The sequence below is a fragment of the Mycobacterium kyogaense genome (assembly GCF_003254575.1).
Lineage (GTDB): Bacteria > Actinomycetota > Actinomycetes > Mycobacteriales > Mycobacteriaceae > Mycobacterium > Mycobacterium kyogaense.
On record NZ_QJUA01000033.1, the window covers coordinates 1 to 56035 of the forward strand.

The 56035-nt window shown below is 63.7% G+C and carries 56 protein-coding genes and 1 pseudogene (1 of these 57 cut by a window edge); 21 read left to right on the forward strand and 36 right to left on the reverse strand.

Translation table 11 applies throughout. The features are described from left to right. Nucleotides 1–790, reverse strand: a 790-nt coding sequence (locus tag DMB80_RS20090; RefSeq protein ID WP_111511479.1) for an ABC transporter permease, incomplete at its 3' end; no start/stop codon positions are given. After that, the gene (locus tag DMB80_RS20095; protein WP_111511480.1) at nt 790–1698 is read right to left on the reverse strand and encodes an MlaE family ABC transporter permease; all 909 of its coding nucleotides are present in this window, start codon (nt 1696–1698) and stop codon (nt 790–792) included. The genes DMB80_RS20090 and DMB80_RS20095, both read right to left, overlap by 1 nt. 286 nt (nt 1699–1984) lie before the next feature. On the opposite strand from DMB80_RS20095, the gene DMB80_RS20100 reads away from it, so the two are divergent. The 3 genes from DMB80_RS20100 (at nt 1985) to DMB80_RS20110 (ending at nt 3934) form a co-directional block, all read left to right on the forward strand. Next, complete coding sequence (locus DMB80_RS20100) at nt 1985–2296, forward strand: hypothetical protein (protein WP_240431293.1); 312 nt, start codon at nt 1985–1987, stop codon at nt 2294–2296. Between the two features lie 53 nt (nt 2297–2349). Beyond that, a complete protein-coding gene (locus DMB80_RS20105; RefSeq protein WP_111511482.1) occupies nt 2350–2664 on the forward strand; it encodes a DUF732 domain-containing protein in 315 nt (104 codons plus the stop codon). 208 nt (nt 2665–2872) lie between these two features. Continuing rightward, nucleotides 2873–3934, forward strand: coding sequence for an LLM class F420-dependent oxidoreductase (locus DMB80_RS20110; RefSeq protein ID WP_111511483.1), 1062 nt, complete (start codon nt 2873–2875; stop codon nt 3932–3934). A gap of 92 nt (nt 3935–4026) precedes the next feature. Here DMB80_RS20110 and DMB80_RS20115 read toward each other — a convergent pair whose 3' ends face one another. Then, entirely contained in the window at nt 4027–5184 is a 1158-nt protein-coding gene (locus DMB80_RS20115) for a thiolase family protein (protein ID WP_111511484.1), read from the reverse strand. 171 nt (nt 5185–5355) lie between these two features. Between DMB80_RS20115 and DMB80_RS20120 the strand changes: the two genes are divergently transcribed. Then, the gene (locus DMB80_RS20120; protein ID WP_111511485.1) at nt 5356–6897 is read left to right on the forward strand and encodes a long-chain-fatty-acid--CoA ligase; all 1542 of its coding nucleotides are present in this window, start codon (nt 5356–5358) and stop codon (nt 6895–6897) included. Between the two features lie 100 nt (nt 6898–6997). Next, nucleotides 6998–7747, forward strand: a complete 750-nt coding sequence (locus tag DMB80_RS20125; RefSeq protein ID WP_111511486.1) for a TetR/AcrR family transcriptional regulator — start codon at nt 6998–7000, stop codon at nt 7745–7747. A 6-nt stretch (nt 7748–7753) separates the two neighbouring features. Here the strand turns inward: DMB80_RS20125 and DMB80_RS20130 are convergent, their stop codons facing one another. From DMB80_RS20130 to DMB80_RS20180, 12 genes and pseudogenes are all read right to left on the reverse strand, one after another. Then, on the reverse strand, nt 7754–8530 hold the full coding sequence (locus tag DMB80_RS20130) for an enoyl-CoA hydratase/isomerase family protein (RefSeq protein ID WP_162938628.1): 777 nt from the start codon (nt 8528–8530) through the stop codon (nt 7754–7756). After that, entirely contained in the window at nt 8514–9764 is a 1251-nt protein-coding gene (locus tag DMB80_RS20135) for an acyl-CoA dehydrogenase family protein (protein ID WP_162938629.1), read from the reverse strand. Before DMB80_RS20135 ends, DMB80_RS20130 begins: the two co-directional genes overlap by 17 nt. After that, nucleotides 9668–10840: an acyl-CoA dehydrogenase family protein gene (locus DMB80_RS20140; RefSeq protein ID WP_111511489.1), complete on the reverse strand. Its 1173-nt coding sequence runs from the start codon at nt 10838–10840 to the stop codon at nt 9668–9670. Before DMB80_RS20140 ends, DMB80_RS20135 begins: the two co-directional genes overlap by 97 nt. After that, entirely contained in the window at nt 10840–11682 is an 843-nt protein-coding gene (locus DMB80_RS20145; protein WP_162938630.1) for an SDR family NAD(P)-dependent oxidoreductase, read from the reverse strand. Before DMB80_RS20145 ends, DMB80_RS20140 begins: the two co-directional genes overlap by 1 nt. Nucleotides 11683–11757: 75 nt before the next feature. After that, nucleotides 11758–13377, reverse strand: a complete 1620-nt coding sequence (locus tag DMB80_RS20150) for an AMP-binding protein (RefSeq protein ID WP_162938631.1) — start codon at nt 13375–13377, stop codon at nt 11758–11760. Nucleotides 13378–13430: 53 nt separating this feature from the next. Beyond that, a complete protein-coding gene (locus DMB80_RS28680) occupies nt 13431–13847 on the reverse strand; it encodes a hotdog family protein (protein ID WP_240431299.1) in 417 nt (138 codons plus the stop codon). Between the two features lie 492 nt (nt 13848–14339). Next, a pseudogene (locus DMB80_RS28685) lies at nt 14340–14621 on the reverse strand (FAS1-like dehydratase domain-containing protein); the annotation flags it as partial. Then, nucleotides 14564–15679 carry a CaiB/BaiF CoA transferase family protein gene (locus DMB80_RS20160; protein ID WP_111511493.1) on the reverse strand — a complete coding sequence of 372 codons (1116 nt, stop codon included), beginning with the start codon at nt 15677–15679 and terminating at the stop codon, nt 14564–14566. The gene DMB80_RS20160 and the pseudogene DMB80_RS28685, both read right to left, overlap by 58 nt. Then, nucleotides 15676–17019: a cytochrome P450 gene (locus DMB80_RS20165; protein ID WP_162938634.1), complete on the reverse strand. Its 1344-nt coding sequence runs from the start codon at nt 17017–17019 to the stop codon at nt 15676–15678. Before DMB80_RS20165 ends, DMB80_RS20160 begins: the two co-directional genes overlap by 4 nt. 33 nt (nt 17020–17052) lie before the next feature. Further along, on the reverse strand, nt 17053–18519 hold the full coding sequence (locus DMB80_RS20170) for an aldehyde dehydrogenase (RefSeq protein WP_111511495.1): 1467 nt from the start codon (nt 18517–18519) through the stop codon (nt 17053–17055). Nucleotides 18520–18523: 4 nt separating this feature from the next. Beyond that, entirely contained in the window at nt 18524–20446 is a 1923-nt protein-coding gene (locus tag DMB80_RS20175) for a flavin-containing monooxygenase (protein ID WP_162938635.1), read from the reverse strand. A gap of 172 nt (nt 20447–20618) precedes the next feature. Next, nucleotides 20619–21770, reverse strand: coding sequence for an acyl-CoA dehydrogenase family protein (locus DMB80_RS20180; RefSeq protein WP_111511497.1), 1152 nt, complete (start codon nt 21768–21770; stop codon nt 20619–20621). Nucleotides 21771–22032: 262 nt separating this feature from the next. Between DMB80_RS20180 and DMB80_RS20185 the strand changes: the two genes are divergently transcribed. Continuing rightward, the gene (locus tag DMB80_RS20185; RefSeq protein ID WP_162938636.1) at nt 22033–22722 is read left to right on the forward strand and encodes a TetR/AcrR family transcriptional regulator; all 690 of its coding nucleotides are present in this window, start codon (nt 22033–22035) and stop codon (nt 22720–22722) included. 6 nt (nt 22723–22728) lie between these two features. Here DMB80_RS20185 and DMB80_RS20190 read toward each other — a convergent pair whose 3' ends face one another. The 5 genes from DMB80_RS20190 to DMB80_RS20210 form a co-directional block, all read right to left on the reverse strand. After that, nucleotides 22729–23493: a crotonase/enoyl-CoA hydratase family protein gene (locus DMB80_RS20190; RefSeq protein WP_111511499.1), complete on the reverse strand. Its 765-nt coding sequence runs from the start codon at nt 23491–23493 to the stop codon at nt 22729–22731. Nucleotides 23494–23822: 329 nt separating this feature from the next. Next, on the reverse strand, nt 23823–25274 hold the full coding sequence (locus DMB80_RS20195; RefSeq protein ID WP_111511500.1) for an aldehyde dehydrogenase: 1452 nt from the start codon (nt 25272–25274) through the stop codon (nt 23823–23825). A gap of 109 nt (nt 25275–25383) precedes the next feature. After that, the gene (locus tag DMB80_RS20200) at nt 25384–26139 is read right to left on the reverse strand and encodes a hypothetical protein (protein WP_162938637.1); all 756 of its coding nucleotides are present in this window, start codon (nt 26137–26139) and stop codon (nt 25384–25386) included. Nucleotides 26140–26406: 267 nt separating this feature from the next. After that, entirely contained in the window at nt 26407–27288 is an 882-nt protein-coding gene (locus tag DMB80_RS20205) for an amidohydrolase family protein (RefSeq protein ID WP_162938638.1), read from the reverse strand. Nucleotides 27289–27371: 83 nt separating this feature from the next. Continuing rightward, entirely contained in the window at nt 27372–29060 is a 1689-nt protein-coding gene (locus DMB80_RS20210) for an FAD-dependent oxidoreductase (RefSeq protein ID WP_111511503.1), read from the reverse strand. Nucleotides 29061–29579: 519 nt separating this feature from the next. Between DMB80_RS20210 and DMB80_RS20215 the strand changes: the two genes are divergently transcribed. Further along, nucleotides 29580–29768, forward strand: coding sequence for a ferredoxin (locus DMB80_RS20215; protein WP_111511504.1), 189 nt, complete (start codon nt 29580–29582; stop codon nt 29766–29768). 364 nt (nt 29769–30132) lie between these two features. Here the strand turns inward: DMB80_RS20215 and DMB80_RS20220 are convergent, their stop codons facing one another. Further along, a complete protein-coding gene (locus DMB80_RS20220; RefSeq protein ID WP_162938639.1) occupies nt 30133–31194 on the reverse strand; it encodes an NAD(P)H-dependent amine dehydrogenase family protein in 1062 nt (353 codons plus the stop codon). Nucleotides 31195–31422: 228 nt separating this feature from the next. On the opposite strand from DMB80_RS20220, the gene DMB80_RS20225 reads away from it, so the two are divergent. Beyond that, on the forward strand, nt 31423–31938 hold the full coding sequence (locus DMB80_RS20225; protein WP_111511506.1) for a MarR family winged helix-turn-helix transcriptional regulator: 516 nt from the start codon (nt 31423–31425) through the stop codon (nt 31936–31938). Nucleotides 31939–31997: 59 nt separating this feature from the next. Here DMB80_RS20225 and DMB80_RS20230 read toward each other — a convergent pair whose 3' ends face one another. From DMB80_RS20230 to fabG, 9 genes are all read right to left on the reverse strand, one after another. After that, nucleotides 31998–32147, reverse strand: a complete 150-nt coding sequence (locus DMB80_RS20230; protein WP_240431294.1) for a cytochrome C oxidase subunit IV family protein — start codon at nt 32145–32147, stop codon at nt 31998–32000. A gap of 120 nt (nt 32148–32267) precedes the next feature. Then, a complete protein-coding gene (locus tag DMB80_RS28690; protein ID WP_240431295.1) occupies nt 32268–32621 on the reverse strand; it encodes a cytochrome c oxidase subunit 3 in 354 nt (117 codons plus the stop codon). Nucleotides 32622–32922: 301 nt separating this feature from the next. Next, entirely contained in the window at nt 32923–33615 is a 693-nt protein-coding gene (locus DMB80_RS20240) for a hypothetical protein (RefSeq protein WP_162938640.1), read from the reverse strand. 207 nt (nt 33616–33822) lie between these two features. After that, complete coding sequence (locus tag DMB80_RS20245) at nt 33823–34848, reverse strand: TIGR03617 family F420-dependent LLM class oxidoreductase (protein ID WP_240431300.1); 1026 nt, start codon at nt 34846–34848, stop codon at nt 33823–33825. Then, nucleotides 34802–35731, reverse strand: coding sequence for an alpha/beta fold hydrolase (locus DMB80_RS20250; protein WP_111511510.1), 930 nt, complete (start codon nt 35729–35731; stop codon nt 34802–34804). Before DMB80_RS20250 ends, DMB80_RS20245 begins: the two co-directional genes overlap by 47 nt. Before the next feature lie 87 nt (nt 35732–35818). After that, nucleotides 35819–36511, reverse strand: coding sequence for a GntR family transcriptional regulator (locus DMB80_RS20255; RefSeq protein WP_111511511.1), 693 nt, complete (start codon nt 36509–36511; stop codon nt 35819–35821). Further along, complete coding sequence (locus DMB80_RS20260; RefSeq protein ID WP_111511512.1) at nt 36495–37688, reverse strand: acyl-CoA dehydrogenase family protein; 1194 nt, start codon at nt 37686–37688, stop codon at nt 36495–36497. Before DMB80_RS20260 ends, DMB80_RS20255 begins: the two co-directional genes overlap by 17 nt. After that, on the reverse strand, nt 37685–38896 hold the full coding sequence (locus DMB80_RS20265) for an acetyl-CoA C-acetyltransferase (RefSeq protein ID WP_111511513.1): 1212 nt from the start codon (nt 38894–38896) through the stop codon (nt 37685–37687). The genes DMB80_RS20260 and DMB80_RS20265 overlap by 4 nt, the downstream gene beginning before the upstream one ends. After that, nucleotides 38896–39636, reverse strand: coding sequence for a 3-oxoacyl-ACP reductase FabG (fabG, locus tag DMB80_RS20270; RefSeq protein WP_111511514.1), 741 nt, complete (start codon nt 39634–39636; stop codon nt 38896–38898). Before fabG ends, DMB80_RS20265 begins: the two co-directional genes overlap by 1 nt. A 96-nt stretch (nt 39637–39732) precedes the next feature. Between fabG and DMB80_RS20275 the strand changes: the two genes are divergently transcribed. Beyond that, entirely contained in the window at nt 39733–40917 is a 1185-nt protein-coding gene (locus DMB80_RS20275; protein ID WP_111511515.1) for an acyl-CoA dehydrogenase family protein, read from the forward strand. 2 nt (nt 40918–40919) lie between these two features. Here DMB80_RS20275 and DMB80_RS20280 read toward each other — a convergent pair whose 3' ends face one another. Next, nucleotides 40920–41372: a MaoC family dehydratase gene (locus DMB80_RS20280; protein ID WP_111511516.1), complete on the reverse strand. Its 453-nt coding sequence runs from the start codon at nt 41370–41372 to the stop codon at nt 40920–40922. A gap of 360 nt (nt 41373–41732) precedes the next feature. Here DMB80_RS20280 and DMB80_RS20285 point away from each other — a divergent pair, with 360 nt between their 5' ends. The 8 genes from DMB80_RS20285 (at nt 41733) to DMB80_RS20320 (ending at nt 50593) form a co-directional block, all read left to right on the forward strand. After that, nucleotides 41733–42929 carry a CoA transferase gene (locus DMB80_RS20285; RefSeq protein WP_111511537.1) on the forward strand — a complete coding sequence of 399 codons (1197 nt, stop codon included), beginning with the start codon at nt 41733–41735 and terminating at the stop codon, nt 42927–42929. A 7-nt stretch (nt 42930–42936) separates the two neighbouring features. After that, nucleotides 42937–43776, forward strand: a complete 840-nt coding sequence (locus DMB80_RS20290; RefSeq protein ID WP_111511517.1) for an HpcH/HpaI aldolase/citrate lyase family protein — start codon at nt 42937–42939, stop codon at nt 43774–43776. Beyond that, nucleotides 43773–44717 carry an alpha/beta fold hydrolase gene (locus DMB80_RS20295; protein ID WP_111511518.1) on the forward strand — a complete coding sequence of 315 codons (945 nt, stop codon included), beginning with the start codon at nt 43773–43775 and terminating at the stop codon, nt 44715–44717. The genes DMB80_RS20290 and DMB80_RS20295 overlap by 4 nt, the downstream gene beginning before the upstream one ends. Nucleotides 44718–45270: 553 nt before the next feature. Beyond that, complete coding sequence (locus tag DMB80_RS20300) at nt 45271–46716, forward strand: APC family permease (RefSeq protein ID WP_111511519.1); 1446 nt, start codon at nt 45271–45273, stop codon at nt 46714–46716. 17 nt (nt 46717–46733) lie between these two features. Then, entirely contained in the window at nt 46734–47060 is a 327-nt protein-coding gene (locus tag DMB80_RS20305) for a TIGR04076 family protein (protein WP_111511538.1), read from the forward strand. After that, nucleotides 47057–48094, forward strand: a complete 1038-nt coding sequence (locus DMB80_RS20310; protein ID WP_162938642.1) for an LLM class flavin-dependent oxidoreductase — start codon at nt 47057–47059, stop codon at nt 48092–48094. The genes DMB80_RS20305 and DMB80_RS20310 overlap by 4 nt, the downstream gene beginning before the upstream one ends. Beyond that, nucleotides 48084–49082: an LLM class flavin-dependent oxidoreductase gene (locus DMB80_RS20315; RefSeq protein ID WP_111511521.1), complete on the forward strand. Its 999-nt coding sequence runs from the start codon at nt 48084–48086 to the stop codon at nt 49080–49082. Before DMB80_RS20310 ends, DMB80_RS20315 begins: the two co-directional genes overlap by 11 nt. A gap of 143 nt (nt 49083–49225) precedes the next feature. After that, nucleotides 49226–50593 carry an NAD(P)/FAD-dependent oxidoreductase gene (locus DMB80_RS20320; RefSeq protein ID WP_240431296.1) on the forward strand — a complete coding sequence of 456 codons (1368 nt, stop codon included), beginning with the start codon at nt 49226–49228 and terminating at the stop codon, nt 50591–50593. 95 nt (nt 50594–50688) lie between these two features. On the opposite strand, the gene DMB80_RS20325 is transcribed toward DMB80_RS20320, so the two are convergent. Both DMB80_RS20325 and DMB80_RS20330 read right to left on the reverse strand, forming a co-directional pair. Further along, the gene (locus DMB80_RS20325) at nt 50689–51306 is read right to left on the reverse strand and encodes a TetR/AcrR family transcriptional regulator (RefSeq protein ID WP_111511523.1); all 618 of its coding nucleotides are present in this window, start codon (nt 51304–51306) and stop codon (nt 50689–50691) included. Between the two features lie 150 nt (nt 51307–51456). Further along, nucleotides 51457–51846, reverse strand: a complete 390-nt coding sequence (locus DMB80_RS20330; RefSeq protein WP_111511539.1) for a (deoxy)nucleoside triphosphate pyrophosphohydrolase — start codon at nt 51844–51846, stop codon at nt 51457–51459. 38 nt (nt 51847–51884) lie between these two features. On the opposite strand from DMB80_RS20330, the gene DMB80_RS20335 reads away from it, so the two are divergent. Then, nucleotides 51885–52166, forward strand: coding sequence for a 4a-hydroxytetrahydrobiopterin dehydratase (locus tag DMB80_RS20335; RefSeq protein ID WP_111511524.1), 282 nt, complete (start codon nt 51885–51887; stop codon nt 52164–52166). Here the strand turns inward: DMB80_RS20335 and DMB80_RS20340 are convergent. Next, complete coding sequence (locus DMB80_RS20340; protein WP_240431301.1) at nt 52114–53346, reverse strand: mannosyltransferase; 1233 nt, start codon at nt 53344–53346, stop codon at nt 52114–52116. The genes DMB80_RS20335 and DMB80_RS20340 overlap by 53 nt on opposite strands. Nucleotides 53347–53494: 148 nt before the next feature. Between DMB80_RS20340 and DMB80_RS20345 the strand changes: the two genes are divergently transcribed. Together DMB80_RS20345 and DMB80_RS20350 are read left to right on the forward strand one after the other, a co-directional pair. Next, on the forward strand, nt 53495–54103 hold the full coding sequence (locus tag DMB80_RS20345) for a hypothetical protein (protein ID WP_111511526.1): 609 nt from the start codon (nt 53495–53497) through the stop codon (nt 54101–54103). Nucleotides 54104–54145: 42 nt separating this feature from the next. Next, nucleotides 54146–55096 (forward strand): Rv1157c family protein, encoded by a 951-nt coding sequence (locus DMB80_RS20350; protein ID WP_111511527.1) that lies wholly within the window; start codon nt 54146–54148, stop codon nt 55094–55096. A gap of 82 nt (nt 55097–55178) precedes the next feature. On the opposite strand, the gene DMB80_RS20355 is transcribed toward DMB80_RS20350, so the two are convergent. Continuing rightward, the gene (locus DMB80_RS20355; protein ID WP_073685206.1) at nt 55179–55325 is read right to left on the reverse strand and encodes a DUF1059 domain-containing protein; all 147 of its coding nucleotides are present in this window, start codon (nt 55323–55325) and stop codon (nt 55179–55181) included. Nucleotides 55326–55428: 103 nt separating this feature from the next. Here DMB80_RS20355 and DMB80_RS20360 point away from each other — a divergent pair, with 103 nt between their 5' ends. Beyond that, nucleotides 55429–55812 (forward strand): recombinase family protein, encoded by a 384-nt coding sequence (locus DMB80_RS20360; RefSeq protein WP_111511528.1) that lies wholly within the window; start codon nt 55429–55431, stop codon nt 55810–55812. Nucleotides 55813–55855: 43 nt separating this feature from the next. Here DMB80_RS20360 and DMB80_RS20365 read toward each other — a convergent pair whose 3' ends face one another. Further along, nucleotides 55856–56035: the end of an HhH-GPD-type base excision DNA repair protein gene (locus tag DMB80_RS20365; protein ID WP_111511529.1), read on the reverse strand. Its footprint extends 408 nt past the window's final position; the window shows 180 of its 588 coding nt (coding positions 409–588); its start codon lies off the right edge, out of view; the stop codon is at nt 55856–55858.

The following is a 56035-nucleotide window of genomic DNA, read 5'->3' on the forward strand; positions in this document are numbered from 1 at the left end:
TACGGCACCCGACAGCACAGCTACCCGGTATTTCTGCGTGAGCGTCAGATGGGTATAAGGGACCGGGCCCACCCGATGCGAAATACCCGTAATAGCAATGGATGAGTGTCGCGGCGACGCAGTAGGTGATGGCCTTGATCAACGAGTAGAGGAGGTCGATCGGGTTCAGGAACTGGATGAAGTAGTGGTCGTACGTGCCGCCGGGCTCACCGTTGAGCAGGACCACGACGGTTTCTAGTACGTAGAACGTCATGACCAGGGTCAGCAGATAACCCGGAATCACACAGATCAGTCCGCCGACCATACGGGTCCCGACGACGAACGGGATGGGCCGCAACCCCATGGCGTCCACTGCGTCGATCTCTTCGGAGATGCGCATCGCGCCTATCTCGGCGGTCATCCGCGTCCCCGCTTGCGCGGTGAAGGCTATTCCGGCGACGAGGGGGCCGATCACGCGGACCGCACCCACGCCGCCGATGACACCTGACAGCGCACCGAATCCGATGATGTTGAGCGTTGCCAAAGCCTCGACGGCCAATGACGCACCGATTGCCATACCGAGGATGAGCAGGACGCTGACGGTACCCCCGTCGACGATCAGCGAGCCTCTACCCCAGGCCATATTGATTGTCGCCGCCAAAGTCTCCCGTGAGTACCGAGTGATCGTCAGAGGCAGATAGAAGAACGTCTGGCCAATGAACACGACCCACTGGCCGATCACTCGTACCGGCTTCAGAAACGTACTCGGACTGATCAGTCGGATCCGCCGAAGCGTGGATGGGGCGGCCATCACGCGATCGCCATCGGGAAGAACATCGTCTGAATCTGGGTGATCGCCAGGTTTGCAAACGCGATGAGGAGGACGTTGATGACGACTGCTGCGTTCACCGCATCGGCGACACCGCGGGGACCACCCTTGGCCTCCATCCCGCGGAGCACAGAGATGACGGCAACGATTGCGGCGAACACCAAGCTTTTGCCGATGGCAAACCAAACGTCGGTCATTTTGGCGAACGTGCCGAATGAGTTCCAGAAGCTGCCGGTGGCCACACCGTTGACCGTCACGGACAGCAGGAATGCCGCGCCGGTGCCCGCGGCAATGATGAACACGCAGAGCATGGGGGCGATGAGTAAGAGCGCAAGGAATCGTGGCACGACCAGTCGCCGCACCGGGTCCACGCCGAGCACTCTCATGGCATCGAGCTCTTCGCGAATCGCGCGTGCCCCGAAATCAGAGGCAATCGCTGAGGCTGCAGCACCACCCATCAGAAGTCCGGCGGTGATCGGAGCACCTTGCCGGACGACACCCACACCGCTCGCCGCGCCGAGCAGCGCGGTTGCGCCCACATTGGCGACGAGGCCTGACGTGACGACCGTGACCATGGCGCCGAAGGGAACGGCCATCAGCAGCGCCGGCACTGCTGTGACTTTGAACAGTACCCATGCCTGCCAAAGGAACTCGCGAACTGGAAGCCGGAAGGTAACCGAGTCCAGCACCGCGTACCAGACCGTCGCGATGGCGAGGTGGATAGTGCGTCCGGTGGTGCCGGCAGCCTTCAACGGCCGCGCCCCCAATTGCGAGGCCTTCCGCCCGGCGGAGTTCAGCGGTGTCACGCGTACCCGCCGCGCGGCACCACCACTAACCTGAGTGGCCAACCAACAGGCTCCTTCACAATCGGGCTTGACTGTATGCTGCATCACATCATTTTGCGAATGTGAGTTCGCACGCTAACACAGCGGCCGTGCCGGGGGAAAGAGACGGAGATGTGCAAATGCTCGCCCGCATCCCAGCAGCTGTAACAACCTGTCAACGACGTTTCGCGGGTCTAGCTTCATGGCCTCCGACGTTGTCGAGCACGACAATTTTTCGCTGCCGGCACCCGTGATGCGTCTTCCGACTACGCGTTTCTGAACATCCTGAAAATGCTGTGGTAACCCGACGAGCCGTTCTAATATCCGGTCATACTTACGTGAAGAGGTCCCCGTGTCGATTGATTCCAAGCGTCTCTCACTAGCCGGCTCGCTACTCGTCGCGGGCCTAGTGATGATGAACGCGCCGACTGCACGAGCGGAGCCGATAGCCCCTCTGACACCTGCCGAGGCCGAGTATCTTCAACAGCTGCACTACGTGCTCAGAGTGACCCACGATCCCATTGCCTTCAAGGGCGACGGGGAATTGCTCACCCGTGGCCGCCGCGTTTGCGAGATGAACGACCTCGGCTTGTACGGAGCGCCGGCGACGCTGGAGACGCCTGCGATCAATCAACTGGCCCGAATTTACCTGTGCGCGAGGTGATAACAAGCGTCGCAGCGGATCAGGCACATGACGATCCTCGAAGGAGTTCCCACATGCAGTTGCAGGTGAAGAGATCCAGCTGTGTCGCGGTCGCGACGGTACTCATGTTGTTCGCTTCACCTGACGCTCACGCCGACGACTCCAGCTTGGTGGACAAGGCAACGGGACTCGGGTTCACGATCAGCGCCGTCAACATAGTGAGCATGGCCCACTCGGCCTGCTATTTCCTGAGCCGGAACCGGAACCCGGGGCAGGTGGTCGAGCGTATCCGCCGCTACGGCCAAGTCACTCCCGATGCGGCGCAGCGGTTCATGTCGCTAGCCGTCACCGAGTACTGCCCGCAGTACAGCGCTCAAACCGCTCCCTGACCCGGCATCACCCTCGCCAACCACAGACAGTTGGCCAGCACCCCGCCGCCCGCTGCCACTGAAGACAAATGCTAATCTGCATTCGCATAGCGCGAGAGTCACGAGGTGGGTGACGCTCTGAAGCAGCCCGACATTCGACGACCACGAAACGACGGCACTGCCTTCGGCCCATCCACCGAGTGCCTGACGATGGGGCGTTGACATCACCATGCGAATCGGTGTGCAGCTGGGTTACTCAGCCAACTTCAAGGATGCGGCCAGGCGAGTCGTGGAAGTCGAGAAGGTGGGTGGCGACATCGTGTTCATCGCCGAAGCCTATTCCTTCGACGCGGTGAGCCAACTCGGCTACCTCGCAGCGCGGACAGAGAGCATCGAACTGGGCACGGGTGTCCTGCCTATCTTCAGTCGCACCCCCTCGCTCCTGGCCATGACCGCGGCGGGTCTGGACTACGTGTCGGACGGCAGGTTCCGCCTGGGCATCGGCACCTCTGGTCCGCAGGTCGTTGAGGGGTTCCACGGCGTTCCCTTCGACTCACCCCTCGGCCGCACCAGAGAGGTTGTCGAGATCTGCAGGCAGGTGTGGCGCCGCGAGCGCGTGCAGCACAACGGCAAGCGCTACCAGATACCTCTGTCGACGGAGTCCGGCACCGGACTGGGAAAGCCGCTGAAAATCATCAATCATCCTGTGCGCGAGCAGATCCCGATCACCATTGCCGCCATAGGGCCACAGAACGTCCAGTTGGCGGCCGAGATCGCAGAAGGGTGGATGCCAGTGTTCTTCAACCCGGAGATGGCCGACTCGGTCTGGGGCGAATCACTTGGCGCCGGATCGGCGAAGCGGGACGCAGGATTGCCGTCACTCGACGTTGTCGTCGGCGTGCCGTTGGCCATCGGCGATTCCGCCGACGAACGCCTGCACAAGGCCAAGCCGCAACTCGCTCTGTACATCGGCGGGATGGGGGCAAGGGGTCGCAATTTCTATCACGATCTAGCAACCCGCTACGGCTACGGTGAGGCCGCCAACCGCATTCAGGATCTCTATCTGGCCGGGCGTAGGGGCGAGGCCGTCGCAGCAGTCCCAGACGATCTGGTGCGCTGCGTGTCCTTGATCGGCCCCCGCAGCTACCTCGGCGAACGCGTTGCCGCGTTCGCCGAGGCGGGCGTTACCACCCTTCTGGCCAATCCCGTCACTGACGACGACAGCGAGTACGTCCGCTTTGTAGCTGAGTTGACAGCGCTGTGCAACGACCTTCCGAGCGTCCCGGCTTGACCGTTCCGAGTTGACGCAGCCGAGGCCGCCGACCATCCGGAAGCTGGCCCGGTGTAAGTACGCTGGTACCAGACAGGATGCCGTTCGCCGATCTACAGCAACTCGAGGATCGTCGCGTTGGCCTGACCGCCACCCTCGCACATCGTCTGTAAGCCGTACCTGATGCCATTGTCGCGCATGTGATAGAGCATCGAAGTCATGATGCGCGCACCGGACCCGCCGAGCGGGTGCCCCAGGGCAATCGCGCCACCATTCGGGTTGAGCTTCCGCTCGTCCGCCCCGGTCTCCTTGAGCCAGGCCATCGGCACGGGCGCGAACGCCTCATTGACTTCGAACACTCCGATGTCGTCTATCGTCAACCCGGACTTTTTCAGCGCCTTGTGCGTGGCGGGGATCGGCGCTGTCAGCATGATCACGGGGTCCGCGCCAGCAAGCGTCGCGGTGTGAACCCTGGCGATTGGTGTGAGCCCCAACTCCGTGGCCTTCTCAGCGCTCATGATCAGCAGGGCCGCGGAGCCGTCCGAGATCTGACTGGAGTTGCCCGCGTGGATCACCCCGTCCTCCTTGAACGCCGGCTTCAGTTGAGCCATCTTCTCGATCGACGTGCCGCGCCGAATACCCTCGTCCTTGAGCACTGCGGCCTCGTTGCCGTCGGCGTCTTGTGTCTTGATGGCAACGATCTGATCGTCGAAGGCGCCGGCGTCCTGCGCCGCGGCGGCCTTTTCATGCGAATCAAGTGAGAACTGATCGACCATCGTGCGGTCGAAACCCCATCTCTCGGCGATCATCTCAGCGCCAATGCCCTGGTTCGGTCGCGTGCTGTAACGCTCGAAGAAGACCGGCGGATAGGGCTTCCCGCCGTTGGCAAGCGCCGAACCCATCGGGGTGCGGGACATCACCTCGACCCCGCCAGCGACGACGACGTCGTAATGCCCGGCTGTCACTCCGGCAACAGCGAAGTGGACCGCCTGCTGACTCGATCCGCACTGCCGGTCCACGGTCACACCGGGCACACTCTCGGGCCAACCAGCAGACAGGACTGATGTCCGTGCGATATCGAGTGCCTGCTCCCCCGCCTGGTTCACGCAACCCCAGATCACGTCGTCGACCAAGCTCGGATCGACGCCGGCGCGGCGCACCAGCCCATTGAGGACCTGGGCCGACAAGTCAGCAGCGTGAGTCCCGGAGAGGCCACCGTTGCGCTTACCCACGGCCGACCTCACGGCCTCGACGATCACTGCTTCAGGCATGGTTATCTCCTAGGGGTGTGCGAGGCGGATCCGATGGACACCTACATCATCGGGTGCACGCGGACTTGCAACTGAGATGCCGCGGAAGCGATCACACTGGCCGACTCGACTAGTTGCGAATCAATCTTCTCATTCCTATGCTAAATCGGTCAGACAGTCAAGGAGGACCACATGACCCGCACGATCCCTGCCGTCGTTCGCGACAACGCCAAGCGCGCACCCGACTCGGTGGCGATCATCAGCGGTCAGCACAGTTCCACCTGGGCAGAAGTCGACACCGCGAGCAATCGCGTGGCCAACGGTCTACTGAACCTGGGTATCGGGCCCGGATCTCGCGTTGCGATCATCGGCAAGAACTCCCAGCAATGGTTCGAGATCCTGTTCGGAGTCACCAAAGCGAGGGCAGTCCTGGTTCCCGTCAACTGGCGCCTGGCGGCACCCGAGATTCAATATCTTCTGGAGGATTCCGGAAGTGAGATCGTCTTCGCAGACGCTGAGTTCGCCGACATGGCGCGTTCAGTTCAGCAGGCAGTGCCGAACGTCAAGACCGTCATCACCATCGCCGATTCTCAGGACGATCCGTACGGGAACTGGCTCAGCGCCAACCCCAGCGTTGACCCTCGATGCGACGCCGACGCCCGAGCCGAAGACGATGCACTTCAGCTCTACACGAGCGGCACGACCGGTCGACCCAAGGGCGCTCTCATCTCACACGCGTACCTGTTCGAGAACTTCCGGTTGATGCCGACGGTACGTTCCCAGTTCTGGAAATGGGAACCGACCGATTCCGCGCTCGTCACAGCGCCGCTCTTCCACATCGGCGGCATCAACTGGGCGTTCATCGGCGCGGTTCAAGGGTGTTCGCTGATCGTCATGCGGGATTTCGACCCGAAACTCATCATGGAACTCACTGGCACTCACAGCGTTCCCGCGCTCCCCCTGGTGACACCGATGTTGCAGATCTTTCTCAACGCGCCTGGGGTCGAGGCGGTCGACTTCTCGCGAGTCAGGCACGTGGTGTACGGCTCTGCACCCATACCCCCCACACTCCTGCAACGTGCGATCGACGTCATGGGGTGCGGGTTCGTGCAGATGTACGGCGCCACCGAATCGACGATCATCACCGTGCTGGACGCCGAGGACCATCAACTTCCGCCCGTCCCCCGAATGCTCTCGGTCGGCAAACCGCTGGCAGAAGTCGAACTCGCCGTGGTAGATCGGAATGACAAGCCCGTCCCCGTCGGTGAAATCGGCGAGATCGTGATCAAGAGTCCAGTGATTCTCAGCGGGTACTGGCGCCTACCCGATGCGACGGCCGAAGCGTTCCGCGGCGAGTGGTTTCACACCGGAGACGCCGGCTGTCTGGATGATGCGGGCTACGTGTACTTGAAGGATCGAATGAAGGACACCATCATCTCGGGCGGAGAGAACGTGTACCCGGCAGAGGTGGAGAACGCCCTGTACGAACACCCGGACGTCAAGGAGGTCGCCGTCGTCGGCATAGCCGACGATCGCTGGGGCGAGGTGCCCAAGGCCTTCGTCGTGCTCACCGCAGGTGCCAGCTTCAGCGTCGAAGAGCTTCGGGCGTTCGCGGCCGAAAGACTCGCCAAGTTCAAGGTGCCCAAGGAGTTCGAGTCCGTGGAGGCGCTGCCGCGCAACGCAGCGGGCAAGGTGCTTCGCCGCGAACTGCGCGAATCAGCCGGAGTGAACTGACCACCGTACTTTGAACTTCGAGAATCCAACGCGAAGCCAGACGGACAGCCCACAATCTCCAGAGACCAGACAATATGCGAATCACTGTTACGCTTAGTCGGTGGCACGAAAGACCAACAAGGTTGAGGCAGTAGAGCCGTCGAACAATGCTCCACCCAAAGTGGAAGCCGTTCCGCAGCGACACCGCGGATACAAGCAGCATCGGTCTCTTCAGACCTTCGAACGACTTCTGAACGCAGCCGAGGAACTGTTCGCCGAGCGGCCGTTCGATGAAGTCTCCATCAGCGACATCTGCACTCGCGCAGGCCACTCAGTGGGTGCCTTCTACCGCCGCTTCGAGTCCAGAGAAGGACTGCTACAGGTCCTCCACGAGCGCTACACACAACGTGCCATTCATCTCCAGGCAACTGCGTTGAGCCCAGCGCGATGGGAGGGCGTGCCGCTTCAGGACATGCTCGAACAGGTGATCGCCGAGATCGTCACGGTGACTCACCACAACTCCAATTTTCTCCTGGCCACTGCCCACCTGGCCGCGTCCGATCGGACCGTCGCCAGCCGAGAAGGCCGCATCCACGCTGAGTTCCAAGCGTGTATCACTCGACTCATCCTCCTGCGCGTGGAGTCGATCGGGCATCCGCGCCCACACGCAGCGGCGATGTTCGCCGCACTCCAGCTGCGCGCTGTTCTCTTTTATCGGTTGGAGGTGGTGCAGACGTTGCACTTGGCGTCAGACGACATGTCGGACGCCGAATTCATCGCTGAACTCGCGGCAGCGACCATGTCATACCTCAGCGGTGCAGCTGGAGGCTTCGAGCCCGGCGGTGCACGAAAGGCAGCCAGCCGGGCCTGACGCCCGTCACCTGCCCTGGAAGTGAGGCGGTCTGCGCTCCACGAACGCGCGCGCGGCTTCCTTGGTGTCCTCCAGTTGGTCTAGTTCGTGACGTGCGTAGTACTCAGCCGCGCGCATCAGCGGTGTGTAGTGGAACGACGACACTTGCTCGGCCAGCTTTTTCGTCGTGAGCACATGCTGACGCGGCCAGGCCAGGATCTTGTCCACCCATCGCTGGGTGGCGACGTCGAGATCATCGTCGTCCACTACTTCTGTGACGAGCTGGGCCTCACGCAGTTCATCAACCGTCAGGTCGTCTCCCATCGCGATACGGAAGGCCAGCGGGCGCGGCAGATTCTCGAAGCTACCAATCCAGTAGGGTCCGAGAACCGCGGTGGGTACCTCTCGCAGGCCGAAACGCAATGTGCGACTGGCGATCCGCACATCACCAGCCAGGAAGAAGTAGCCGCCTGCACCGAGCGCATACCCACGTGCTGCGGTCACTACGACTTTGTCGGTCCGAGGTAGACCGATCTGGGTGAGCGTCGCATCGAGACCCTCTGTGGGCGAATGCCCATGGCCGGCCTGCTCGGCGATGTCCCTGCCAGCACAGAAACTCTTCCCTTCCGCGCGGATAACCAGGACGTAGAGGGCTGGATCTGCGTCGAACCGCCTGATGGCGTCCACGAACTGGTCGTGACCCGGGCGCGTGATGGCATTCAACTTGTCCGGACGATTGAACGTCACCGTCGCCACCGGGCCTGACGTTTCGTAGGTCACATACGTTTCAGTCGACGCCATCATGTTCCGTTCTTGGGCTGATGTTGAGGAGTTTGCTAGCGCGTGTGCGGTGAAAGGCGTTGTTTCCCGCCAGGCTGTTGGCTGTTCTGGCGGCCTTGAAGTACAAACCGATGTCGGCTTCATGTGTCATACCGATGCCACCGTGCAGCTGAATGGCTTCCGATGTCACCCGTAACGCCAAATCGCCGAGCCGTGCCTTCGCCGCCGACGCCCACAGTTGGGCGTCTGGACTGTCGGAGTCCAAAGCGCCGAGAGCGGCGTCGACCACGGAACGGGCCACCTCGAGTTCGCAGTACAGGCGTGAAGCGCGGTGCTGCAATGCCTGGTAGCTGCCGATCAGGGCACCAAACTGCGATCTCGTCTTCAGATACTGAATCGTCAGTTCGAACGCACGCTCGGAGATCCCGAGGAGCCACGCACTGGCCAGGACGGCGCCACGCATCAAGACCGGGGCCCACGCATCGTCGATCGTGCTCACCGGCCCGATGAACGCCGACGGTGACACCTCGACCGCGTCGAAACCCAGACGTGACAGCCGTCGGCCGTCCACGAGGGTCCGAGTCTCACTTCTGCTCGCCAGCCCCGGATCGATGGCCAGCCAACGCACACCGCCCTCGACGGTCGCCGTCGTCAGAACAACGTCTGCTCCGGGGACGTCGAGCGCGCTGATCACACCGGAGAAGGTGGACATGCCTGTACGGTCCCTGATTGCGACAGCCGTGGGGAGGCCAGCCGTCGAGATCTCCGTCGTTCCGGCGACCGCGGCTATGCATTCACCTGCGCTCACTCGGGTCAACAACTCGCGGGCGGCCGCGCAATCCTGTGCCAGTAGCACCGGCAACGCCATACCGACTGTCGACAACACCGGTTCTGGCACCAGGAACCGGCCACACACTTGCAGCAACCGCCCGGCTACCGATATCGAATAACCGCTACCGCCTGATGCTTCCGGTACCGCGATGCCCATCCAGCCCAATTCGGCCTGCACGTTCCAGCGCTCGCGGTCGAACGACTCCACTCCCTCGGCGCCATCCAGGAACTTTCTCAGATGCCCCAGAGGATCTCGATCAACGAGATATTCCGTTGTCACCGAGAGGAACTCGGCGACCTCGTCATCGATACCTTCGATCATCGCTGCATTCATGATGTCGGCAACTCCAGCCACTGTCTGCTGATCGTGTTGAGCTGGATCTCGGTGGATCCTCCCGCAATCGTGAACGCTCTTGATGTGAGCCACGATCGCGTCAAATCCAGATCCGATTTGGCGACGCCCTCGCCCCGCCAACACAGTCCATCACGGCCGCGCAACGACACGGACAAGTCTGCTCGCTCCTGCTGATACTCGGTGTGAATGACTTTCACCACACTGGCGAACCGCTCCGCACGCTGATCGCCGCTTCGTGCCGCTGCGGCCGCGCGCAGCATCAGTGCGTCAAGCCCCAACCGGTCCAGTTCATTGTTGACCAGCCGTAACCAGAGTTCGGGTTCAGTGCGCGGCGCTTGCTGCCAGAGATCGACGACTGGATAGGAGTAGGTGCCCTCCACCCACGGGCGCACGTCTTCGCGCTCGGCACGAAGCAGATACTTGGCGACGTTCCAGCCATCGTTCAACTCGCCGAGCACGTTATCGACGGGCACTCGCACGTCATCGAAAAACGACTCGCAGAATTCGTCGTCGCCGTTGATCTGGCGGACCGGCCGCACAGTCAGCCCGGGCGAGGCCATGTCCACCAGCAGCATCGAGATTCCCTCGCGCTTCCGGGCGGTCGGATCAGTGCGAACCAACACGAACATCCAGTCAGCTCTGGTCGCAAACGACGTCCACGTCTTCTGACCATTGAGCACGAAATCTGAGCCGTCTCGCACTGCGGACATTCGCAGCGAGGGCAGATCCGATCCGGCCTCCGGCTCACTGAAGCCCTGGCACCACAGCACTTCACCACGGGCGATCAACGGAATGTGTTGCTTCTTCTGCTCTTCGGTGCCGAAGCGCAGGAGCGTGGGCACAAGCAGGGAGATTCCGGAACCCAGCAGCGGTGGTCGCGCTCCGATGCGCACCATCTCCTGGTTCAGCACCTTCACCTGCTGGGCCGACAGACCGGCCCCGCCGTACTCAACCGGCACATTGGGCAGCGTGAACCCGCGTTCGGCGGCGCGCCGCATCCACACGTCGGTATCGGGATTTTGCGAGGGGAAGCGCCCCCCCGACGGTACTTCGTCCAGCGTCATGGGCGTGCGCATCGACTCCGGGCAATTGTCCTCCAGCCAGGCGCGGACCTCGCTGCGGAAGTCATCGAGCTCCTCTGCCGACATCACACGCTCCTTCCCGATTTCGGTGCCTTGTCGACAACCTGCTGAAGACGGGCGTCATAGCCGACCCTGGCATCGGCGTCCATCTCCTGAATCATGCGATCAGCGTTGGTGATACGCGCCACGAACTTCCGTGCGCATCTCGGCAACGATTGGTGAATGAATGCAACGGGCGCTACGGAACGCGGCACGTAGGCCTCGAACCGAGGCCTACGCAGGACATCCACAACCCGCGCCGCGACATCATCGGGCGTGCAGGTCGGCGTGCCGCGCTTCACCTCGATGCCTGCGACGAGGTCCGTCTTCACCAGCGACGGCAGGATGATGCTGAGATTTACTCCTGTGCCGTCCAATTCGATATCGGCTGCCTGAGAGTAAGCCAACACAGCGGCTTTCGAGGCGCAGTACGCCGCGACCCCGGCGCCGGGAAGTCGTGCGGTCAAGGAGGCCACGTTCACGATGTGGCCATGCCCGCGGGGCTTCATGCGTCGAGTGGCTTCGCCTATCCCGTTCATGACTCCCAGCAGATTGACCTGCACGATCCGCGCATTCACGGCCGGGTTCATCTGGTCGACCAGTCCCGTCGGCATGATTCCAGCGTTGTTGACGAGGATGTCCACCGGGCCTAGTCGCTTCTCGACTTCGTCGAAGAACTTCCCGAAGTCGGCGGCATCGGACACGTCGAGAGGTGCGGCGAATGCAGCCCGAGTCGGCTCCGAGATATCGACATCGCCGATAGCGACGACTACGCCCTCCTCGGCGAACGCGTTGGTCAGCGCTTTCCCGATCCCGCGTGAACCTCCGGTGACGATGGCGACCTTGCCGCTCAGAGATCGTGCCTTCACATCGAACCTTCTCTCAGAAGACGCGCTTCGCTGGACATCACGAAGCTCAGAGCGCTGACGGGGAATTCGCGGGTCTCAGCCACGACTGGGCAGTTCGATGCCGGCCGCGACGCGGTCCCACTCCTGACCGGAGCGGAGCTCACGGAGCTTCATTTTCTGAACGCGCTGGGTGGGCGTCTTCGGCAACGAGTCGATTGACTCGATGTACCGGGGAATCATGTAGCGCGCCATCCTCGGCGTCAGGAACCGGATGAGATCCTCGGGGTCAACCGTCTTGCCGGCAACTGGCACGACGAACACCTTGATCTCGTCGCCCTCTTCACCGGCCGGCACCGCGATGGCTGCGGCCTCGGCGACCTCGGGGTGCGCAGTCACCTCCATCTCGACTTCGAAGGACGATACGTTCTCGCCGCGACGACGAATCGAATCCTTGATCCGGTCGACGAAGTAGAACCGTCCGTGCTCGTCTTGCTTGAATGCGTCGCCGGTGTGGAACCAACCATTGCGCCATGCGGTCGCCGTCTGCTCCGGCATGCCGAGGTATCCGGCGGCGAGTGACCACGGAGCGTCGGTGCGGACGATCAGTTCGCCGACCTCGCCGGGCGCGACCTCGTAGTCGTTCTCGTCAACGAGTCTGACCTGCCAGCCCGGCCAGCCTCGAGGAACCCGCCCGCACGTCGCGGGGTTCTCGATCTCGTTCCAGTCCACGCGAATCGGGGACGGACACTCCGTCATCCCGAACGCCGTGTTGGCATGGGTGATGCCAAATCGCTTCATCAGATCCGCGAACCGCGGATGCACGGGCGAGATCGTGACCTTGCGCAGCGGATGGTCTGCGTCGTCTGGCGACTCCGGTTGGCTCAGCAGGAAGTGCCCCATCGCGCCGACGAGCGTCGAGTACGTGCACCCGTAGCGATCGATGTCCGCCCAGAAGTCCTGGGTTCGGAAGGCCCGCTTGAGTACCACCGACGCTCCGACCTGAGCCGCTGTCAGCACCTGGATTCGCGCGATCAGGTGATTCGCCGCTGAGGTCAGGTAGAACACGTCATCGGACGTCATCACTGTGTTCAGCGCGGTCGCTCCGGTAGCCAACGCGCCCCACGGGACCAAGACGCCTTTGGACGGACCGGTGGTACCCGAGGTGAAGACCACGCAGGCGATGTCGTGAGGCGCAGGGAACGGTCCGAATCCTTCGTGCTCCTCAGCAGGTTCGAGCAGATCCGACTGCCAGTGCACGTCGACCGACAACTCGGGTGTGTCGACCGTCTTCGGCCCGCGCACGATAAGCGTGCGCAGCGACTTGAGCTCGGGCAGAACCCCCGCCACCGCGTGAAGCGACGACGCATCGGTGTAGAGAACCCCTGCCTCTGAGAGGTTCAGCGCGTGCGCGAGCAGAGTTCCTCGGTAGGCGGTGCTGATCGACACGTCTACCGCGCCGACGAGGGCTGCGCCTGCCCAGATCACCGGGCCGTCGATACAGTTGTCGATCATGGTGGCGATCCGGTCACCCGCACCCACGCCGAGACGTCTGAGTGCGACGGCCCACTGCAGCGCCTGACCCTGTGTTTCCGCGTACGTCAGGCCGGGGCCACCGGCCTCTTGGAGGAAGGGTCGGTCGGGCTGAACGTGTGCCTGCTCGGCAAGCAGCTGCGGCAGCGACTTCGTCCGTTGCTCGTCGAGGGCGACGCGCTGCACTTCTGTTGCCGGGGAATTCAATTCATTGGCCTTTCTCAGGGGGTTCTTGGCAATCAGATCGGAAGCGAGAGCGTGACCTGGCAGGTCAGGTGAGTGCCGATGGAGTTGGTTCCCGTGACGTCGACCTTGATCCATCCAACGTCACCCGACGGGTTCTCCTCACGTTCGGTGACCTTGCCGGTGATCACGAAGTCGCCGTAGGGGTAGTTCGGTACGCCCAATCGGACACTGACGGCGCTGATGATCGCCTCCGGGCCCGCCCAGTCGGTGATGAACCGGCCAGCGAACCCGGTGGACGTCAGAATGTTCATGAACACGTCGGGGTGGCCCAGCCGCTGGACGGCATCGCGATCGTGGTGGACGTTCTGGTAGTCCTGCGTGGCGATCGCGGTGGCGATGATGAGCGTCGGTGTGAGTTCGATGACCAGCTTCGGAAGCTCCTCCCCCACGGTCACCTCCCCGAAACGCATGGTGTCGGTGCGCGGTGCGGGCGCGATCGTGTAGTCGCCCAATTCTTCGGTGGTCGGCTTGTACGGATTGGCCGTGGGCATCTCAGTCGGTTGAGCAGAATCGGAAAAGGCCGGCTTGAAGCGGATGAACCTATGTTTCATGACCGCCACGAGCTCGCCGTGCTGATCGGTGACGTCCTGGCTCATCGTGATGAAGTAACCCGTGCCCAGTGCAGTCTTCTTTGGTCCAAAGAACTCGTCGACGCTGGGGGCCGAGAACGAAAGGTGATCGCCCGGCCGGAGGTAACGCTTGTACTCGTACCACCCGTTCGTGACGGCCGGCGATGTGTACCCAGCCGCCTCCAGCAGATCGTGCAGGTCGTCCATCATGACCCGCTGCGGATTTTCACCGGGCACCTTGATCCCACCGGGCGCCAACACGAATCGTTCGACACCGTCAGGACCGACCAGATGCCGTCCCGGCGCCGGGAACAGGCCCGGCAGTGAGAAAACCTGCAACGAGGTTGGCGGAGCAACGATCCCGCCGTGCACGCTCTTGGCCGCGAAATCGGGATCGGAGTAGACCGGGTTTCTATCCCCGAGAGACTCCGTGAGATACCTGATCGTGGTGGTGCTGATCGGCTCACGCGCCTGAATGGCGGGGCCGAGATCGGTCCTGCCGACAAAGGACGCGAGCCGCTCGTTGATGGCCTCTTCGGACAGTTTTTCGACAGTGGTCACTTCTTCGCTCCCTGCAGGATCTCGTCGGTGTGTTCGCCGGGCCCAGGTGGGCATCCGGGCTGAAACTTCTCGTCGTTGACCTTGATCGGCGTCCCGAACAAGTGCATCGTTCGACCATCGGGTTGCTCTTGGTCATACGTCAGGCCGCGCGCTGCGATGTGCGGGTCCTCGAGAACATCGAGTCCCCGATAGGCGGGCGCGCCCGCGATGTTGTGCGCGATGAAGAGTTCGATCCACTCCGCCCTCGTTCGAGTGCGGAACAGGTCGGCAAGCTGATGCCTGAGCTTATTCTTGTCTGCGTCGGGAGCCTTCGGCGAGTCGATCTTCAGACCGGCTTCGAACAGATCCTCCCGCTGGGCCGCTTCGCAGAAGTTCTTCCAGAACTTGTCCTCGAGGGCCATGAACATGACGAACTCGTCATCCTTGGTCGGATAGTACTGGTAACGGACGTAGCCCGACATGTCCGTGTTTCCCATGTCATTTGCCCGCATGTCGAGATCCGTCGCGCGGAACGTCAACGCGCTGTCTACGCCCGCGACGTCGAGCCGTTGGCTCTCTCCGGTGCGCTCAGCCTTGCGCAGCGCCGCCAGGATAGCCATGGCTCCGAACATCCCAGCCGCCTCGATGCCTACCAGGGTATGGCTGTCCGGCGTGCGGGGAAGGCCTTCGTCGTCGATATCCGGCACAGCCAATCCAGCCAATGCATCGAAGGCCCAACCGTGGGACGCGAGGTCCCGGTACAGCCCTTCCTGCCCGAAACCGCTGACCGCGCAGTACACGATGCTGCTGTTAGCGGCCCGGACCGAGTCGTAGTCCACCCCGAAACGCTGCGCCGCGCCCGCGCGCAGCCCGTAGATGAACACGTCGGCGTCACGGACCAACTCGAGGAGGCGAGCGGTGCCACCCTCCTCTTTGAGACTGAGCATGGCACTGCGTTTCCCTCGGTTCCATCGATAGTGCAGCGACCCCGCGTGGCGGGTGGGAGTGCCGTAGGGAGGTTCCTCGATCTTCACCACGTCGGCACCCATGTCGGCGAGGTGCCCGCCCACGGTGTCAGTCGAGAACATCGTCAACTCGACCACACGCAGTCCACGAAGCAGGTCGTAACTCATTGAGCAGACTTCCTTTCCGAAAGTCGGACGGGCAGATGTTTGAGCCCGTGGATCTGGTTCGACCGAAGCGGTACAGCAGGACCGAGCCGAGTCATCTCAGGAACTCGCTTCGTCAACTCCTCGAGGAGCACCTGGATCTCCAACCGGGCCAGCTTGCTGCCCAGGCAGAAGTGAACGCCGCCACCGCCGAACGACAGATGCCTGTTGGGCTTACGGTGAATGTCGAACGTGAAGGGGTTTTCGAACACGTCCTCGTCACGGTTGCCGGACAGGTACCACAGCGCCACGGTGTCACCGCGGCGGATGCGTTGTCCGCGTATCTCGGTGTCCTCCATCACCGCCCGGCGGAAATACTGGACCGGCGTCGACCACCGCAGCGTCTCCTCAATGGCACCGGGCACCAGCGAGGGATCATCTCGAAGCTCGGCGTAGGCGGCGGGATTGTCCAAAAGCTGGTTGATCCCGTGCGCCATTGCAGTACGCGAAGTTTCGTGACCCGCCGTGAGGAACAGTTCCAGGTAGAGCACCACGTTGATATCGGACATCGGCTCACCGTCCAGGTCAGCCTGGACTAACTTGGTCACGATGTCGTCGTCCCCGCCCGGATACTGGCGGCGCATCGTCGCGAGGTTCTGCGCGTAGCGTTGGAGTTCGCCACGACCCTTGTACAGCGCGAGGAAGTTCCTACGCTGACTCGCCGTCGCCTGGCGTAGCAAGGGCAGCACCTTCAACCCGTCCAGCCCGAACTCGCGCATAGCGCGGACTACCTCGCGCAGCACTTGACTCGGCTTCTGCAGGTCGCGAAGAAGGGGTTCGACGAACTCCGGATCGTCCGCTCCCACCGCCATGTTGGCGAGATCGTAGAGGCGCGGCCAGTCCTTTTCCTCCGCGCCGAGCATTTCCGCGAGAACACGCAACGTGATCTGACCGGCCACCTCGTCGATGAAGTCGACCTCACCCTTGTCCAGCGCCTCGTCGAGAACGCGGTTCACGACGCCGCGAACTTGATCTTCCAGTGCCGCAATGCTCCTGGGTCGGAACGCCTTCTCCAGCGCCGCCCGGTGCGGAGTGTGCTCGGGCGGGTCCATCAACGCGAGATTCTTGCCGGTCTTCGTGGTGAGTTTGATTGGAGCACGGGCGATCTCCGTCAGGCCGACGATTCCGCCGTTGTCGATGTCCGCGCTGAACAGCGTGTTGTTCCGACTCGCTGCGGAGATGTCCTCGTGTTTGGACAACACCCAGAAGCCGGGCCCTTTCGGTTCGGGGTGGCGGTAGACCGGCGCGTTGTGTCGAAGCCACGTGAACCACTCGTCAGGCGTACCCTGCGCGAAGCGATCCACATCGAGCAGATCGATGTCAGAGGCGTCCATGTGTTATTTGCTCCCTTGGCCGGGTGTCGCTCCACGCCAATTGCGCGGCAGGTGAATCGATTTCGACTTCAGGAACTCGTGCAAACCCTCCGGGCCGAGTTCACTGCCGAGCCCTGACTGCTTCATGCCCCCGAATGGCGCGCTCGGGTCCATGCCGAAGGTGTTGATTCCGTAGTTGCCCGTGTCCACGCGCCTTGCGATGTCGAGACCGCGGTCGTGGTCCGATGTCCACACGGTCCCCGATAGCCCGTAGGGCGAGTCGTTGGCGAGTTCGACGGCGTGATCATCGTCGTCGTAGGGGACGACGACGACCACGGGTCCGAAGACCTCCTCCTGCGCGATTTCGTCGCCGTTGACGACATCGGCGAGAACCGTCGGTTCGTAAAACCAGCCGTGTGTGAGGGTTTTCGGGCGTGCCGCTCCCGTCACGACCTTGGCACCCGAATCCACTGCGCGGTCCACCAGCGCCTCGACACGCTCTCGGTGAGCGGCTGTGATGAGGGGACCGACGTCGGTGTTTGGATCGTTGGGATCGCCCACCACCAGTGTCGAGGCGCCTGCCGCAAGCGCCTCGGCGATCTCCGCGTAACGGCTGCGCGGCGCAAGAACACGGCTCTGCAGAACGCAGGCCTCGCCGTTGTTCATAAACGTCGCGCCGACCAGTCGAGGCAGCTGCTTCTCGAGCTGAACGTCGTCGAGGACGATCGCCGCCGATTTTCCGCCGAGTTCGAGGGTGCAGCGCTTGAGCTGCTGACCGCAGACTCTGCCCACGATGCGTCCGGTGGCGCTGCTGCCGGTGAAGCTGACATGGTCCACACCGAGGTGTTCGACGAGCTCCGCGCTTTCGGCACGTCCAGCCGGGACGACGTTGATGACTCCCGGCGGGAAGCCGGCCTCGTCGATGACCTCAGCCAAAGCGAAGGCGTGCAGCGGTGTGTGCGGGTCAGCCTTGAGTATCACCGTGCATCCGGCGAGTAGCGCCGGGACGATCTTGATCACGGCGATGTTGAGTGGCGCATTCCACGGAACGATCGCCGCAGTTACACCAACCGGCGACTTCTGCACCAGCACATCACCAGTGGGCCCGTGCCGCAGCTCGGTCTCCGCCAGGCCCCGGGCAAGGCCGAGGTAGTAGTCGATGATGGACAACGCGATGTCGACGCGGGCCCACATCTTGACTGGCAGCCCGGCCTCCATGGCGATGATGTCGGTCACCGCAGCCGACCGTCGCGCCAGACCATCACGAAGTGCACGTACGCATTTGGCCCGCGCTTCGATGCCCGCAGTCGGCCACTCGCCGCTGTCGAAGGCCGCACGAGCGGCCGCAACAGCCCGATCGATGTCACGGACGGACACCGATGGGGTGCGGCCGATGGCGGCTTCGCTGAAGGGCGAGATCACGTCGCGGAGGCCGGCTTCGTGCGGCTGCTCCCACTTGCCGCCGATGTACAACTCCCTGAACTCGAGCATGCCCTCAGTCGATCCGGTAGTCGTCGGTGTTCGGGCGACGGACGAAGTGCCAGAACTCCTCGGTGCTCCAGACCCCGTTGGTTGCAACGCGATCGAATTCGTTGACGTAGTAGCTCCGCTGATCGCTGTTCATCCAGACTGATGTGCTCAGACGTTCGTCGAGACGCGCGTTGAACTCGTCGTATGCCTCTTCGGTCACCTCCGCGGCGCGGATGCCGCGCTCGAGCATCAATTTGATCCACTCGAGTGCATAGCGCGTTTCGAGCTCGCCCCACACCACAGGGCCGCTGGCGAACGAATTCGTGTTCGGGCCGTACAGGATGAAGAGATTGGGGAAGCCGGGAACGGTGATGCCGTTGTAGGCCCTCGCCCCGTCTTTGCTCCATCGCTCGTTGATCGTCAGCCCGTCGCGTCCGACGATCTCCATCGGCCACAGGTACTCCGTTGAACGGAAGCCCGTGGCGAAGACGATGACGTCGGCCTCGCGGAACTCCCCCGATGACGACACCAGACCGTTCGGCTCGATGCGCTCAACCGCTTGGGCAACGAGCTCGACATCGTCGCGCCGCAGAGCCGAGTACCAACCGCTGTCGACGACGAACCGCTTGGCCAGCGGCGGGTAGTCGGGCAACGTCTTGGCGAACAGTTCAGGATCATCACCGACCTGCATCTGGATGTATGCCGTCAGCTGCTCACGCATCGCCTTGTTGGCCGCCGAGATCGACGAAGGGTCGTCCCAGTCCGGGTCCACGTAGATGACGGGGCGGAAGACGCGATCCGCAACTGCCCGCCCGATACGGAGCCGAGTCCAGTTGTTGTAGTACGGTACGTTCTCGTTCAACCAGACCTGGTCGGGTGTCAGCGCCTCGCCGTAGCCCGGGAGCGGGAGCATCCACGGCGGCGTCCGCTGGAAAATCGTCAAGTGCGAAGCGATCTCAGCAAGCCGTGGCGCCACCTGACACGCGCTGGCGCCCGATCCCACGAGGGCGATTCGCTTGCCTTTCAGATCCTGGTCGTGGTCCCACTGGGAGGTGTGGAACGCCGCACCCTGGAAGGACTCCAGTCCTGGTATCGAGGGAATCTTGGGGCGATCGAGGAATCCCACAGCGGCAATGACCACGTTGGCCGTCATCGACGATGTCGATCCGTCAGCCGACCTCGTGGTCACGGTCCATCGACTCGACGCGTCGTCCCAGCGAGCCGACGTCACTTCGGTGTCGAAGCGGACGTGCGGTCGTACGTCGAACTCATCGACGCACCAGTCGACATAGTCCTTGTTGGCCTGCTGTGAGGCGAACATTTCCGTGAACGGATAGTCCACGCCGAAGGTGTGGGAGTACAACCTGCTGGGCACGTCGACGTTGGCGCCGGGGTAGGTGTTCTGATGCCAGGTGCCGCCGGCTCCCGAGTTCTTCTCGATGACGGTGAACGGCACCCCCGCGTGCTTGAGACGGACCGCCGCGTTGACCCCGGCGAGGCCTGCGCCGATCACGACAACGTGGAACTCAGCGAGATCCTGAGCATCGGGAGGGGTATCCCAGTTGAGGCCACGCGCATGTGGATCGAGCGCGAGTTCCTCGATCAGATAGTCGACCTCGTCATCTGGCACTTCCTCGCCGAGTCCCATGGCGATCGCGGTGCGCAAGTGTTCGCGGGTCTGCCGCGGGGGCGTGAGAGTTCCGGCGCGGTGCGCCGCGAGGAGCGCGGCCGTCTTCCTGTGCAACACCATCACCGCCTCGGGGTCGACGACGGCCGGCATGTCCCCACCGAACATTCCCGGCATACCCGTCAGCGGTAATGATGCGAGTTCCTCATCGGCCGTCAGCTGATAGAGAAGGCCGCGGAGCGCCATCGGATCCGCGGAGAGTAGCGCCTGCATCACTACTTCGTCGTCGACATCGTCGTTTGCGGCCGGCCGCGTGCTCATCGCCATGAAGTCGATTCACTCTTTCTTCTATTAATGCGACTACTGATTCGCAATCCTACTAGTTGCGCTTTGTCCTGCGCAACGGCTTGTGCGGTGCCGATTTCGCGCCGCCGCCGGCACAGCATCGCTGCGTGGCATCTCGCCTACCACTGGTGTGCCTAGAACACCGGTGTCAGATGTCGAGCGATTTGCTGATAAGGCTTTTCAACACCTCGCTCGTGCCTCCGTAGATTCGAGTCACGCGAGCATCTGCAAACAGACGAGAAATGGGGTACTCGAGCATGTATCCGTACCCGCCGTGCAGTTGCAGACACTTATCGACAACTCGGCTCTGCATTTCGGTGCAGAACAGTTTGACCTTCGCTGCGTCAACCGGGGTGAGTCGCCCGCCGTCGAGTTCCTCGATCGCTCGGTCGCACAAGGCCTGGCCCGCTTCGATGTCGGTGGCACATTCGGCGAGAACGAACTTCGAGTTCTGAAAACTCGATACCGGCTTTCCGAAAACGTTTCGGCCGGTGACGTACTCGAGAGTCACCGCCAAGGCCGCTCGCGCCGAGGCCTGCGCTCCGATGCCGATGGCAAGCCGTTCCTGCGCGAGATTGTGGGCCAGATATCCGAAGCCTGCGCCTTCTTCGCCCAGCAGGTTGTCCGCGGGTACCACCACGTTGTCGAAGGTCAGCTCGGTCGTGTCCTGTGCTTTGGCACCCAGCTTTTCGAGGGTGCGGCCCACGGAAAAACCTGGGGTGCCGGTCTCGACGGCGATGATGGAGAGACCGGTACGCCGATTGGACTCGTCAGCCGGCGCCGTCCGCGCCACTACGAAAACCAGGCCGGCGTTGCGGCCACCGGTGATGAACGTCTTCGAACCGTCGATCACGAAGGTGTCGCCCTCGCGGCGAGCGTGAGTGTTGATTCCCGCCAAGTCCGAGCCCGTGCCCGGCTCAGTCATCGCGATCGCGGTCATCAATTCTCCCGAAGCCATTCCTGGGAGCCAGCGGCGCTTCTGTGCGTCTGACGCGAAGTGAAGAACGTAGGGGAGCACGATGTCCATGTGCACGCGCATGGAGCCCAGACCGACGCACGCGCGGAACGACTCTTCGGTGAGTACCGCGTTGAACTTGAAGCTTGACTGTCCCCCGCCGCCGAACTCTTCCGGGATCTGCACACCGAGAATTCCGAGTTCCCCTGCGCGACTGTAGAACTCCTTCGGAGGCGCACCAGCCCGTTCCCACTCGTGGAAGTGCGGAACCACTTCCTTGGCGATGAACCGCCGCGCCATGTCGCGGAAGTCCTCGTGTGCCTCGTCGTATATCCCGCGTTGCACGGCTACCCAACCTTCTTTGTACTTGGCTGGCGGGCCCCGACAGATGAAGGGACTCGCATTCGAATCGGTTTCGACAACCCTGCCCACTGCCCGCAGCATCGGGTGCACCGACTGCTCACAAACTAACTTGCCAACCGACCGATTACAAGCCCCCACTGCTATCGCCACCCCGTCGCCAGGTGCGTCGTGGCTAGAATGTCGCGATGTGGTGCGCCCGCCCTGACCGATGCGGCGACGGACAACGAGCAGTGGGGAGTCGATCGTGACCGAGACGTCACCGCGTCCGGACAAGTCGAAATCACCTCTCATCAGACGGACGCCGGCCGGCGCGCCGAGGACACGTAGGCCGTTGGGACGGCCAGCCAATACGTCCGCCGACCAAACGAGGCGCGAAATTCTCACCGCTGCGAGGGAATGTTTCGCTGCTTACGGATACGCGGCTACCACCAACAAGCTCATCGCCGAGCGAACCGGCCTGACCACAGCGTCGATCTACCATCACTTCGGCCGGAAGAGCGATTTGATGCGTGCGGTGTTCGAGGCTACGGAGGCGGAGAGCTACAACCGAATTCGAGCCGCTCTGGAAGGTCGGCGCGGTCTTGTCGCGAGCGTCGACGCCCTTCTCGATGTCACCCACGACATTCTGTCGGAGGACAGCTCGATGGCGGTCTTCCTCTACGTCGTGCGCGAGGAAAGCCAACGACACCAGGAATTGGCGTCGATCTCGTTCGAAAGACCATTCGCCGATCTGACGGCGGACATCATCGACCGGGCTATTGCTGACGGCGAAGTCGTCGCTCATGATGCCAAGCTCTTGAGAGGCGCACTGGCGGCCATCACCGTCGGCCTGGCGGGCCTCAGCGGCGAACTGAACGCCGAAGCCCACCGGATCGCGACAGAAGGCTGCAAACGGTTGGTCGCAGGGACGCTGCTCAGGCCGTTCGCGGACTAGGTCGGATCAGCGCCCGGTCCAGACGGGAGCGCGCTTCTCCGCGAAGGCTTTCGCCCCTTCCTTCGCATCGTCGGACGACATCAGCTGTCCGACGATGTCACGCTGGTTCGGGAACGACTCCTTCAATGTCCACTCATCCGACTGTGTCACCAGGTACTTGCTGGCGCGGATGGCCAAAGGGCCGTTGGCGGCGATCTCGCCCGCGAGCTCACGCGCTTGGGTCAGTGCCGATCCGGGCGCCGACACCCTGCTGACCAAACCCCACGTCTGCGCCTGCGCAGCGTCGAACGCGGCACCGGTGAGGATCAACTCCATCGCGCGGTGGTAGGGCAACCGCCTCGGTAGGCGTAACACTCCTCCGCCTGCTGCGATCAGTCCTCGCTTGACCTCCGGCAGGCCGAACTTGGAGTCCGACGCGGCGACGATCAGGTCGCAGGCGAGCGCGAGTTCGAAGCCGCCTCCGAGCGCAACGCCCTCGACGGCAGCGATGAGGGGCTTCTGCGGGGGCGCCTCGGTCAGGCCTCCGAAGCCGCGTCCCTTGATCACCGGGCGCTCGCCGCGGGCGAAGGCCTTGAGATCCATCCCTGCACAGAAGAAGCCGCCGGATCCGGTCAGGATTCCGACGGTCACATCGTCGCGAGCATCGAGTTCGTCGAACGCAGCGGCCATCGCCTCGGTGGTCGACAGGTCGACCGCGTTGCGTACCTCGGGCCGGTTGATGGCGATGACCATCACTCCGTCCGCGACCTCGGTCTTGACAAGCTCGCTCATGGAAAACCTTTCTTCGGATTGCCGTCTGACTGCCGGGGCAGAATCGTGACCGAGCGCCACGCCTTTAATCGGCCGATCAGCAGATTAATGGGTACGGGTCGACACCGTCAATGGATCTTCGCGTGACGTTCGCGTCTCGCTGGTCGTTGTCGCGCCATCCATCGAGTAGGCCGCACCGATGCACTCGCAACGTTTCGAGTGGACCATCAAACCGAACTGCCGTTGCTCCTGTGTTGTCACCAGAATCCTTGAGTGACAACACCTTCAACCGAGAGTCGGCCGCCGCACGGGCGGCTCCGCGCGTCGGTGCCCGCCTGTTGACGTCGAACCTACTGCGGCAGAGCGCCTTCAGGCAGGTTGATCGACTTCGCTTGCATGAATTCGCGCAAACCCTCGGGACCGCACTCCCGGCCGACGCCGGACTCCTTGTAGCCGCCGAACGGCGATGTCGGGTCTATGCCGAAGATGTTGACCCCGAAGTTGCCGGTCTGGACCTTCCTCGCCACCTGGAGACCGTGGTGGATGTCCGAAGTCCACACCGTGCCCGACAACCCGTAACTGGTATCGTTCGCGATCGCGACGGCGTCGGCCTCGTCGTCGTAGGGGATCATCGACACCACAGGCCCGAAGATCTCCTCACGCGCGACGCGCATCTTGTTGTTGACCCCTGTCAGCACGGTAGGTGCCACGTAGTAGCCCCTGTCGAATCCTGCTGGCTTTTCCGGACCGCCCAGAATGGGCTTGGCACCGTCGTCGATGGCACCGGACACGTAGTCCATCACCTTCGTCTGCTGACGTGGCGTGATCATGGGGCCCACGAATGTGTCCAGTTCCATCGGGTCGCCCAGCTTGAAGTGCGAGATGGCTCCGGCCAACGCCTCGGAAACCTCGGTGTAGCGGTCGCGCGATACGAGCACCCGACTCTGCAGAACACAGGCCTCGCCGTTGTTGAGCATGGTCGTCATCGCGAGGATGGGCAGCACCGAGCCGAGATCGACGTCGTCGAGGACGATGGCGGCCGACTTCCCGCCGAGCTCGAGGCTGTACTTCTTGAAGCTGGACGCGCACAGCTCGGCAACGCGCCTACCGGTCGCAGTGCTGCCGGTGAAGCTGACCTTGTCGACACCCGGATGCGCAACCAGTGCCTCGCTGTACTGCCTCTCTGCGGGTAGCAGATTGAAAACACCTGGCGGCAAGCCCACCTCGTCGAAAACTTCGGCGAGAATGCACGAGTACAGCGGCGTCTCGGGTGCGGGTTTGTACACCACCGTACACCCCGCGATCAGCGCGGGCGCCAACTTCATGAAGCCGATGGCTATCGGCGAATTCCACGGTAGGACAGCGGCGACGACACCTACTGGCTCCCAACGAACGAGGACCGAACCCACGGTGATGCCCTCGCGAACCTCTTCGAAAGGAAAGGTCGATGCGAGCTTGACGAAGTAGTCGATGAACGTCGTGGCCTGCTCCGGCCGCGCCCAGATACTGACGGGTAGTCCCGCCTCGCTGGCGAGGGTTTGCGCAAAGTCATCGGCACGCTCGAGGATCTTTCGCGAGACCGCGGCCAGCACCTCGGCCCGCTCGACAGGTGTCATCCTCGGCCAGGGGCCGTTGTCAAAGGCTTCTCGCGCCGCGGCCACCGCTCGGTCGACGTCGGTGCCGTCAGCCGACGGAACGCTACCGATTACCTCCTCGGTACTGGGCGACACCACCTCGATGACATCCGCCGAAGAGGGGGCGACCCACTCGCCACCGATGTACAGATGATCGTACTTCTTCACGAGACAAGACCTTTCATCATTGCGCTGGACTGCGTGGAGTCGCCCGATTCAGCGACACCGGGCCCCTATCAGCCGAGTTCAGGGTGCCGACCGCCTGACGACATCGTTGTCAACGACCGACGGGAATGCGCCGGGACACCGGCGCCGAGCTCAGGAAGTCCTTGGCGGAGGCAGCCGTTCTCTGCGCGGGCACGGCACGCAGAGCCATCCACACACCGATACTGCAGATGGCACAGGTCAACAGGCCGGCGCCTTGCGTGACGTACCAGGCGTGCGGTCCGCTGTTCAACACGACGAAGGTGGGCGAACCCCCGCCAAAGAAGCTGGCACCGACAGCCAGCGGAGCAATCGCGACCGAGAGCAGCGTCCGCCAGCCCGTCAGGTGTTCTCGCAACGCCCAGGCCAGCACGCCGGTGAGCACCGTGGAGCTCGCATTGATGAAACCCCAGTACATCGAGTAGTCGAACACCTTCAGCGGCTGGTCACCGTAGTAGTGGTAGACGCCGGTACCTGAGCCGTAGAACTCGACGCCGACCATGAGGAAGACCATCAGTCCAACCCAGAATTTCCAGATGTCGGCTCGCCCTGCGCCGTTGCGAATCATGATGTAGACGATCGCCCCGAGACCGGGATACAACCAGATGTAGCCGAACAAGCACAGCCACGGAACTGCGCGACCGTCGACGTGCATGATGGCCCACGCGCCCTCCGGCGGGTACCAGATGAGGCCGGCGATGTCGACGACTGGCTCCGACAGCAGGGCTATCGCGCCACCGGCGAGCATGACCAACGGCATCCAGTTGCGCTGCCGCAGGCAGTCACGCGCCAGGAACAGCATGATGAGCGCCAGAATGGCGATCTGCATGACAGTGAAAACCAGTTGGTCCCATGGCATTTCGGTATACGGCGGATGCTCGGGGGTCAACGGATTCGTCCTTTCCAAAGGGGTGAACACACGACGATCAGAGGAGTGAGTTGCGCCACAACGCGTATATGCGTTCGCATTCGATCATGTTGCGCCGTCACTGTCAACAGTCCGGCAGGGCCGTGGCAGCGACCCGGGCTCTGCACGTTTCCACCACACAACGCACGTCAATCTGCGTTGTGTGTACAGAGCCATGCACGGGAGGACCTAGATTCGGTACCACCGTTCTGCGTTGTCGGCGAACATCGCTCGCCGCTCATCCTCGGTGAACGAGGACACCAGAGATTCATAGATCTCGAACAACGTCGAGTACTCCGTGAAGAGCCAGTCGACGGGGAAGTTGGAGGCGAACATGCAACGCTCGACGCCGAATGTCTCGATCGCCGTCTCGACCCATGGCCGCAGCTGCTCGAGATCATATCCGCGCAGCGGAATACCCATGCCGCTGATCTTCACCGCCGTGTTCGGCGATGCAGCGAATTCCCTCATCCCTGTGCGCCATTGCTCGAAGACGCCCTTGTCACCCGAGCTTGGCCAGCCCGTGTGTTCGAGGACGAACGACATGTTCGGGAAGCTCCTGGCCGCCTTCGCCGCATCGGGCAGGCTGTCCTCGTGTGCGACGGTGTCATAGATCAAGCCCCGCCTGTCCATCACACCGAGGCACTCGAGGACGTGGTCGCTCGTGTAGTCCACGACAGTCTGGTGGCGCAACCCGCGGAACCGCGAGAATTCCGAGTGCGCAGCCAACTCCGCATCGACTTCGGCGACTGGTCGATCGAAGTCCGTCCAGCCGATGATGCCGTGCGGGTAGCCCTGCTCCGCCCCCAGTTCCTCCAGATATCGCGTCTCGTCAGGCCACGTGGGGGGCGCCTGGGCGGCGGTCACGTGCACGATCTTCGCGACGTCATAGCCGCTCGCGTGGCCGAAGTAGTCGGGAAGCAAGAAGTCCGACCCTTGCAACTTTCCGAACGGACCCACCCCGTGATCCTGCCCGCTGGTGTCGGTCTGGGGGTCCAGCAGCGGGTACCAACCGGTCTTCAACTCCCACAGGTGCACATGGGGGTCGACGATTCTAAGCTTCGTGGACATCGTTGGCCTATCGGTCGATTTGCGAATACTGGTTCTCATAGTTAAGTCAGCAGATTCGTCGCCGTCAAGGGAGGCGACGGCGCTCATCGGGCGGTCAAGCTCCTGGCGGCGGCCACCATCTGCTCCACGCTCGTCAGTTTGACCCGCGGCCGTGTGCCGGTCCCCACGAGCTCACGTTCATGCCGGTCGATCGCGCGCCAGTCCGAATACGTCAAGAGGTCTGGTTGGCGAGCAGCGAGCACGGTCATCAAGCCGGCTGTCCCGACGACATCGCGACTGAGGCGTCTCGCCGCGTGGTCGTCCAGCAGCGCCTGCACGGTCTCCCTTGCGCACTTGCGATTGGTGCCGATGACGCCCGACGGTCCACGCTTGATCCACCCCGTCGCGTAGACGCCCGGTATGGGTTCCCCCGACGCGTCGATGACACGTCCACCGTCATGGCGAACAGTGCCCTTCACTTCATCGAACGGAACACCAGGCAGGGGCTTTCCCCGATAGCCGATCGAGCGAAGCACGAGCCCGCATGCGACGTCTTCGACATCGGTCGTGGGCACGACAGAACGCCCGTCCGCGTTCAGTTCGTTTCGCGTGATCCGTACGGCCGTGACACGATCGCCTCCCACGATCTCGACCGGCGAACCGAAGAACCGCAGTTCGATCGACTTACCGTGACTTCCGGCCACATGGCTTGGCAGACCGGCGATGAGTGCCGCCTTGATCCTCGCCGTCGCCGAAGCACCACCGGACGGGACACCGCGGGGAGCGCCGAACGAGCAATCCGATCCATGATTTCGCACCACTACGTCGAAGCCACTGGCCGCTCGCAATCCGATCAACTCGGCGATCGAGAAGGCAGCCTGCTGTGGCCCACGCCTTCCCAGCACGATCACCTCCCGGATGTTGCTGTCTGCGAGCGCATCCAAGGCGTGGTCGGCGATGTCGGTCGCACGGAGGTCGTCGATGTCGGAGGCGAGCACACGTGCGACGTCGAGGCTCACATTCCCGTTGCCGACGACAACGGCGCGCTCACCCGACAGGTCGAACGTCCGGTCAGCGAAGTCCGGATGGCCGTTGTACCAGGCGACAAACTCGGCTGCGGAGTGGCTGCCCGGCAGGTCGTCCCCCGGTACCCCGAGCCCGACATCACCGGGCGCGCCCACCGCATAGATCACGGCATGGAAGTGGGCGAGCAGATCGTCGTGTTCGAGGTGTTTGCCCACCTCGACGTTCAGGTGGAATGTCAGCCGGTCACTCCCGGCAACCTGTTCGAAGAGTTTGGCGACCTGCTTGGTCCGCTGATGGTCTGGCGCAACACCGAACCGAACAAGACCCCACGGCGTGGGAAGGCGTTCGAAGACATGGACTTCCGCGTCGACGTCGCGGCAGGCGAGCAACTGCTCCGCGGCATAGCAGCCGGAAGGTCCCGAGCCGATTATCGCGACACGGAGCCGTCGGTCCGACACCTCCACCCGCGGCACCTGCAGAGCCGTGGGTCGCGACGTGTATGGGCGGTGGCCGGGATCGGCGAAGTATTCGGCATTGAGATCCAACCAGTGGCCGTCGGCGTCACTCAGATCATTGTCAGGCCGGATGGCGTCGACCGGGCAGGCCAGCACGCACTGCCCGCAGTCGACGCATGCCTCGGGATCGATGTAGAGCATCTCAGTGGTGGCGTAGCCCGGCTCATCAGGCGTCGGGTGGATGCAGTTCACCGGGCAGGCGGGTACACAACTCGCATCATTGCAACAGCTTTGGGTGACAACATGTGTCATGACGTAGCTCCTTGAACCGCGATCCGTACCATGTGGTGCACGACACGCGTTCGCAATGCCGTGCGCTGTGTCACACGGTAGCCTATTTTGCGCATTGAAATTCGCAACTACCCCGGGGAGTGGCCCGCAGGACCGTGGCTTGGCAGCACTCACCCACTTGTGTCTTTGTGACGTCACCCGCGTATCGCGCTTGGCTGCGAATCACTCTTCGCTTTCTGGTGGGCTGCGCCTGCGAGGCCTCGGACCGAACCCTCCGTCGCACGGAGAGAATGCCGACGCGTGAGAGGACTCGAGCGATGTCCGAAGCCAGCCGCCTACGACGACTGAAGTCGAAACACTGCCCGGGCACCGAGCGACCTCACTGGCGGGCGCCTCGTCCAACCCGTCGAGGCCGAGACCGGGCGCCTTATATGTGAATAGCAGCCGGCGGCCCGTCACTCCTACAGAATTGAACTATTGGTGCGCAGCGGTACATTGACTTCACACGACCGGGCATTTTGGTGAAGCAAGGAGTGCATCATGCGTGTGGAAGTCGACCGGGACCGATGTGAAGGTAATGCGGTCTGCCTGGGGATTGCGCCAGACATCTTCGATCTCGACGAGAATGACTATGCGGTTGTAAAGCTCGATCCAGTGCCGGAGGGGCAAGAGGAGCTGGCAGAGCAGTCCATTGCCGAGTGTCCCCGTGCAGCGTTGACCCAGAAGTAGTCCGAAGCCGCATCGCTTGCTGGGTACCGGTTTTCGTGCAATGCGCCATCACGAAATCAACAGGAAACGGAGTGGTGTGGGTGCGCGCGCCCGGGTGCACTTACTCACGAAGAGATTGCTCGACAGCCTCTCGCCCATTGAATGACTTTCGCGGGGCGGTCGCCGCCGTCTGACATCTGATCTCCTTTGATCATCGCAGCTTCTCGTTCCGAAGATTCTTCACTTCATCGGCGAAAGAGTCGCGACTGTCCGACAACTCGGTCTCTCTGTTCAGACAGACTGTGGAACAGGTCTCTCTGTTCAGACAGACTGTGGAACAGCATCATTCACTTGACTCAGCGTGCATCTATTCTTGGGTGACAGCTCAGCGCCGACCAGCTCGCCATGCCCCGAATGATGTTTCGAGCAAGATACCCGGGGCCGCAGCGACCACTTCGGGAATGGACTGCACGGCGATCGTCGCGGTCGGCAGGAACACGGTGTCCTCGACATCGGTCCACAGCATGTCGACACTCAGGTTCGGGCGCCCCATGATGTCGATGAGCGCGCGATACGGCATGACTTCACCAGGCTTCGGCTCCGGTGGCATCGGCCAGTGCGTCGGTGAACCCTCGCGGTCTGCGAAGTGGACCCACTTGTGGGTGAGGAGTAGCTCGCCGTTGCAGTATCCGCCGAATTCGTGTGAGGCACCGGTGATGGAACCTTTGGGGAGATGGCCGATCGCGATGTCCAAGTCGCGCGAGGCCAAAGCGAGTTCCGGCATTCCGGTCGGCCGCACCTCGTCGAGTTCGAGTCCGAGTTGGTCGGCGAGCTTGCCAATCGCGGCAGGGAACATCCGCGTGACGAAGTGTTGGATGTACTCGTTGTCGAACTGTAGTTCCGACGGCGGCTTGCCGAAACCGATGTCCCTCAACAACTGCGTCGCGGGGTACGTAGACACGTCGAGTGTCTCCACCATGTCGATCCGGCGGATCTGAGTTACCGAACCCGTCATCAGCGCCGCCGCGCGGTCCGCCACGAAGCCCGGGTCCAATCCTGTACCGAACAACGTCGCATTGCCTGCAGTGCAGGCAGCCTCGAGCGGGTCTACGACCGACGGGCCGTCGATCCGCGGGGAGAAGTACGCGACCGTCGACACGACGTTCTTGCCGGACGCCAGCAGGTTGGCGACGTCGTCGTCGAATCGACCGAACGGTGCGGACGTATGCAGGACCACATCGGCGTCCAGAGCCAGAATTGCGTCCTTCGACATGGTCGCAGTGACTCCGGTTACTGGTCGATCACACAACTCGCCGGCGTCCCGCCCGTCCTTCTCGGGACTCGACACCCATACTCCGACCAGCTCCAGATCTGAGTCGTCGATTACCTGCTGCAGACAGAATCGGCCGACGTCACCTGTCGCCCACTGCACCACTCGAACCGCCACAGAAACCTCCTGACGCAGCCACCTGCCACTCTTGCCAACGGTATAGGTAGTTCAGCAGCTATTTATACATTCTTGAACTATTTATGCTGATCCGGCGCGGAAGTCGTCATCCCCGTCGCGGCGCCCGAAACTTGCGAGATGCTGCGTGCAAAGCCGTCGCGGGCGCGTCGAACACGCTGGTAAGGCGATGTATGGTTGCCTGCGAGTCAAGTTGCCAGGGAGGGTGTAATGGTGCCGGACGCGGAGCCCGCCGGCGATCAGGCGTCTGGTACTGCCCGCCTCGCCAGGGTCACCGACATGTTCAAAGACCATCCCGAGTTGCCGTGGATGCTGGCCAGCGCGGCGGTAATCCGGGCACACAAGATCGTCATGCGCCGCGTGTCATCGGTTCTGAAGGACATCGACGACCTGTCGATGCCACGCTACGAGATCCTTGGACTACTCGACCGCGCAGAGGGAGGTCGACTTGCTGTGCGGGATTTGAAGAACGAAAGCTTCCTCCTGCCTCCGTCCCTGACCTTCATCCTCGATTGGCTCGAAGAGCGCCGTCTTGTAAAGCGGAGCGGCAGCAAGACGGATCGCCGCTCGGTCGTCATCACGATCACCCCGGCAGGGCGTCGATTGTTCCAACGAGCGACCAGAGCGCTGAGCCCGATTCGATTCGGGCTCGAGGGTCTCGACGAGGAGACCGCTAGCGAAGTCGCCGAAGTGCTTTCCAGAGTCCGCGGCCAGTCCTCCGACTGAGCGTATGAGTTGTGCCGATACCTTGTCGCGCACGGATCTGGCGCATCCCACGCGCTGAGTTACGCCAGATACAACACACCGAGCAGAAGTGTGAGTACGACGCAGTAACACTCGAAGATGCCACGCAACAGCGTAGGCGCGTAGCGCAGTTCCATGAAGTACAACCCCACCAATCGGACCTTGAAGATCGCGACAACGATGATCGTCATGGCAGCAGAAGTGTGGTCGGCACCCATTCCCTGCCCGGCCGAGAAGCCACGACGACAAGGTGAGCACGACCAGCAGCAACCACACCCCGGAAGGTCGACCGACGAGAAGAGTTTTCACGGTCACCGCACCAGGCAGATGAGTGGAAAGATGACGATCCACAGCAGGTCGACGACGTGCCAGAAGCAGGCGCCGCCCTCGAGAAGGGCCGCTCGGGTCGGCGTCGTGTTGACATTTCTGACCACCCGACTGAGAACCGTCAGAACCAGCAACCCCACGGCGACATGGCTGAGGTGCAATCCGGTTATTGCGAAATACCACTTGTAGAACGCGCTGGTGCCGAGACTGATGCCGCGGGTGACCAGATCGTGGTATTCATACGCTTTGAGCACCACGAAGCACGCACCGATCGCCGCCGCCGCGATGGTCAACGTGCCGCTCAGATGGCGCCTCAACGGGTCGCGGACTGCGTGCACTGCTCACACCACGCAGATCGAACTGGATAGCAAGACAAAGGTGTTGATCACACCGATGTGGAATGCAGGGTTCCCTGCGATTCGGCGAAGAGTTCGGGGCTCTCCCCACGCCGGCGCAGATAGAACGCGAACAAGGCAGCGAACAGGGTCATGTCGCCAAGAAGCAACACCCACAGTCCGGGTTCCCCCGGCACGTGACGCGCAACCCCGCCAGCTTCCACGGGAGCCCGCAAAACATGCATGGGTGTCATGCCGTGGCTGTGTTTCACCGGTTGATGGCGCGGCTTTACCCGATGTTCCATCACGGTCTATGGAGGCCTGTTCGGCAATCTGCGCGTTGATGGCTCTCAGCAACAGGAAGCAGGTGACGGGTCCCCCACACGAAAAAGTTGCTGATCGGTATCCACCACGGCAGGAGGCCGTTCCAGGCCAGAATTCCTTCTCGCGAGAGGAAGGGGAGCGCACCCGCTTCAAGTGCCAGCGACGTCAGGATCGTGAAGTAGCCGTACCACCGCGGGAAAGGCCAGAAGTTCAATTTATTTGGCAGCAACGACATCACGGCTATCGCCACCCAAACGAAGATGTAGTACTGCGTGCCCGTGATGAACGTGAGGATTCCCATTTCGTGCAGGACCGCGGTCACGTCAGGGTCACGGTAGGGCGCATACGCGGCGACGCCCCAGAACAGCGTGGGCAGCATAATGACCACCGTCATCAGTCCGCCCGCGCTCAGCGTGAGCCATGTCCACAGGGGCGCTCCGTCGTCGAGACGCTCGCGCCGGTACATCTGGGCACCTAGGACGACTCCTAGCGGAAGGAACCAGCCCCCGGTCCACACCCCGATCATGGCGCCTACACGTGCACCGAGGCTGTGCTCTTGGTAGAACCGCGCAATCTGACCCGCTGACCACTCCGCTGATGGCGGCGGGAACATCCGAAACAGGAAGATGAACGCCAGACCATAGAGGACGCCCAAGGCGATGAACCACCACATGAGGATCTTCTGCGTCCGAAGCGACATCAAGTGCGTCTCCCGAGCTGATTTGTTGAGCACCAATTGCAATGAGACACCAACCCGTGGAACCCAGGGCGTCTCGAATCGACCATGTCGCCGTGCCATTGGGCGCTTTATTCGAAATTGAACCGTTCATACTTGAACTGAATGGTCAAGGATGATGGGACGCAGAACCCGAACTGGGCCTCATTCGCTTCCAATCACCGCAATCATCTCGCGGAACGCGGGATCGTCTGCGGGGTCGCCGGGTGGCTCGAGCACGATGCCGGATGCCCGCGCGCCATACCACTCGCGCACTACATCGGGAAATTCGGCATAGGTGGCCTGCGGGACCAAGGTATCGAAAATCTCATCCGAGAGGACCCCGACCATCCTGTCCCACTCGTTCGCGCGCGTCATCGCGCGAAGCCGGTGGCCGACGTCCAGCCAGCCGTACATCTCGAGAGTCGGCCAGTAGGCCGGCGTCGACAAGGTGAATGCGAGCGGCTGTTTCTGAGCCTCACGCCTGAGGGCCACTCCCCGCTCATCCATCGCCGTGACATTGAGACTCCCGACAACGAGGCCGATTTCACTGTAGCTACGACCCTGAGCCTCAGCGCCTTTCCGCAAGGCGGGCATGGTGACGGCATCCAGGTACCTCGGATTGGAGTTCGTCGGATGGGAAATCAGTCCGTCGCCATGTGTGCCCGCGACCGTCGTGACCTTAACCCCCACTCCGCCGACCCAGATCGACGGCGGCGCAACGTCGATCGCGCCAGGATTGAAGAATGGAGATAGGCGAGTGACAGAGTAGAAGCGGCCCCTGTGCTCGGGGGCCGCACCGGATTGGAACGCATGAAAGCTCGCGCGCATCGCGTCGATGTAATCGGCGAGCCGATCGCTGGGCTCGTCAAACGGCATACCGAATCGTTCCGAAATATGTGCGCGAATTTGGGTACCCAAGCCGACTTCAAAGCGACTGTTGGAGAATCGAGCGAGATCCCAAGCGGTGTACGCGGTGAGCATCGGGCTGCGCACGAACGCCAGCGCGACGGCCGTGCGGACCTGGATGCGCGACGTATGCTCGAGCGCAATCGCCGCCACGACGAACGGATCGTGAACCGCCTCCGGTACGTGCAAACCGTCGTAACCCAGCGCCTCCATTCTGGCGGCGTACGGCCCTACGTCATGTAGCGACATCCGATGATCCATCATCGCCGCATAGACCTTCATCTGCACCTGCCCAACTTCCTGCGCTGAGACGTTCTTCACTCGTTTGTGATCGCGGTCCGACATCGCCCGCCGAATGGGCGTCTGTGGGCGGACGTCCCGTCACGTCCGTCAGGCGGCGCCGTGCGACGCTGTTGACCAGTGCAGCGATTTCAGACGGCCGCGAGATCATCACGTTATGGCCCGCGTCGATGTCCACGACGTCCACGTCACCGAGCAGTCGGATCATCCGATTCTGGGTGCTTCGGCCGAGCGCGTGATCATGCATTGGGCGTACGTATGTGCGTGGGATCGACTGGGGCACAGCGAATCGCGAAGGCTCGACAATCACCCTGGGCGGCTCCGCGCACAGACGCTCAATGAGGTCACTCGACTCGGCATGGTCGAGGTCATTGCAGAACAAGTATCTGGCGACCTTTTCGGGAAGCATGTAGGCCCCGTTGCGGTCCACCGCTCTGCGGTATCCCCAACTCAGCAACGGTTTCAGGGCGGATGGCGCCAGGTCGAGCAGGGACCTTCCCACCTCAGGAAGGATGGAGGCGACAAAGATCAGGTGCCGCACCTTTTCAGGTAGGGCGTGCGCGAGCCCGCACGCTGTCACGCCTCCTAGTGAGTGCGCTACCACGACGACCTCTTGCCAGCCGCTCTCCTCAACGGCACGAACGGCCGCGCCGACGAAGTCGGACGTGGTGATCTTGGTAATAGAGGCGTCGCGTTCCCGACCCGGCAGGTCAATCGCGATGGACGGGTAGTCGAGGAGGACGCGCATTCGATTCCAACACCAGCCCGCATGCGCGCCGCCATGAATCAGCAGGACCCCGGCGCGACCCGTAGCCTGAGAGGCTGCGAAGGGCGAACCGCTCGCACTCATATCCGCCATCGACATCCACGCCCTTCCGCGCCGCAGGCTCTTTCGATTTCGACTCAGACCCGCCAGGCCGGGATAGGTTTTGGTGTCACGCGGCCGCGGTCGTCAATCGCCCTGCGCCGACTCGACCACACCTTGCTCGGACAAGTGCTCGATGAGAGGTGTGACCCCCGCGGTGAAATGCTCAGCCATCGCGGCGCGGGCGGCGTCACCGTCACCACGCTCCAGCGCTGCGATCACTGCCCGGTGGTCCCGGATCGATTGCTGGGGCCAACCCTCAAGAGTGGGAAACACCGACTCGGGGGCGTACCTGGTGATCCCCGACATGACCTGAGTCAGCTTGGGAGAGTCGGCGATCACGTTGATCAGGCGGTGGAAGTCGTGGTTCAAGCGAACCGCCTGCTCCACATCCGTCAACTTGTAAGCCGTCTCCAGCTGGTCTTGAATCGACCTCAGCTCCGCAGCAAGTTCGGGCGTGATGTTCTCGGCGGCACGGGCTGCCAGCTCGCCACCGACGAACGTCTGGACCAGCGCCACATCGGCGAGATCACGCGCAGTGACCTCCAAGACCACGAACCCTCGCCGCGGATGCTGCTCCAATAGTCCCTCGGCCCGCAGATTGAACAGGGCCTCCCGGACCGGGGTCACGCTGATGCCCACCTCGGCGGCCACCTGGTCCAGGCGTAGGTACTCCCCCGCCGGGTACGTGCCGTTGAAGATCCGCCGCCGCACGTAGCGTGCCACGTCGTCCGACAGTTGCGGCCGGACTACGAACCCCGGGTCAGACGCGGTACTCATGGAGCAGATTTCTACTGATGATGGTCTTCTGGATCTCGCTGGTGCCCTCGCCGATGAGCAGGAACGGGGCGTCGCGCATGAGCCGTTCGATCTCGTACTCCTTGGAGTATCCGTAGCCGCCGTGGATGCGAAACGCCTGCTGCGTCACCTCGGCGCAGAGCTCGCTGGCGAGGTACTTCGCCATGCCGGCGGCGACGTCGTTGCGCTCACCGGAGTCCTTCAGCCGGGCGGCATTGACCATCATCAGGTGCGCAGCCTCGACCTTCGTGGCCATCTCGGCGAGCGAGAACGCGATGGCTTGATGGTCGGCGATGGGCTTGCCGAACGTGCTGCGCTGCTGGGCGTAACGCACCGCCAGTTCGAAGGCCCTGATACCGACGCCGCACGCGCGGGCCGACACGTTGACCCTGCCAACTTCGATACCGTCCATCATCTGGACGAAACCCTGCCCCGGTGCGTGACCCAGCACGTCGTCGGCCGTGGCGCGGTATCCGTCGAACACCAACTCGGTGGTGTCCACGCCCTTGTAACCGAGCTTGTCGATCTTGCCGGGGATCAACAGACCCGGTGCCACCTCGCCGAACCCGGCGGGCTTCTCCACCAGGAACGCCGTCAGGTTGCGGTGCGGCTTAGCCTGTCCCTCTTCAGTCTTCACTAGAGCTGCGACCAGCGTGGAGCTGCCGCCATTGGTGACCCACATCTTCTGACCGGTGATCGTGTAACCGCCGTCGGCATCGCGGACGCCCTTTGTCCGGATAGCGGCCACGTCGGACCCGAGTTCGGGCTCTGACATCGAGAACGCGCCCCTCACCTCGCCCGTCGCCATCCGAGGCAGGAAGCGCTGCTTCTGCTCGTCGGTACCGTGCTGACGCAGCATGTAGGCGACGATGAAATGGGTGTTGACGACGCCGGACACGCTCATCCAGCCGCGCGCCAGTTCCTCTACGCACAGCGCATAGGTCAGCAGCGATTCTCCGAGACCGCCGTACTCTTCGGGGATCATCAGGCCGAACAGTCCCATGTCCTTCATCGCGTCGACGATGTGCTGGGGGTATTCGTCGGCGTGTTCGAGTTCCTGCGCGTTCGGAATGATCTCTTTGTCCACGAACGAGCGGACGTTTGCAAGGATCTCGGTCTGAAACTCGGTGAGTCCCAGGGTCTGAGCTATACGAGTCATGACACCCTCTCGAATATCGCGGCCAGGCCCTGACCGCCGCCAATGCACATGGTCTCCAGTCCGTACTGGGCATCGCGCCTGCGCATCTCGCGGGCCAGCGTGGCCAGCATCCGCCCGCCCGTCGCGCCGACCGGATGTCCCAGCGAGATGCCGGACCCCTGCACGTTGGTGCGTTGGAGGTCGGCATCGGTGAACTTCCACTCCCGCATGACCGCCAGCGCCTGAGCAGCGAACGCCTCGTTGAGTTCAATGAGGTCGATGTCGCACAGTGCCAGCCCTGCGCGCTCGAGCGCCGCGGCCGTCGCGGGCACCGGTCCGATACCCATGACGTTCGGCGGCACCCCGGCAACACCCCACGACACCAGCTTGACGAGAGGGGTCAGGCCCAGTTGCGCGGCCATCTCTGATGTGGTCACTATGCACATCGAGGCCGCGTCGTTCTGGCCGCTCGAGTTGCCGGGGGTGACGGTGGCGTCCGGATCCTGATGGAGCAGCATGGGTTTGAGCCTTCCCAGTGCCTCGACCGTCGTGTCCGCTCGAGGGTGCTCGTCGGTGTCCACGACCACGTCGCCCTTGCGGTCGGGCACCGTCACCGGGACGATCTGCTCAGCCAGCAACCCCTCGCGTTGCGCGGCCACGGCCCGAGTGTGTGACACGACTGCCAGCTCGTCCTGCTCCTCGCGAGAGATGCCGTACTGCCGCCGAAGATTCTCGGCGGTCTCGATCATGCCGCCGGGCACCGGGTAGTCGCGTCCACCGGCGGTGGTCCGTCCGCGGGTCAGAGCGTCGTACACGGTCACCCCGCCCCTGGCCCCTCCCCAGCGCATGTCAGTCGAGTGGAACACCACATTGCTCATCGACTCCGCACCACCGGCGACGACGAGGTCGTTTTGGCCGGTTCCCACCTGCATGCACGCTTGAATGACCGACTGCAGACCAGATCCACACCGACGGTCGAGTTGCATGCCGGGCACCGTCACCGGCAGGCCCGCGTCCAGCGCTACGACGCGGCCGATCGAGGGTGCCTCCATACTCGGATAACAGTGCCCCAGAATCACGTCCTCGACCTGATCGGGGGCGACGCCGGCACGCGCGAGCAGACCCTTCAGCGCCGCGACGGCGAGCTCAACGGCCGTGAGCGACTTGAACATTCCGCCGTACCGGCCAATCGGAGTCCGCACGGGTTCACAGATGACGGCCTCTCTCATCACATGTACCGCCCGCCGGTCACCTCGAGCACCGTGCCCGTCATGTACGACGACAGGTCGCTGGCGAGGAAGACGGCCACGGAAGCGATCTCATCGGGCTCACCGGCGCGACCCATGGGCACCTCTGCGAGCTTGGCGTCCCAGATGCGTTGCGGCATGGCCTCGGTCATCGCCGAGCGGATCAATCCCGGCTGAATCGCGTTGATGCGGACGCCGACATGGGCCACCTCCTTCGCGGCAGCCTTCGTCATGCCGACGATGCCAGCCTTCGCCGCCGAGTAGTTGGTCTGACCCATCAGTCCCACCTTGCCCGAGATGGACGAGATGTTGATGATCGCGCCCCCGCCGGCCTCACGCATCACCCCCGCCGCCAACCGCGTGCCATTCCAGGTGCCCTTGAGATGCACGGCGATGACCTGATCGAACTGGTCCTCGGTCATCTTGCGCATCGTCGCATCGCGAGTGATGCCCGCATTGTTGACCATGATGTCGATGCCGGCGAAATCCGCCACGGCCACGTTCACCAACGCCTCCACATCAACCGAGGAGGTGACGTCACAGCGCACCGCCCGCGCGACGTCGGCACCACCCAGTTTTTCCGCGGCGGCTTCGGTCGCGGCGAGATCGAGATCGCCGAGCACGACGCGGGCGCCCTCTGCGACGAAGCGCTCGGCGATCGCGTACCCGATTCCCTGCGCACCGCCGGTGACCACCGCGGTTTTCCCGTTGAGCAATGTCATGCGTGCTGACGTCCCTTCGCGATGGAGATTAGATTCTCAACATAAAATATGATATTTCCCATCACATACGCAATTCGACACGAGGGGCGCCGCCGCATGACCGATACGACCGTTAGTGACCAGGACTTCGCCGACATCCTCGGCGCGACACGCCAGTTCGTCAGAACGATGGTGATGCCGCGCGAACTCGAGATCGCCAACGGAAACTGCGTTCCCGACGACATCCGCAACGAGACCAAGAAGATGGGCCTGTTCGGATACGCGATTCCCCAGGAGTGGGGCGGCCTCGGCCTGAACATCGCGCAGGACGTCGAGCTGGCGATGGAGCTCGGCTACACGACGCTCGCACTGCGGTCCATGTTTGGCACCAACAACGGCATCGCTGGCCAGGTGCTGGTCGGATTCGGCACCGACAGGCAGAAGGAGCGGTGGCTCGAGGGCATCGCCTCCGGCGACGTGGTCGCCTCCTTCGCGCTCACCGAGCCGGGCGCCGGATCCAACCCAGCTGGCCTGCGCACCAAAGCCATTCGCGATGGCTCGGGCAATGACGCAGACTGGGTGATCAGCGGACGCAAGCAGTACATCACCAATGCGCCGACGGCAGACCTCTTCATCGCCTTCGCCAGAACAAGGCCCGCCGACGCCGACGGACCCGGTATAGCCGTCTTCCTCGTTCCCGCCGACGCCGACGGCGTGGAGGTAGGAACCAAGGATGCCAAGATGGGCCAGGAGGGCGCGTGGACCGCAGACGTCACCTTCGACGACGTGCGCGTCGGCCACGACGCACTGGTCGGCGGCGCCGAGGACATCGGCTACCGCGCTGCGATGACGTCGCTCGCGCGCGGCCGCATACACATCGCTGCCCTGTCGGTGGGTACCGCACAGCGGGCCCTCGACGAAGCGGTCGCCTACGCGGCGACCGCGACGCAGGGCGGTACACCCATAGGCAGCTTCCAACTGGTGCAGGCCATGCTCGCGGACATGCAGACCGGCGTGATGGCGGGCCGGGCGCTGGTTCGCGATGCCGCCCGGCTGTGGCTGGCAGGCGAGGACCGTCGCATCGCGCCGTCCACCGCGAAGCTGTTCTGTACCGAGATGGTGGGCAAAGTCGCCGATCTCGCCGTTCAGGTCCACGGCGGAGCCGGTTACATGCGCGACGTGCCCGTCGAGCGCATCTATCGCGATGTCCGCCTGCTGCGCCTGTACGAGGGCACCAGCGAGATCCAACGCCTGATCATCGGCGGCGGGCTGGTGAAGGCCGCACAGCGTCGAGCCCAGTGACATCAGGCGATGTAGCGAATGATCTGCGCAACCACCGCCGCGGGCTTGTCTGATCCCTCCATCTCGATCGACACCGTGATCGTCGCTTGCGCTGCACCCTCGAGCTGATCGACGGTGGTGAGCACGCCCCGCGCACGAATCTTCGCCCCGACGCGGACCGGATCGATGAAACGCACTTTGTCGTAGCCGTAATTGATCGCAAGCGAGATGTTCTTCACCGCGTAGAGCTGATGCGAGAAGTGCGGCACCAACGCGAGCGTGAGTAGTCCGTGGGCGATGGTTCCGCCGAACGGTCCGGCGGCGGCCTTCTCGCCGTCGACGTGAATCCATTGGTGATCGTCCGTTGCGTCGGCGAAGACGTTCACCCGTTCCTGTGTGATCTCTAACCACTCCGTCGGACCGAGTCGGCTGCCCTGCGCGGCAACGAGCTCGCTGAGATCGTTGAAAACCTTCATCCCGTACTCCTCTCGAGCCCGACAGCAGGCTGCTCTCGCCGACCATCGAACGCCAGTCACCCACGACGCACGAGGATTGACAGTGCGTGGCGCAGCATGTTGTTATGCGAATAGAGATCCGCATTTGTCGAGTATAGGAAACGCACGCACATGTCACCCATGTCTTCGCTCGGATCAGTGTGCAGCACGGCCATGAGGCGCCTCGCTGCAGACGTGCACGCGTCCGGTGTTCTGGCTGCTTCGTCCACGGGGACCCTTCCGAGCCCTCCGCAGCCAGCAGGAGACACTGGTGTCGCATAGCAGAATGCCGAGGAAGGCACTGATTTTAATTAGTCTGCCCCGCAACCTGGTTCACACGTGATGGAAGAAAGAGCACACCGCCCTCTTGAGGGCTTAAGGGTTGTCGAGATTTCGAGTTTTGTGGCCGTTCCCCTAGCCGGCATGACACTCGCACAGCTTGGCGCGGAGGTGATCCGGGTCGATCCCACCGGTGGGGCCGCCGACTACCGCCGATGGCCGGTCACTGCCGACGGTGAGAGCATCTACTGGGCGGCATTGAACAAGGGAAAACGCTCACTCGCTGTGAACATGCGTGACGAGGTCGGCCAGCGGTTGGCCCAGCGACTCATCGCTCGCAGTGACGCTTTCATCACCAATGCGACTGGTCGCGCGTGGCACTCGTATCGGACACTCGCGAACTCGAAACCCGACCTCATTCACGTCGAAGTCTCCGGTCGCGCGGACGGCGGCACGGGTGTCGACTACACCGTCAACGCCGCCGTGGGCTTCCCCTCGGTAACGGGATCGCCTGATTGCGACGGCCCGGTGAACCACGTGCTGCCCGCGTGGGATGTGACGTGCGGCATGTATGTAGCGCTGGCAGTCAGTGCTGCACTCCGCAGCCGTGATTCACGCGGAATCGGCGCCGAGATCAAGATTCCGCTGGAGAATGTCGCACTGGCGACGGCGGGAAACCTCGGCTTTCTGACCGAGGTGATGATCAACGGCACAACCCGTCAACGCATAGGGAATTCGATCTTCGGCCAGTACGGCCAACAGTTCACGAGCAAGGACGGTGCCGCGTTCATGATCGTGGCGCTCACCGGACGCCACTTCCGCGACTTGACCGAACTGACAGCTACATCGGATGCTGTTGCTGCGCTTGCACGATCGCTTGGTGCCGACTTCTCTGACGAGGGCCAACGGTATCGACACCGCGACGCGCTCACAGAATTGTTCACGGAGTGGTTTGCAAGCCACACCGGCGACCAGGTGTCGGCGGCGCTGTCTCCGACATCAATTTTGTGGGAGCGCTACCGGAGATTCGACGAGGTCGTGACCGACTCCAAAGTAACGGAGAACCCGCTGTTCTCGCCGCTGGATCAACCCCGGATCGGTAAGCACCTGGCACCCGGCTTGCCGATGTCGATCGACGGCGTGTACCCGCCGTCCACCATTTCGCCGGCCCTGGGGGACGACTCAGACGACGTGCTCCGCGAATTGGGGCTCACCGATGACGAGCGTTCCCAATTGTTCAGCGCCGGAGTCGTCTCGTGAGTGACGAATGACCCCACCCCGGAGCCAACTCTACGTTCCCGGCGACCGAGCCGATCGACTGGCCAAAGCCAGCGGACGGGGCGCGGATGCACTCATCATCGACCTCGAGGATTCGGTCCCGTCGCAAGCCAAACCCGCTGCACGTCGAATCGTCGCCCAATGGCTTTCGAATGGAGCTCCGCCTCTGATCCCGATCTGGATACGCGTCAACTCCGGCTACGAACGCGAATTGGATCTCGAGGCAATCTCATCGGCCCCGAATCTGACGGGTTTGGTCCTCGCAAAAACGGAGAATGTGTCGGACGTCGAAGACGTAGCGCGCGTCCTCAGCACAACAGGAAGTACGTTGCGGTTGGCCCCGCTCGTCGAGTCGGCCGCAGGTGTCTGTGCCGTCAACGCGATCGCCGCCGGACCGCGAGTCGAATTCTTGCACCTCGGTGAACTCGACTTGGCGGCCGATCTCGGCATGTCGCCGAGCCGCGATGGCGCCGAACTGTCATACGCCCGTTCGGCACTTGTCATCGCCAGCCGGGCGGCCGGTATCGAACCGCCCGTGGCTCCGGTGGAGCCGAACATCGACGATCTCGAACATTTCAGAACGACGACTGAGGCTATGAGCAGGATGGGTTTCGTCGGGCGCGCCTGTATCCACCCGGCTCAGGTCACCGTCGCCAATGCGGTCTTCACTCCCGACCCCGATGAAGTCGCCTCGGCACGAGAGCTTCTCGACCAGTTCGACGCGCGAGGCGCCGGTCGCGATGCGAGCGGACGAATGGTTGACGAAGCCGTGTTGCGACGGGCTAGACGCGTCATTGCTGCCGCCGCCGCGTGGCCGACCACAGAATGAAGCTGCCCTCGTTCCGGGCCGCCACCGACCGACTTGCCGGGGTCTGTCCCCCCGACGTCTTGGACCCACCGCCTACGTGGTTCGTTGCCGCACTGGGTAACGCGCCGTCGCACTCGACGGTCGATGTCGATGGCTACTCCATTCACCTGCGATCGTGGGGTGATCCTGCTCTGCCTACCTTGGTGCTCGTGCACGGAGGGGGTGCGCACTCTGGATGGTGGGACCACATTGCTCCGCTGTTCGCTGATACGCACCATGTCGTCGCACCCGACCTCAGCGGGCACGGAGACAGTGACCGAAGGCGCGAGTACTCCATCTGGACCTGGGCGGAGGAAGTTCTCGCGGCCGGAACTGCCCTGAATGCCAATGCCTTTCCGACCGTCGTCGGGCACAGCATGGGCGGGTGGGTCACCGCGGCCGCGGCCACTCGTCACGGAGCCGAGATGGCGGGCATCGCAGTGATCGACACTCCGCTGCAAGAGCACTTGCCGGACGACTCGCATCCACCCAGGAACGTGCACCCACCGCGAGGCTACTACGACCGAGCCGACCTCCTCGCCAGGTTCAGGCTGATTCCACCGCAGACGGATGCGCTTCCCTTCGTCACGAACCACATCGCGGAAGGGTCCATCTGCGAGCGGGACGGCCGTTGGTACTGGAAGTTCGACCCCGACATTTTCACCGCGGCAGAGGTAGAGTTCAGCACGAGCGAAACCGATTCGCTGGAACGGCTTCTCGCGGGTCTCCAATGTCGTGCTGCCTATATGCGGTGCGAGCACGGCGTAGTGCCGACGACGATGTCCACACACATCAAGTCGGTGATGCAGCTGCGCGGTCCGTTCATCGAGTTGCCTGCCGCGGGTCACCACCCGATGATCGATCAACCACTGGCGTTGGTAGCCGCGTTGCGCGCGGTTCTCGAAATCTGGTCGATCATCTAACGCGCCCTGGAAGCGGGGTGCGCTCTCACGGGCACGATCGGACTATGGCCGCCGGCGTCGAGGCCCAGGATCCGGCTGACGCGCATGGATCGGTGATCCCTCCGGCGATCCCGTCCTCGCCGTGCACAAGCAGAGCCATGCGTACGGGCAATATGTTTCTACGATAGTTGACTTATAAAAGGTCACCACTCCACACCCACACCCCGCCGCGGCACGCGGTCGAAAGTAGAGTAATCCCTGTCGGCGTCGATGCCGTGCGACGGTAGTGATGCAGCGCGCAATCATCCCGTAACGGCCCGATTCGTCGCGGACCGCTCCGCGTCGACAGCGCCCGTCAGTCGCGTCGCCGCAGTCTGGGACCACCTCGGTCGCCGCCAAAGCCGCGTAAAGATTCCCTTAGCCCGTCACCCGGGGGCGCCCGACGCAGGTCAGGGGTCGTCCGCCGATACCGCCACCGCCTTCGAGTGCGCGAGTTACATCTACGAAACGGCTCCGCAACAGTTGACGCCCACTATTCATTCAACATCTGTAGACCAAAGACAGTGAGGACTCGATGAACAGTGCACCCCCGGGAACCGGCAAGCTCACCACGGGCGAACTCGGAACCACACACCTGTTGGCTCAATCACTGGCGGTCGGGCCCATCACGTCCGCGGCTCTACTCGGCGGCGTGGTCGCAGCCAGAGGCGGTAGCGCCGGACCGCTGTACCTGTTGATCGTCGCCGTCGGGATCCTCGGTCTGGGTGCAATTCTCGTCATGTTCGCCCGTCGCTACACCCACGCGGGCGTGATGTACGAGTACGTCGGACGAAGCCTCGGGCCCACCGCGGGCATCTCGACAGCCGGCTTCTACTACCTCGCCTACATCATTCTCGGCGGGCCGACGATGCTCATCGGCGCGGGAGTGCTCGGCAGCGACCTCTGCAAGACATACCTGAACGCCTCAGTACCCTTCTGGGTCATCTCTCTTGGAGTGCTCGTTCTGGTCGCGGTGGTCAACCTCCGGGGTGTGCACATCTCGGTGCGAGCTCAGCTCGCCATCTTCATCGTGTCCGTCATCCCCTACCTGCTCGTGGCGATCGTCGTCATCGCAAAGGGGGGCGTGGCCGGGAACACCGCGAGGGTCTTTGATCCCGGGACCCCGACAGCAGGTGCGTTTCTGCCCACCTTCATGTTCTGCGCGCTGTTGTTCGTCGGCGTGGAGTCGGCGGCGTCGCTCGGGGAGGAAGCCCGCGAACCCGCCAAGTCGGTACCGCGTGCAATCATCCTCACGATTCTCATCGTCGCCGGCTTCTGCTTCCTCACCCAGTACGCGGGCACCATCGGGTTCGGGCTCGACACGGTCGCCGATACCTGGGCCTCGGATCCGCTGGGCCTGTCCACTCTCGGCAGCATGTACGTGGGCTCTTGGATTTCACCCCTGCTGCAGCTCGGCCTCGTTCTGGACATGATCGCCGTTGCCATCGGATTCATGTCGGCATCTGCGCGCGGCCTCTTCGCACTGTCACGGGGCGGCCTGTTGCCGCCCGCCCTCGGACAGACCAGCCGTTGGCAAACCCCCCATGTCGGCATCGCGGTGTTCGCGGTCGCAACTGTTGTGGGCATAGTTCCGGTCGTGATCCTGCACGCCGCGACGGGAATGGACCCCTACACCGGATTCGCGATCGGCGCGTCCTTCGGCGGCCTCCTGGTCATGGTGGCCTACCTCGTGCTCATCGTAGCGGCGGGCAAGCTGCTCGCGACGGGCCGCTGGCGGCGCTCCGGATGGGTCGCCTTCGTGCTCGCACTGGCCACGGTCGGCGCCGGCATCATCGGGTCGGTGTATCCGATGCCCACCGACGAATCGCGGTACGGCATCTTCGCTGCCCTGGTGCTGTTGGCTGCGGGACTCGCCTGGGGCTGCTATCACGGCCTGGTGCGCAAACACGCCCTCCCCGACCTGCACGATACTGCAGCTCCGCTGGAAGGCGAACCCACGAAGTCGAGCCAACTGCTGTGAGCGACCACGATTCGGACATGAACGAGATGCCGGAAGAGATGACACTGTTCGACCTGCGAGTCGAGGTGTGCGAGATCAAGGGCCGCTCCGTGTGCGGCATGAAAGTGGGCGACTACTTCGAGGTGCGCAACAGCGATCAGTTGAGCCTCCCGGCTGGACAGCCGTTCTGCTACTGGGCAATTCAGTCGGTGCTGCCACTGCTCCCGGCGAAGATGCGTAAGTTGCCGGCCGGGGACTGGCTGGAGCAAGACTCCATCGCCTGCTGTCCGGATCCCGAGGAGGGCCTGCTGATGAAGATCAGTCGCATCGGGACCGTCACCTTGAAGACGTCGGATCTGACGTGAGCACGGAAATCGAGTTCGGTGTCGGCTTCGGTGGCACCCTTCCACCGTCGGAGTACCCGGCTTTGGCGGCACGCTTGGAGGAGCTCGGCTTCGACGTCGCCACCGTGTTCGGCGACCTGATGATGCAACCTCCGGCCATGGTCTTGGCGACCATGGCCGAGGCGACGAGCCAGATCCGGCTCGGAGTCGGCTGCTACACGCCGTGGACACTACACCCCGTCGAAATCGCCGGTCAGCTGGCGTATCTGGATCATGTCTCGAACGGTCGCGCGTTCATGGGCATCGTGCGCGGCGCGTGGCTCGATCAGCTCGGCCTGGACACTTCGAAGTCACTGGCGGCCGTCTCCGACACCGTCGCCATCGTGCGCATGCTGTTGTCCGGTTCCGGCGTCGGGTACGACGGCCGCGTGTACAGCGTCGCCCCGGGCACGATGCCGTTCTATCCGATTCTGCGTCAACATATTCCACTGATGGTAGGTACGTGGAGCCCGCGACTTTCTGAGTACGCCGGGGCGCATGCCGACCAGGTCCAGGTGGGCGGCTGCGCGAATCCCGCTATGGCACCGGTCATCCGTGAGTTCATCACCGCCGGCGAACAGTCAGCAGGACGGCCATCGGGCTCCGTCGACATCGTGCTGACCGCCGTGACCGTAGTCGACGAGGACGGTGACATTGCGCGGGCACGCGCACGCACGGAGGTGGCCCTGCCGTTTCAAGTCATCGCAGGCTTGGACCGCACCCTTGACGTCGATCCCGCGTTACTCGAGCGGATGTCCGTGTTGCTGCGTGCCCACGAATACGAAGCGGCGGGCAGGCTGATTCCGGACGATCTCCTCGACAAGTTCACCTTTGCCGGCACACCCGACGAGGTGGCGGCGCACGCGGCCGCGGTCTACGACGCGGGTGTCACGCGCATCGAATTCGACTCGCCCTTCGGCCTCACCCCGGCCAGCGGTGTCGAACTCCTGGGCACCCGGGTACTTCCCGCCCTTCGCAACGCCGGCTATCGGTCCAAGACATCCGATGTCGCGTAGTTCGGAGATCGGCATCGGCCTCGCCGGATCGCTTCATCCCGCGCAGTACCGCGATATCGCCGTCAACGCAGAGGATGCGGGGTTCGACGCCATCACGGTGTTCGGCGACCTGATGTTCACACCGCCCGCGGCGGTGTTGCACACCATGGCCAGCGTGACCCGGCGAGTCCGCCTCGGGGTAGCGGCGTACTCGCCGTGGACGCAGCATCCCGTCGAGATCGCAGTTCAAATCGCCTATCTCGACCTGCTCTCCAGCGGGCGTGCGTTCTACGGGCTGGTCCGCGGCGCCTGGTTGGACCAGTTGTCCATCACCCAGGCCAGAGCTATTCCGGCGATCAGAGACACCATCGCTATCGTGACCGCACTGCTCGGCGGTGACGAATCAGGCTATCGCGGTGAGGTGTTCGCGCTCGATGCCGGCACCCGGCTGCTCTTCGAACCGTATCGCCGGTACGTGCCTCTCCTCATCGGCTCATGGAGCCCGCGTTTGGCGAAGCTGGCCGGAACATTGGCCGACGAGCTCCAAGCCGGTGGCTGCGCCAACCCCGCGATGGTGTCGAAGCTGTCGGCCATGGCGGGTGCCGGTGATTCGAGTCAGCCTGGTATCTGCCTCAACGCCGTCGCCGTCGCCGTCGTCGATCACGATCGCGCCGCCGCGCGCGCCGCCGCCCGCGCCGCGGTAGCTCCGTACTTCGACGTGGTCGCACGCTTTGACCAAACCCTGGATCTCGACCCCGAACTCCTGTCTCGCGTGCGCCACCACTGCAGCACTGGGGATCACGTCGGCGCCGGCCGCCTCATCCCTGACGCCGTGTTGAGCCGATTCGCCTTCAGCGGCACGCCGGCCGAAGTGGCCGATCACGCCGCGGCGATCCTCGACGCGGGCGCTCAACGGGTCGAGTTCGACACTCCGTTCGGGCTCACCCCGGCTGCCGGCATCCAGCTGTTGTGCGACGAAGTCATCGGCCGGGTGCGCGCGGCGCTATGAGCATCACCGATAGAGTGCCCGCGATGTCGCGCGCCTACGGGTTTCTTTGCATGCCCCACCACCGGTTGCCGCAGTAGCATTCATCACGGATGATTCTACAAACGTAGAAATTAGAATCAGCGCTTCGACCTCAGGTGGTTCCCGTGCCCGATCCCTCACCTCACCCTCACACCACGCGCCGATCCGTCATCGTGGTCGGTGCCGGCTTCTCCGGCTTGATCGCGGCCCGCGAACTCGAAGCCGCCGGCGTCGACGTGACGGTCTTCGAAGCTCGCGAACGGATCGGCGGCCGAGCCTGGACCCACGAACGGCTGGGCGGCCATCCGCTGGAGATGGGCGCCACCTGGGTGCACTGGATGCAACCGTTCGTGTGGACCGAGATCACCCGTTACGGCCAGGAGATCTACCCCAGTCCCGACATCGACAACGCTTTCTGGGTGAGTGGCGACCAGGTGTTCGCTGGCACCGAGCACGATCTCGACACCGCTCTCACACCGTTGCAGGACAAGATCTTCGAGGGATCGCGCGAGTTCTTCCCCTATCCGCACCGACCGTTCGCCATTCTCGATGACGACTCGACCGATGCCGAGCTACGCGAACGCTTCCTGAAGGCCGACACCGGAAGTGTCCTGGACTGTCTGCGCAACGGAGAATTCAGCCAGGAACAGATCGACCTGGCCGACTCGTACTGGTCGGCGGCCTATCAGGGACCGACGTCGAGCGCCTCGCCGCTGATGGCCAAGCACTGGGCAGCGTTGAGCGATCACCGAAGCGCACTCATGGACGAGCAGACATTGCGCTTCAAGCTTGCCAACGGAATGCGCGGGCTCTACGAGGCGATCGCCGCCGACCTGCGCTGCGAAGTTCAGCTCGGAACTGCCGTCGACGGGGTCACCCACGATGAGACGGGCGTGCGCGTCACACTTGCCGACGGCACGATTCACAGCGCCGACGCCGCCATCGTCACCGTGCCGATCGGAGCCCTGAAGAACCTGGACTTCTCGCCCGCGCTGTCTGACGACCAGCAGCAGGTCGTGCGTGAGGGTTCCAACTCCATAGGGTTCAAGATCTGGATCAAGGTCGAAGGCCGCCGGTCGATCATCGCTGGCGCACCGGGCAACAATCCGATCTCCCTGATGCGCAGCGAAAAGTTCCTCGACGACGAGAATGCAACGATCTTGGTCGGATTCGGCTCCGATCACACCGCGATCGAGCTCGAGGACGTCGAATCCGCGCAAAGAGCTGTGGACGTGTGGCAGGCGGACCTGAAGGTCCTTGAGTGTGGCGGCCACGACTGGGTCGCCGACAAGTGGTCCGGGCAGACCTGGGCAACCCTGAAGTCCGGCCAATTCTTCTCCGGCTGGAACCTTTTCACGCATTCCGATACTCGGCTGAAGTTCGCCGGAGCAGACTACGCCAGCGGCTGGAACGGCGTGGTGGTCGACGGCGCCATCGAGTCGGGCATCACAACTGCCCGCTCACTCATCGCCGAGTTTCGCGCAGCGGGTTGACCGCTCACTCGGCAAGCCGGTCGGCGGGAAGCACCGGCCCGACTGAATTCGCTGACACGCCCACCCGTCAACGTCTCGAGGTCCGAGTTCGGACTCTACGGCGTGGCGTTTCTCCGTCGCCCTGCCGTCGTCGCGGAACGCGCACCGTCGATGATCTGCTCGATCATCGCCTCCTGCGCCGATGCCGACTCCGCATCCAGCACACCCGTCACCTGCATCCCGACCATCGATGTCATCAGCAGATTCGCATAGAGCGTTTCATCGATGTCTCCGATCTCGCCGTCCTCGCGCGCCTGCCGCAGACACGTGACCAGTTGAGCCCGCCACGTATTCAGCGCCTGTGCGTTGACCGAGGCCAAGTACGGATCGTTGAGCGCCCGCTGCCATAGCGATACGGCTATCCGCGCTTCGAGCAAGGTCTCTTCCGTTTGAGGCATGACCTCCCGGCACAGCCTACGTAGCGCGGCCAGACCGCGTCGGTGTCCGACGGACCGCTCGATCCTGGCGTTCGTCTGATTGAACACGTGCTCGAATGCTGCGCGCAGGATCTCGTTCTTGCCCGAGAAGTAGTGACTCAACGCTCCGTTGGTGTAGCCGGCTTCGCGTGCCAGGTCACGCATATTCGTCGCGTCGATACCGCGCGCAGCGATCAGCCGCCACGCTGCACCGACGATCGCGAGCCGCCGTTCGGCGTGATCGACCAGTCTCGGCATTGGCGTCCCGCCTTTCAGATTCCTCGTCCACGATAGCTTGGTCCTACGCGCGTTGAGTCACCCTGTGTGTACGACGACGACTCGAGCGCGTCCGGCGACGTAACCGCCGGCTTCCTGCGCCGCACGAGGAGGCAGGGGCACGATGCCGCTTCAGCCGCGCAGCAGCGTCATCAGCTCAGGCAGCCATGCGCGATCGGCGGGCACCCACGTCACGGCATCGAGGTCGTCGGCGCCGACCCAGCGCAGTGCACGGTGGTCATGCGGGTGCAGCGTCCCGCCGGCGCGGGTGACCAGATAGGCCCGCAGGGACATCGTCTGGCTCAATGCGACGTCGGCCCCGAGGCGGGCACCGACCGATACCTCGATGCCCAACTCCTCCACCAACTCTCGCCGCAGCGCCCCGGCATCTGTCTCGCCAGCGTTCACCTTCCCGCCGGGCAGCTCCCAACACCCGGCCAGCTCTGGCGGGCGGTCTCGCTGCGCGACGAGCAGCCGACCCTGCTCGATCAGCGCTCCGGCGACGACAACCAGCGTGGGCATGGTCATGAAGGTATCGGGGCCGGCGTACCGTCGACGGCATGGCCGTGTTGTCCGACGACGATGTCGATGCTGTCCTGCCCGAACTCGACGGTTGGGAGCGCTCCGACGGCGCCCTGCGCCGCAGCGTGGAATTCCCCGCATTTCTCGACGGGATCGACGCCGTCCGGCGGGTGGCCGAGCGCGCAGAAGCTGCCGACCATCATCCTGACATCGACATCCGATGGCGTACAGTGACTTTCGCTCTCATGACGCACTCCGAAGGCGGAATCACGGACAAGGACGTGGCGATGGCACGCGAGATCGACGGCCTCCTCGGCTAGCAATCCAGCCCAGCGTGGCCAGCGTCGCGACGATGTAGATCAGGCCCGCCCACGCCAGGTACCAGGGCCGTGAGATCTCCCAGATGGTCGGCTGGGCGAAGCTCAGCAGCCACGGCACGCCGATCAGCGTCAGCGCGAGCCACCCCCACCCGAGAACCCGGGCACCGCGCTGCGCGCGCAGCGGCCCGTGCAGCAGCCAGATCATCAGCGGGATCAGCCACACCCAGTGGTGCGTCCACGAGATCGGCGACAGCAGCAGCCCGAACAGCGACACGATCACGGTCGCGCCGAGCCGATCGTCGGCACCGCCGATCGCTCGCCAGGCCAGCACGGCCAGCACGGCCGTCACCGCGATGCCCGCCAGCACGACGGGACCGTAGCCGGCGTCATGGCCCAGGATGCGGGAGATGCCACCCCGCCAGGACTGGTTGAACGATGTGCCGATCGGGCCGACGCGCCGGGCGTCGCCCAGCAGGTCGGTGAAGTAGAACCGGGCCGGCTGCCCGATCACGAGCATCGACACGCCGATCGTCGCGAAGAACACCACCGCGGAGAACAGCGCCGTCGCCCAACGGCGCGCACCGGCGAAGTACAGGCCCGAGACCGCCGGGGTCAGCTTGATCCCCGCCGCGAGGCCGACCAGCAGCCCCGAGAGCCACCAGCGTGTGCTGCGCACCGCGAGCAGGATGGCCAGCACCAGAACGACATTGACCTGCCCGTAGTCGAAAGTGCTGCGCAGCGGCTCGGTCCAGATGCCGACCGCGGTCCACAGCATGGCGACACGCCGGTCGTCGGCCGCGCCCGGATCGGTCAGCAGTCCTTGGCTGACCCGGACGACACCGTAGAGCGCGGCCATGATCCCGATCGACCAGAGGAACGCCACCAGGCCGAAGGGCAGCAGGTGCAGCGGATAGAACACCACGGCCGCGAACGGCGGATAGGTGAACGGCAGCGGGAAGTCCGGCGTCTGATCCGCGTAGACGTAGTCGTAGAGGGTGCCGGGCCGGTCGATGGCGGCCGCCCCGCCGACGTAGACGTGCAGGTCGACGAAGTTCGCACCGTTGGGCAGCACATAAGTCCACGCCAGCCGGGCGCCGATGCTCAGGATCAGCAGCACGGGTGCCGCGGCGGACAGCCGGGCTGCCCACCGTGAGCGCGTGGCCGCCTCGATGGTGTCTATGGCAGCGACTCTATCGATGAGGCCGCTCGGTCACCGTCTGCCTTCACGTCCGTAACGGTTGAATAAATGCCACTCATGTCACTTGAGTAACTCTAGTAACAGGCTAGCTTCGGGTTCAGGCGTGCCACTACACCGATTGGGAGACCTGATGAACCGCACCCGGAAACTGTTCGCCACCACGATGATTGCCGCGGCAGGAGCAGTGACGGCTGCTGTCACCCTCAGCGCGGGAGCCTCTGCCCAACCGGCTCCTGCCCCCGCTCCGGCGCCGGCTCCGGCCGTGCCCGGACTGTCGTTCCTGCAGCAAATCGCCGCCAACCCCGCTGCGGCGACGCAGCTCATGCAGGGTTTCACCAACCTGATGGGCACCGCGCCGGCCGCCGCCACCGCACCGCTGGCCCCCGCCCCCGGCGCCACCGCGTCGCTGACGCTGCCGCCGAGCGTCAACGCCCTGCCCGGTGCCGTCGCCGCGCTGCCGGAGACGCTGCCTGCAGCCATGCCGACGGTGACCGCGACCCCCGGCACCGTGCCGGCCGGCAACACCACCACCGTCCCGCCGGTCAACACGCCGGCCGCCGCCTCGCCGCTGTCGGGTCTGACCGACGTCCTCGGCGCGCCCGGCAGCCTGGCCTCGCTGCTGCCGGGCGGATCCCCGCTGGCCAGCTTGCTGCCCACCGGCGGCGCCGCCGCGACACCGGCAGCGCCCGCTGCACCGGCGGCTCCCGTCGCGGCACCGCTGCTCTCAGCGCTGCCCTGACACCGATAACCCGATAACCGCCCATCCGACACGAGGGGAACCATGTCAACGATCAGGACGATGCTCACCACCGCTCTGGCGGTGAGTTCATCGACCGCGTTGCTGGCGGTCGGCGTGACCGGCGTCGCTCACGCCGACCCGGTGGCGCCGCTGCCGATCGACGGGCTCACCGCACCGGGCCTGCCCGCGGTGCAGAGCCTCGGGCCGGTGATTCAGCAGGCCGCCGCGGACCCGTCGAATGCGGCGTCGATGTTGATGGCCGCTGCCGCTGTGTTCGCCGGTGACGCCGCGGCACCGGCACCGTCGAAGGATGTCGCCTCGGCGGTCAACCAGTTCGTGCAGCCCGTCGCTCACGTTCCGGCGACGGGGGCGGTACCCGGCACCGAGGCCCACCTTCCGGCAGGCGTCAACCCGGAGTTCGCCGTGGGGCCGGCTCCCGACGCCGCGCCAGAGGTGGCCCACATGGTGACGCCGCAGGCGGCGCTGCCCGGGCCCGCTCCGGACGCCGCGCCCGCGCCGGCTCCAGACCCAGCCGCACAGCCCGTCGCCGCGACGACTCCGGGTGGCGGCGCGTTCGGCCCGAACACCCCGGTGACACAGGACTTCCTGTATCCGTCGATCAGCAACGGCTGCCTCGCCGACGGCGGCAACGTGTTGGCGACGGCCATCTCGGTGGCGGGCCCGGCAGCGATCCCGCTCCCCGGCCCCGGACCGGGCCAGACGGCCTATGTGTTCACCGCGGTCGGCACACCCGGGCCTGCCGCCGAGCAGAAACTGCCGCTGAACGCCACGTGGGTGAACCTCACCACGGGTAAGTCGGGCAGCGTCACGCTCAAGCCCCGGCCGGACATGAACCCCCAGGGCCCGACGACGCTGACGGCCATCGCCGACACCGGCTCGGGCAGCATCATGTCGACGATCTTCGGCCAGGTCACCACGACCGAAAAGCAGTGCCAGTTCATGCCGACGATCGGCTCGACCGTCGTCCCCTGACCTGGCTCCCCCAACCGCGAAGATGCATCCTCGGTAGCGGCAACGACGCCGCGACTACCGACGATGCACCTTCGTTGTGTGGTCAGTAGGCCATGAACAGAATGGCGTCGCGATCGTAGTCACGGCCGGGGTGCACCTCGGACAGATGCTCCTTGGCCTTCTCGACCAGATCGTCCTCGTCTTTGCCCTGAATCGCCTCGCCGCACGGGCAGCTCAAGTGAGTCTTCATGACTTCACAATGGCACACGCGGACACCGAAGAGGTGCTGAGTCCGACACGCTCCGACGGCGTGCCCTTCACCAGCAACGGCGCACCCGTGAGACCGTGAAGAGGTGTCGGTGACGCTGGGGTACGCGACGGCGGGTCGGCCGTCGGCAGACCTCGCCGAGCAACTCGCCGAGCTCGCCGCATCGGGGGTCGACTCGCGGCGCATCTTCACCGATCGGGCAGCCGGCTCGGCCGACAAGGTACGGCCCGGATTGCTGGCACTGCAGAGCTACGCCCGCCCCGGAGATGTCGTCGTGGTGGTGAGCCTGGACCGGCTGGGCCGCTCGGCAGCCGAAGTGGCTCAGATCGTGGCCGACCTGACCAGCCGCGCAATCACGGTGCGCTGCTTGGCCAACGGCCTGGACACAGCGAGCGCTACGGGTCGCGCGGTCGCCGAGGTGCTCACAGAACTCGCCGTCCTCGACAGCGAGACTGCGCACAGATCGTGACGCGGGGCCATCCGGCGATCTCCCCGCAGTCTCGGCGCCCGAATCAGGCCTTGGCCGCCTTCGCTTCCTTGCTCTTGGCCTTCATCTCCTTCTTGTAGGAGCGCACCTTCTGCAGCGTGCCGGCATCCTTCACATCGGCCACCGACATGTGGCTACCGGCCTTGCCGTAGTCACCGGCCGCCGCACGCCAGCCTGACGGCGTCACCCCGTACTGCTTGCCGAG

What these genes read in the sequence shown, in the direction of transcription:
- DMB80_RS20120 (WP_111511485.1), top strand. Translation starts at nt 5,356, where the DNA reads ATGACCCGCACGATCCCTGCCGTCGTTCGCGACAACGCCAAGCGCGCA.
- DMB80_RS20275 (WP_111511515.1), top strand. Translation starts at nt 39,733, where the DNA reads ATGACCGATACGACCGTTAGTGACCAGGACTTCGCCGACATCCTCGGC.
- DMB80_RS20265 (WP_111511513.1), bottom strand. Translation starts at nt 38,896, where the DNA reads ATGAGAGAGGCCGTCATCTGTGAACCCGTGCGGACTCCGATTGGCCGG.
- DMB80_RS20205 (WP_162938638.1), bottom strand. Translation starts at nt 27,288, where the DNA reads ATGTCCACGAAGCTTAGAATCGTCGACCCCCATGTGCACCTGTGGGAG.
- DMB80_RS20245 (WP_240431300.1), bottom strand. Translation starts at nt 34,848, where the DNA reads ATGAAGGTCTATGCGGCGATGATGGATCATCGGATGTCGCTACATGAC.
- DMB80_RS20345 (WP_111511526.1), top strand. Translation starts at nt 53,495, where the DNA reads ATGAACCGCACCCGGAAACTGTTCGCCACCACGATGATTGCCGCGGCA.
- DMB80_RS20175 (WP_162938635.1), bottom strand. Translation starts at nt 20,446, where the DNA reads ATGAGCACGCGGCCGGCCGCAAACGACGATGTCGACGACGAAGTAGTG.
- DMB80_RS20285 (WP_111511537.1), top strand. Translation starts at nt 41,733, where the DNA reads ATGGAAGAAAGAGCACACCGCCCTCTTGAGGGCTTAAGGGTTGTCGAG.
- DMB80_RS20260 (WP_111511512.1), bottom strand. Translation starts at nt 37,688, where the DNA reads ATGACTCGTATAGCTCAGACCCTGGGACTCACCGAGTTTCAGACCGAG.
- DMB80_RS20115 (WP_111511484.1), bottom strand. Translation starts at nt 5,184, where the DNA reads ATGCCTGAAGCAGTGATCGTCGAGGCCGTGAGGTCGGCCGTGGGTAAG.
- DMB80_RS20315 (WP_111511521.1), top strand. Translation starts at nt 48,084, where the DNA reads ATGTCGCGTAGTTCGGAGATCGGCATCGGCCTCGCCGGATCGCTTCAT.
- DMB80_RS20105 (WP_111511482.1), top strand. Translation starts at nt 2,350, where the DNA reads ATGCAGTTGCAGGTGAAGAGATCCAGCTGTGTCGCGGTCGCGACGGTA.
- DMB80_RS20250 (WP_111511510.1), bottom strand. Translation starts at nt 35,731, where the DNA reads ATGTCGATGGCGGATATGAGTGCGAGCGGTTCGCCCTTCGCAGCCTCT.
- DMB80_RS20200 (WP_162938637.1), bottom strand. Translation starts at nt 26,139, where the DNA reads ATGCAGATCGCCATTCTGGCGCTCATCATGCTGTTCCTGGCGCGTGAC.
- DMB80_RS20190 (WP_111511499.1), bottom strand. Translation starts at nt 23,493, where the DNA reads ATGAGCGAGCTTGTCAAGACCGAGGTCGCGGACGGAGTGATGGTCATC.
- DMB80_RS20095 (WP_111511480.1), bottom strand. Translation starts at nt 1,698, where the DNA reads ATGCAGCATACAGTCAAGCCCGATTGTGAAGGAGCCTGTTGGTTGGCC.
- DMB80_RS20140 (WP_111511489.1), bottom strand. Translation starts at nt 10,840, where the DNA reads ATGTCGGCAGAGGAGCTCGATGACTTCCGCAGCGAGGTCCGCGCCTGG.
- DMB80_RS20355 (WP_073685206.1), bottom strand. Translation starts at nt 55,325, where the DNA reads ATGAAGACTCACTTGAGCTGCCCGTGCGGCGAGGCGATTCAGGGCAAA.
- DMB80_RS20325 (WP_111511523.1), bottom strand. Translation starts at nt 51,306, where the DNA reads ATGCCGAGACTGGTCGATCACGCCGAACGGCGGCTCGCGATCGTCGGT.
- DMB80_RS20130 (WP_162938628.1), bottom strand. Translation starts at nt 8,530, where the DNA reads ATGATGGCGTCGACTGAAACGTATGTGACCTACGAAACGTCAGGCCCG.
- DMB80_RS20290 (WP_111511517.1), top strand. Translation starts at nt 42,937, where the DNA reads ATGACCCCACCCCGGAGCCAACTCTACGTTCCCGGCGACCGAGCCGAT.
- DMB80_RS20305 (WP_111511538.1), top strand. Translation starts at nt 46,734, where the DNA reads ATGAACGAGATGCCGGAAGAGATGACACTGTTCGACCTGCGAGTCGAG.
- DMB80_RS20350 (WP_111511527.1), top strand. Translation starts at nt 54,146, where the DNA reads ATGTCAACGATCAGGACGATGCTCACCACCGCTCTGGCGGTGAGTTCA.
- DMB80_RS20330 (WP_111511539.1), bottom strand. Translation starts at nt 51,846, where the DNA reads ATGCCCACGCTGGTTGTCGTCGCCGGAGCGCTGATCGAGCAGGGTCGG.
- DMB80_RS20295 (WP_111511518.1), top strand. Translation starts at nt 43,773, where the DNA reads ATGAAGCTGCCCTCGTTCCGGGCCGCCACCGACCGACTTGCCGGGGTC.
- fabG (WP_111511514.1), bottom strand. Translation starts at nt 39,636, where the DNA reads ATGACATTGCTCAACGGGAAAACCGCGGTGGTCACCGGCGGTGCGCAG.
- DMB80_RS20335 (WP_111511524.1), top strand. Translation starts at nt 51,885, where the DNA reads ATGGCCGTGTTGTCCGACGACGATGTCGATGCTGTCCTGCCCGAACTC.
- DMB80_RS20280 (WP_111511516.1), bottom strand. Translation starts at nt 41,372, where the DNA reads ATGAAGGTTTTCAACGATCTCAGCGAGCTCGTTGCCGCGCAGGGCAGC.
- DMB80_RS20110 (WP_111511483.1), top strand. Translation starts at nt 2,873, where the DNA reads ATGCGAATCGGTGTGCAGCTGGGTTACTCAGCCAACTTCAAGGATGCG.
- DMB80_RS20215 (WP_111511504.1), top strand. Translation starts at nt 29,580, where the DNA reads ATGCGTGTGGAAGTCGACCGGGACCGATGTGAAGGTAATGCGGTCTGC.
- DMB80_RS20225 (WP_111511506.1), top strand. Translation starts at nt 31,423, where the DNA reads ATGGTGCCGGACGCGGAGCCCGCCGGCGATCAGGCGTCTGGTACTGCC.
- DMB80_RS28680 (WP_240431299.1), bottom strand. Translation starts at nt 13,847, where the DNA reads ATGCGTTTCGGGGAGGTGACCGTGGGGGAGGAGCTTCCGAAGCTGGTC.
- DMB80_RS20210 (WP_111511503.1), bottom strand. Translation starts at nt 29,060, where the DNA reads ATGACACATGTTGTCACCCAAAGCTGTTGCAATGATGCGAGTTGTGTA.
- DMB80_RS20230 (WP_240431294.1), bottom strand. Translation starts at nt 32,147, where the DNA reads ATGACGATCATCGTTGTCGCGATCTTCAAGGTCCGATTGGTGGGGTTG.
- DMB80_RS20170 (WP_111511495.1), bottom strand. Translation starts at nt 18,519, where the DNA reads ATGCTCGAGTTCAGGGAGTTGTACATCGGCGGCAAGTGGGAGCAGCCG.
- DMB80_RS20255 (WP_111511511.1), bottom strand. Translation starts at nt 36,511, where the DNA reads ATGAGTACCGCGTCTGACCCGGGGTTCGTAGTCCGGCCGCAACTGTCG.
- DMB80_RS20240 (WP_162938640.1), bottom strand. Translation starts at nt 33,615, where the DNA reads ATGTGGTGGTTCATCGCCTTGGGCGTCCTCTATGGTCTGGCGTTCATC.
- DMB80_RS20160 (WP_111511493.1), bottom strand. Translation starts at nt 15,679, where the DNA reads ATGAGTTACGACCTGCTTCGTGGACTGCGTGTGGTCGAGTTGACGATG.
- DMB80_RS20300 (WP_111511519.1), top strand. Translation starts at nt 45,271, where the DNA reads ATGAACAGTGCACCCCCGGGAACCGGCAAGCTCACCACGGGCGAACTC.